This window comes from Bradyrhizobium sp. 14AA (assembly GCF_054185205.1).
Map to the genome: position 1 here is coordinate 1 of NZ_JAVAYM010000031.1, position 57,671 is coordinate 57,671.

Sequence of the window (57,671 nt, forward strand, 5' to 3'; positions counted from 1 at the left end):
AATCCGGAGCCTTCAAGAGCGAGATCGTTCCGCTCAAGATCGAAGGGGGAGAGCACATCGTCGATGAAGGAATTCGATTCGACGCTTCGCTGGAGTCGATCGGCTCGGTCAAGCTTCTGAAGGAGAACGGCGTCGTCAGTGCAGCCAACGCGAGCCAGATCTGCGACGGCGCCTCTGCTGCACTGGTCGTCAGCGAAAAGGCCCTCAAGGACCACAATCTGAAGCCGATCGCGCGTATCGTTGGCCTCACGGTGACCGCCGGCGACCCCGTCATTATGCTTGAAGAGCCGATCAGCGCAACCCGTCGGGCCCTTTCAAAGGCCGGAATGAAGATCGGCGATATTGACCTCTACGAAGTCAACGAGGCTTTCGCACCGGTGCCGCTGGCCTGGCTTCAGGCGATCGAGGCCGACCCCGCAAAGCTCAATGTCAACGGCGGCGCGATTGCACTCGGTCATCCGCTCGGAGCCTCGGGTACCAAGCTCCTGTCAACCCTGGTCCATGCTCTCAGGGCTCGAGGCAAGCGATATGGCCTTCAGACGATGTGTGAGGGCGGAGGCATCGCCAACGTGACCATCATTGAAGCGTTGGGATGACCTTCCAGACACGCTGGCAGGTCGCGATCAAGAGCCAAGCGTAGAACGTCAAAGCAAAATAGAAGTGAAACCCCACAGGGAGAGATGACATGTTTGCAAGGATTTTAGGGGCGACTGCCCTGGCGACAGCGGCAATCGCGCTCGCCTCGGGTACGGCGCTAGCCCAGAAGAAATACGATACGGGTGCGTCCGACACAGAGATCAAAGTCGGCAATCTCATGCCTTACAGTGGTCCGGGATCCGCCTACGGCGTCATCGGCCAAGTGCAGGCCGCATACTTCAAGATGATCAACGATAAGGGGGGCATCAACGGACGCAAGATCAACTTCACTAGCTATGACGACGCGTACTCGCCTCCCAAGGCTGTCGAGCAGACGCGTAAGCTGGTGGAGGGCGATGAAGTGCTGCTCATGTTTGATCCGCTCGGCACGGCGAACAACACAGCCATCCAGAAATACCTGAATTCAAAAAAGATCCCGCAGCTCTTCGTCGCCTCCGGCGCTACCAAATTCAACGACCCCAAGAGCTTCCCCTGGACCACGGGTTGGCAACCGTCCTACCAGAGCGAGGCGCACGCTTACGCTAAGTATATCTTGAAGGAAAAGCCGAACGCCAAAGTCGCGGTCTTCTTCCAAAATGACGATCTTGGAAAGGATTACCTGAAGGGCCTCAAGGACAGGCTCGGTGCGAAGATCGTCGCCGAGGAAAGCTACGAAACTTCGGAGCCGACGATTGACAGTCATATCGTCAAGCTCAAGGCGACGGGCGCCGACACGCTGGTCAACATCAGCTCTCCCAAATTTGCGGCTCAGGCAATCAGGAAGATCGCTGAAGTCGACTGGAAGCCGCTGCATATCCTCAGCAACGTTTCGGCGTCGGTCGGCAGTGTGATCAAGCCTGCCGGCTTCGAGAACGCGCAAGGCATCATTTCTGCCACTTACTTGAAGGATCCGGCGGATCCGCAGTGGGACAATGATCCCGGCATGAAGGAGTTTCAGAGCTTTCTGAGCAAATACTATCCAGAAGGCAACAAACGCGACATATTGCTGATCACCGGCTACGCACTTGCGGAGACGCTGGCGCAAACCTTGAAGCAGTGCGGTGACGATCTCACGCGCGAGAACGTCATGAAGCAGGCTGCGAACCTGAAGGAATGGCGCACCGAGGCGCTGTTGCCGGGGATCTACGCGAACACGTCGCCGACTGACTTTGCTCCGATCAGCCAACTTCAGCTGATGCGCTTTAGCGGCGAAAAGTGGGAGCTGTTCGGAGATGTGATCAACGGGGATGCGGCGGACTAAATCCGTCGCAGAGAACCGCGGCGCATGCCTCCGACCCAGCATTTGAACTTTGACTGTGTCGAAAGGCATGCGTGGCGGGCTGCAATCGCCAGAGTTCGGACAAAAAGAACTCCGGACACCCTGCAGCGGGCCATCCGATCGCACATCGCCGGGAACTGTTTCGAATTCAAGCGGCAGCGAGCGCAATTGTTGCGTTCGTAGAAACGATGAGTAAGACGCATGATCAACTATCGACCCTCCTGGCTTGAGTCTGACCTCGAGATGTATCGAGACACCGTGTCCCGCTTCATCGACAAGGAAATGGCGCCGCTGGATGAAGAGGCGCGCAAACGAGGCAATGTCGGGCACGAACTCTGGCTGAAAGCCGGGGCACTTGGGCTTCTGTGTTCGGACATTCCGACCGAATATGGCGGCGGCGGGGGTGATTTTCGGAACGAAGCGATTTTTTACGACGCTATGGCACGCCGCGGCCTGACGGGAATGAATCCGTCTGTCCACACGATCGTGGCCCACTATCTGCTGAATCACGGGACGGAGGAGCAAAAACGGGAATATTTGCCGCGCCTGGCGCGTGGAGAGTTGGTCGGAGCCATCGCGATGACCGAGCCGGGTGCGGGCTCGGATCTGCAATCCATTCGTACCCGTGCGGAAAGGCGCGCCGATAGCTATGTGATCAACGGTTCCAAGACCTTCATCTCCAACGGCCTCCTTGCAGGTTTAGTGCTCGTAGTCGTGAAAACAAATCCGACCGAGCGCGCCAGCGGAATGTCGATCATTTTGGTCGAGACCGCGAAAGCTCCCGGCTTTAGGGTCGGCCGCGTGCTCGATAAGATTGGCCTTAAGGGGCAGGATACCTGCGAGCTGTTCTTCGACGAGGTCGTGGTGCCGGCCACAAATCTGCTTGGTGGAGTGGAAGGGCGTGGTTTCTATCAATTGATGTCGGACCTGCCTTATGAGCGGACCATTATCGGCGTGATGGCGGTTGCGGCAATGGAGGGCGCTCTTGAAGCCACGCTTGCTTTCGTCCGGGAACGCTGGGCTTTCGGGATGCCGATCGCTGAATTCCAGAACACCAAATACAGGCTGGCCGAGTTGGCGACGATCACAAAGGTCACGCGCTGCTTCGTCGACCAGTGTGTCGAAGCATTGGTTTCTGGCACACTCGATGCAGCCACGGCGTCGATGGCTAAACTCTGGGCGTCAGAGCAGCAGGGCAAGGTCATCGACGAGTGCTTGCAACTGCATGGTGGCTCCGGCTTTATGAACGAGTATCTCATTGCACGCATGTACGCCGACGCACGCGTGCAGCGCATTTACGGCGGGACGAGCGAGATGATGAAGGAAGTGATCTCGAGAGCGCTCTAGATTATCGGAGCTATTAGAAGTGACTCGACGACTGAACCCCCGGTGGGCCGGCGCGCTCAGGAGGATGCCATGAAAGCAGTGTTGGTCGAAAAGTTTGATTGTATCGAAAATATTGTCATCAAGGATGTGGCTAAGCCGGACTTGTCAACGGGAATGGTCCGCGTTCGAATCCAGGCAGCGTCTGTCGGCTTCGTGGATGGCCTGAAGGTGCAGGGCTTGTACCAGACAAAAGATCCTTTGCCATTTACGCCCGGGTCGGAGTTTGCGGGCATCGTCGACGAGCCGGCCGCAGATGTTGGGGGCCTCGCACCCGGTACGCCCGTCATCGGCATGGTCAGAAATGGTGGCCTTGCCGAGTATATCTGCGCACAGGCCCAAGATCTTTTCGTTACGCCAAAGGGCATAGCGCCAGAGGTCGGCGCCTCGTTCTTCGCCAATTACCTCACGGCGCTGTACGCGCTTAGCGCCCGGGCAAAGCTACAGGGCGGCGAGACACTTTTGGTTCTGGGGGCCGCCGGCGGGGTGGGAATAGCGGCTGTTCAGGTTGGAAAGTTGTTGGGCGCCCGCGTCATTGCGGCCGCTTCGACTGAGGAGAAGCGACAATTTGCGATTAAATATGGGGCAGATGCGGGCGTGGATTATACGCATGAAGGGTGGCGTGACGAACTCAAGGGACTGACCGGCGGTCACGGCGCGGATGTGATCTACGATCCCGTCGGAGGAGATCTGAGCCTGCAGGCATTCCGTTCGATCGCCTGGAATGGCCGGCACCTTGTGATCGGCTTTGCTTCCGGAATTATTCCAGCGCTGCGGTTCAATCTGCCTCTTCTAAAAGGAGGGGCGCTGTTGGGCGTCGACCTGGCGCAGATTGGTCGTCGTGAACCGGATGTGCGAGATCAAGTCATCGCCCAGCTATTCGGTTGGTTGAGCAAGAAGACACTGGTTCCGGTCGTAGGAAAGGTCTTTGCATTCGAGGAATTCCACGATGCGTTCAAAGCAATGACGACCCGCTCGGCCCTAGGAAAGATGGTCGTCAGGATCGGCTGACGATTCTCCTCGATTAGGTCTTCGGAGAAATCCTCATGAAAGTGTCAGACGCGCTGAACTCGAGGACCTCTGTGCGGGCATTCTTGGACTTCCCGGTCCCTATGGAGACTGTCCAAGAGATCCTGCTCACGGCCAGCCGCTCACCCTCCGGCGGAAATCTACAGCCGTGGCATGTCTGGGCGCTTGGCGGCCAAGAGCTCGCACGCTTCAAGGCGTTGATGGCCGAGCGGATCAAGATCAACCCGATGGGCGAACAGCCAGAATACAAGATCTATCCGCCAGAACTGAAGGAGCCCTATAGAACTCGGCGATTCAAGAATGGCGAAGATCTCTATCGCACCATCGGGGTTCCGCGCGAAGACAAACCTGCACGTCTCAATCAGCTTGCAAAGAACTTTACCTTTTTTGGTGCGCCTGTCGGCCTGTTTTTCGCCATCGATCGCCAGATGCAGCCTGGGCAATGGGCCGATCTTGGCATGTACATGCAATCTATTATGTTGCTCGCTTTGGAGAAGGGATTGAGTACCTGCCCGCAAGAGGCGTGGGCGCTCTGGCACAAGACCGTCGCGGAATTCATCGGGCTGCCTTCCCATCTGATGCTCTTTTGCGGCATGGCTCTCGGCTACATGGACCCGGAACATCCGATCAACCGTCTGCGCGCAGATCGTGCCGGCCCATCGGAATTCATGACGATCCGTGGATTTTGATTAGGCGGGCTCGACTACGACGGAAGTCGCCCGATATCGAGCGTCCGTAAACTGATCAACGGCTTCGCCAGGAACATGCAATATCCGTTTTTGGCAGTGACCTGATGATGTACGACGCCACATAAGAAGGCTCACTCTGCATGAACATGGGAGGCAGGCCCGTGAGGGACATTGTGCAATCATCGCAATTAACAGGGCGAAGCCGCACAACACCTTGAACGAAGCCCGCCATACCGAACTTAAAAACCTCTTTGATTGATTCGCGGCCTTACCTGGCTCGCACGGAGGTCGGCGATCTCGAAACCGCGAAGTCGCCATTGATAACGTGACATGAGCCGCATTTTGACAGCTATCCATAGTGTAGATGCGGCCCATCAACATAATCGATTTTACCAATCCTAGAAGATCCCGCATAAGAAAACGTCTCGGTTTGGAGAAAAGCCTTCGGCCAATCAGAATGGTGCTCAATCTTTGCCTAGAGCCGAGGGAATATTTCGGTGCTTGCCGAGCATCAACTCAAGCGCATTTTCAGTCCGGCCAGGTGCTTGGGCGGTTACTCGGTCGGTGGGGCCTACCACTGTCGACGGAAACCGACGGAATGTAATAGCGTCGTCCTCCGAGACTGACTTCTGCCAGGTCACCCAAGGCGGCCGGGGTTCTTTTTGTGTGCCATGTGCGAGCGACGCTTCGAGATGGATAATCCTCTATCCAGCTATCCGCTTTACGAATCTCTTGAGAAGGGGGCAGGGCCATCATGCTTGGCTCTCAATCCAGCCGGCGATGATGAAGTTTATGCCGACAGATAGCTGGACTCCCCGCGGGTCGTCGATCTGCATCGAGTGTCATCGATGTTTGAGTGGCAACTTGCGTGATGTGTCCACGCGTCGGCCATACCGCGACTACGATGTTGTTTCCTTGTCGGAAGAAGAGGCTGCACACGCGATGGCGCTCTGTTCACCATGCGCTCGCGCCTTACCGCCTCCTGCTGCCGCGACATGCTGGCATTCGATCGTGCTCGCCAAAACCGCGCTTCGGCTGGCGAAGCTTGTTCTGCCCCGCAGAATCCGAACGACCCAGATCCACAGCAATCTGAGCGCCTTCAATCGAAGGTCTCGAGAAGAGCGTAGCTGTTCTGAAAGCATTATTCTTGAAATTGGGGGATGTTGACCCGCATGTGTGGGATTGTAGGCATTTTGGGGCGCGAACCCGTTGCTGAGCGGCTGATCGAAGCGCTCACTCGGCTGGAATATCGCGGCTACGATTCAGCGGGAGTTGCAACGCTCGACGGCAATCATCTTGAGCGCCGGCGCGCCGAGGGCAAGCTGAAGAATCTTGAGGCCAGCCTACGTCGCAATCCGCTACCGGGTCACACTGGTATTGGTCATACCCGCTGGGCCACTCATGGTAAGCCCACGGAGTCCAACGCGCATCCGCATACGACGGACAATGTCGCGGTCGTCCATAACGGAATCATCGAGAATTTTCGTGAGTTGCGCGCCGAACTTGAGCAGAATGGCGCTAGATTTGTGTCCGACACTGACACCGAGGTGGTGGCGCATCTGGTCGAATCCTATCTGAAGATGCGCTACTCGCCCCAAAAAGCAGTGAAAGAATCCCTACCGCGACTGCGCGGTACGTTTGCCCTGGTATTTCTGTTCAAGGAGCACTGCGATCTCATGATCGCTGCCCGGAAGGGATCCCCGCTCGCGATCGGCTATGGCAATGACGAAGTGTATATCGGTTCGGATGCCATTGCGCTCGCCCCGTTCACCGATGCCATCACTTATCTTGAAGATGGGGACTGGGCCGTGTTTACCCGCAAGATCAGCGTCATCTACGATTCCAAAGGCGCAGTCGCGCACCGCGAGACGCTGAAATTGGGTGTGTCGTCGTTCCTGGTTGACAAGGCGAATTATAGACACTTTATGGCCAAGGAGATCCATGAGCAGCCGGAGGTGGTCGGACAGACGCTGGCGCGCTATATCGACCCGGCCTGCGAACGTGTTGCGCTGCCGGTCAAGCTGCCGTTCGACTTCAGAGAGGTCCGGCGCATCACGATCACTGCTTGCGGCACAGCGAGCTATGCGGGCAACGTCGCAAAATACTGGTTCGAGCGCTTTGCGCGCGTGCCGGTTGAAGTCGATGTCGCGTCCGAGTTCCGCTACCGCGAATCGACTTTGCAAAGAGGTGATCTCGCGATCTTTGTTTCGCAGTCAGGCGAGACGGCGGATACGCTTGCCGCGCTCCGCTATGCCAAGGCGGAAGGGGCACACACGCTCGCCGTCGTCAACGTACCAACATCGACGATCGCTCGCGAGAGCGAAACCGTGCTGCCGACGCTGGCCGGCCCCGAGATCGGCGTTGCCTCGACCAAGGCCTTTACCTGCCAACTGATAGTGCTAGCCGTGCTTGGAGTCGCGGCCGCCAAGGCGCGCGGCGAACTGTCCGAGGATGAGGAGATCGACTTGGTGCGTGGCTTGGTTGAAATTCCTCGCCTGATGTCGGCAGCGCTCACCACCGAGCCGCAGATCGAGAGGCTTGCGAGCGACATCGCGAAAGCGCGCGACGTGATCTACCTTGGTCGCGGTACGAGCTTCCCGATCGCGCTAGAGGGCGCACTGAAGCTAAAGGAAATCTCCTACATCCATGCAGAGGGGTATGCTGCGGGCGAGCTCAAGCACGGGCCGATTGCGCTGATCGACGAGACTGTGCCAGTCGTGGTGATCGCACCGCGTGATCGATTATTCGAGAAGACGGTCTCGAACATGCAGGAGGTGGCAGCGCGCGGCGGCAACATTGTCCTCATGACCGATGCCAAGGGCGCTGAAGAGGCGACACTGAATACGTTCGCCACCATCGTGCTGCCGGACATGCCGGCCGCCTTCACGCCGATGGTCTACGCGATCCCCGTGCAACTGCTCGCATACCACACGGCCATCGTGATGGGCACGGATGTCGACCAGCCGCGGAATCTCGCCAAATCCGTTACCGTCGAATAGGGAGCCGGTCGATCGCTTCCGGTCCTCAAACTGGCCTAGACAATCATGTCTGAGCATTCACGTCTGGCCAGCCCGCTGAGGCTGGGCTGTAAAGATGCCAGCGTCTCCCTCTCGCGACCTCGCCAAAAAAGGGTGACAAAGGATTATGAAGCAGTTTTCAAGCATCGACGAAGTCATGTTCTCCGACCTGACTCAGAACGCGACTGATGCGGACGTCACGACGCCGCAATTGCTTCGCATCTGGGCCACGCTTCGGCGCCCGGGGCAGGCGATTGCAGGATGTGCATGACATGAACATCGTAGCCGAACATAAGATTTCGGGCGAACCGATTGATAAAGCGCCCAAGCGCCCGGGCCAGCCGGTGCTTTGGTTCATCATCGTCGGCGTGCTGCTCGGTGCGCTGGTCAGTGGCCTCGTCTGGTTCAACTACTTGCGTGGCCAGATGATCAAGCAGTTCTTCGCCAACAACAAGCCGCCGCCGACCTTGGTCAGCGCAGCCGAGGCGAAGTCCGAGGTGGTGCCGAACCTGCTCACCGCAGTCGGCGGCCTTACCGCCGTGCACCAAGTCGACGTCAGTGCCGACGTCAACGGCCGCGTCACCGAGATCAAGTTCGAGCCGGGCGCGCATGTCGAGGCCGGCACGCCGCTGGTGCAGCTGTTCGATATGCCGGATCAGGGCGACCTCGCCAACTACAAGGCGCAGGCGACTGTCGCGCAGCTGTCGCTCGACCGCGCCAAGCAGCTGGCATCGCGCCAGTTCGGTCCGCAAGCGACCGTCGATTCAGCGCAGGCCGCCTATGACCAGGCGCTGGCCGGCATCGGCAAGACCGAAGCGCTGATCTCGCAGAAGCTGGTGCGCGCTCCGTTCTCCGGCGATCTCGGCGTCCGCAAGGTCGAAGTAGGACAGTATCTCACGGCAGGCACCGCGATCGTCTCGCTGACCGATCTGTCGGAGCTGTGGGCGAACTTCACGGTGACGGAAAAGGATTCGGGCAACCTCAAGGTCGGCCAGCCGGTCCGGCTGAAGGTCGATGCTTATCGGGGCCGGACCTTCGACGCAAAGATCACCACGATCGAGCCGCAGATCGCCACCGACACCCGCAACATCCGGGTGCAGGCGACGGTCGCGAATCCGGCGAAGATCCTGAAGCCCGGTATGTTCGTGACCACCACGGTGGTGTTGCCGGACAAGCCGGCGGTGGTCACCGTGCCGGAGACAGCCGTCGACTACACGCTCTACGGCGACTCGGTGCTCCTGATCACCGAGAAGAAGGAAGAGGACGGCAAGACCGGCCTGAGCGCGGTGCGCACCTTCGTGCAGACCGGAAACCGGGTCGATGCTCGCGCTGAAATCGTCAAAGGCCTGAAGCCGGGCGACAACGTTGTCGCCGTCGGCCAGCTCAAGCTGCAATCGGGCTCGGCCGTGTCGATTTCGACCGACCCGGCCCCGCAGATCCCGGCGCAGCCGCCGCGCCACTGACAATGCACTCGCGTGATCCGGTCTGACCGGATCACGTTCTTGAAACAAAAGAGATCGAGTTCGCCGCGATGACCTTTACCGATATCTTCATCAAGCGACCGGTTCTGTCGGTCGTCGTCAGTCTGCTGATCCTGCTAATTGGCCTGCGCGCGGCGATGGTACTGCCGATCCGGCAGTACCCGAAGCTTTCGAACACGGTCATCAACATCACGACCGTCTATCCTGGCGCGTCCGCAGACCTGGTCCAGGGATTCATCACGACGCCCATTGAGCAGGCGGTCGCTTCCGCCGAGGGCGTCGACTACATTACCTCGTCCTCGGTGCTCGGCACTTCGACGATCCAGGTCTACATCAAGCTTAACTTTGACCCGAACCAGGGGCTCACCGAGGTGCTCGCCAAGGTGAATTCGGTCAAATATCTGATCCCGAAGGAATCCAACGATCCGGTCGTCACCAAGACCACCGGCCAGACCACGGCCGTGATGTATATAGGCTTCTCCTCTGAGGAGCTCTCGGGCTCGGCAATCTCGGACTATCTGACGCGCGTCGTTCAGCCAGTGCTGTCGACCGTCGATGGCGTCGCGTCCGCCGATATCCTGGGCGGCCAGACCTTTGCGATGCGGTTGTGGCTTGACCCGGTGAAGATGGCCGGCCACAACGTGTCCCCGGCTGATGTCGCGGCCGCGATCACCGCCAACAACTTCCAGTCCGCGGCCGGCCAGACCAAGGGCTACCTCATCCTCTCGAATATCACGACGAACACAGGCCTGACCGACGTCAACGAGTTCAGGAAGTTGATCGTCAAGGCCAAGGATGGCGGCTTCGTGCGGATGGAGGACATCGCCACCGTTGAGCTTGCAGCCCAGAGCACGGATGCGAGCGTAGCCTTTAACGGCGAGCACGCGATCTTCATCGGCGTGAATGCCACGCCGCAGGGCAACCCGCTAACCCTTGTGAAGGCTGTGCGCGCGCTGTTCCCCGAGCTCGAGCGCAATCTGCCACCGTCGATGAAGATGAAGGTCGCCTACGACTCGACCAAGTTCATTCAGTCCTCGATCGATGAGGTCGAGAAGACGCTGGGCGAGGCCGTGATCATCGTCATTATGGTGATCTTCCTGTTCCTGGGCTCGTTCCGCTCGGTGATCATTCCGGTCGTCACCATCCCCCTGTCGATGATCGGCGTCTGTACGCTGATGCTGGCGCTCGGCTTCAGCTTCAACCTGCTGACGCTGCTCGCGATGGTGCTCGCGATCGGCCTCGTGGTCGACGACGCCATCGTGGTGGTGGAGAACGTCCATCGCCATCTGGAGGAGGGTGAGACACCGGTGCAAGCGTCGCTGCAAGGCGCGCGCGAAATCGTCGGTCCGGTCGTCTCGATGACCATCACGCTCGCCGCCGTGTATGCGCCGATCGGCTTCCTCGGCGGACTGACGGGCTCGCTGTTTCGCGAATTCGCCTTCACGCTGGCGGGCTCCGTGATCGTGTCCGGCGTCATCGCGCTGACGCTGTCGCCGATGATGTGCTCGGGGCTTCTGAAGAACACGGAAGAGGGCCGGTTTGCGAAACTGGTGAACAAGTTGTTCGGCGCCGTCACGCGCTGGTATGGCCGCAGGCTCGACCGCTCGCTCGACTATAAGGCCATCACCGGGCTGGTCGCGGTGACGATCCTTGGGCTCGTCGGGTTCCTCTACATACAAACATCGAAAGAGCTCGCGCCCGAGGAAGATCAAGGTATCGTGTTCGCGGTGATCAAGGCGCCGAAATATGCCAACATCGACTATCTCGATTTCTATGGCGACAAGCTCGACAAGAAATTGCAAGGCTTTCCTGAGACCGATCTGCGTTTCGCGTTGAACGGCATCAACGGTCCCCAGAACGGTATCGCCGGCATGCTGCTGAAGCCGTGGGATGAACGGAAGCGCTCTTCGATCCAGTTGGTTCCGCTGGTTCAGGCCGAGCTCAGCAAGATCGAGGGCGTCCAGGCGTTCGCCTTCAACCTGCCGCCGCTGCCCGGTGGACCCGGCGGCCTGCCGGTGCAGATGGTGATCAATTCGACCGCGGGCTTCCAGGCTGTCTATGAGCAGATGGAGAAGCTGAAGGGCGCCGCGCGCAAGAGCGGCATGTTCATCGTCTCCGATAGCGATCTCGCCTTCAACCAGCCGACCGTGAAGGTGAACGTCGACCGCGCCAAGGCCCAGGATCTCGGCATCAACATGCAGAACATCGGCAGCGCGCTCGCGATCCTGGGCGGCGGCAATTACATCAATCGCTTCAACCTGGAGGGCCGTTCCTATCAGGTGATCCCGCAGGTACCACGCGCCCAGCGGCTCTCGCCGGAAGCGCTCGGCAATTACTACGTGGCGACCAGCACCGGCCAGCAAGTGCCGCTATCGACGGTGGTGTCGATCGAAACGTCGACCGCTCCGAATTCATTGACCCACTACAACCAGCTCAACTCGGCGACCTTCTCGGCCGTGCCGATGCCCGGCGTGACCGTCGGTCAGGCCGTCGACTTCCTTGAAGGCGAAGCCAAGAAGCTGCCGCAGGGCTTCAGCCACGACTATCTGGCCGATAGCCGGCAGTACGTGCAGGAAGGCAACCAGCTCGCGATCACCTTCGGCTTTGCGCTGATCATCATCTTCCTGGTGCTGGCGGCGCAGTTCGAGAGCTTGCGCGACCCGCTGGTGATCATGATCTCGGTGCCGATGGCGATCGTGGGGGCGCTGATCCCGCTGTTCTTCGGCGTGGCCACCATGAACATCTACACCCAGGTGGGCCTGCTGACGCTGGTCGGCCTGATCACCAAGCACGGCATCCTGATGGTGGAGTTCGCCAACGAGCTCCAGGTCAACGAAGGGCTAGATCGTCGCTCGGCGATCGAAATGGCGGCTCGCATCCGGCTGCGGCCGATCCTGATGACGACGGCCGCGATGGTCACCGGCCTGATCCCGCTTCTGACCGCGACCGGCGCCGGGGCGGCCAGCCGCTTCTCGATCGGGCTCGTGGTTGTCGCCGGCATGTCGATCGGCACGCTGTTCACACTGTTCGTGCTGCCGGCGGTCTATGTGGTGCTCGCGACCGACCACCGTGCCCCAGGCCAGATCCGTGCGGAACAAGCAGCTCAAAGAGCTGAGTCTCGGCTCGAAGGCGGTGCGGCTGAGCTGAGGGCGCTCGATTGAAGATCCAAAACGGCAATGGCCATTGCCAAGGCGCATCCGCGCCGAAGCAAGTGCTAGTTGTGGGAGAGGGGGGCTACTATCGGGCAGGAGTTGCGCCATAAGTCCGTGCAATCTTTAATGATGGTCGATATTGACGGCCAACAAATAAGCATATGTGAGGAAGCCCCGCGGTCGAGCTTTGATATTTTTTTGATTGAGGCAGCGAGCTCGATGTCCTCACCCAAGGAATCGACCATCTGCTTCAACCGGTTGGCTTGATTGACACACCTCTCCGGAAGCTGCGAACGTCCGACCGTTCGGGCTGAAAGGCCTCAACTAGAACTGGCACGGCGCTCGCAGGATTGCTGTCGCCACATACGAATACATCAACGGCTGCGTAGGACCTCTCAGGCCAAGTATGTAAGGTCATGTGCGATTCAGCCAACAACGCTATTGCCGAGACGCCGTGGCCCGGACAAAACTTATGAACATGAAGGTGGAGTAATGTCGCACTCGCCGCATGGATGGCTTTTCGGATGGCGTCTTCCGCAAGGTCCGGATCGTCGAGGTTTTTCGCTCCCCATAGCTCGATGAGCATATGCGTCGCACCGGTTGAAAGAGCCGGTGGTACTTCCTCTTCGTTATCAATAATCATTAAGCAATCTCCGTTGAATTGACGGCTCAATAAGAAGAGCTGTTCGGGATCTAGGTGACGAGGTGATCAGGCCGCGTGTTTTGCCGGTACGTGCATGACCTCAATACCGCCGTCGAATCCGACAACTGCGATGACCTTAGGCAACTGATTTGTGCCTTTGAGCCGACGCCGAGTCCTTGATGTGGCGATCAGCTGCTCGAGCACCATCGGCTTGGCGGTGTTTGGCGACAAGATGTCCTTCGTCCGCCTTTGAGCGCTTGACGACTGCCCTCCAGCGGCTGTGAAAATGACGCAGGTCTCGTGGAAACGGTAACATGTGTCTGCATTGGTTCTTGCACAATCGATGTTACCGCTTGAGCGCCATAGGAATCCGCAGCCCGGCGAGGGCCAAGTCGGCTTTCATGAGGAGAGCACCAAACCAAAGTCCAAGCGCCCATTGGTTGCGGGTGCCATGCAGACTCACGCGTGTCGACTACAAGATCCGGTAGGTGCCAACGCCAATTTGGGGCCCTAGGCTGCGGCCGCGTTCCCCTGACGATCATCGAGGTAACAGTAGTGAACGCAAAGCACGGGAAGCTAAGAAGCGGACAAACCGGCACACTATGACCGGCCGATACCGGGGGCTACGCACTGCATACCCTCAATCAGGATCGTCGGTGTTCTGATTAAGGGCCCCAGAAGGCGATGAATGGGGACGCGTATGCCTAGCCGAAATCTATCCAACAAAAATCAGTTTGTGGAACCGATCGGGGCGATCACGGCGATCGATCGCCTTGCAAGATCGGATCCAGCGAGAATTGCGCTGAGAAGCGGCGCAGACGAACTCACCTACGAGGCGCTGGGACTAAGATCGGATGCCCTCGCAAGGAGGCTACGAGAGCATGGCGCTCGGGGCGCGGTCATCGGATATTGGGGTGAGCGCGGCTTCGACTGGGCGACGGCGGTGGTCGCAATTTTGAAGGCCGGATCAACCTACCTACCGCTCGATCCATCGTTACCGGCTCAACGCACGTCATTCGTAATTGAGCAGAGCCGCTGTGCTCTGATTATTGGCCCCGACCAGCAGCGTTCGCTCAGCCTGTTCCAGTCGAGCAGCAAAGGCACCACCCAGTTCATGCCGATAGAGGCGGCGCTGCGTGAGGGCCAGCCTTCGTCTTTCGTGCCATCATCGAGCGCGGATGAACTCGCCTACATTCTGTTTACGTCTGGTTCGACGGGCCAGCCTAAGGGCGCAATGATTGCGCATGCAGCCTTAAACAATCATTTGGCGGCAAAAATTGATGCCTTAGCCCTCACTCCTACGGATTGCATCGCGCAGACGGCATCGCATTGCTTTGACATCTCGCTGTGGCAACTTCTGGCAGGGCTTTGCGTCGGAGGCAGTATCGCGATCATTGATGATGCGACACTGAAATCGCCAGTATCTCTTCTTAAAGCAATTCAAGGGCACAGCGTGACGGTTGCTCAATTCGTTCCGTCAATGCTTGCAGTATTTGTTGAATATCTGCAGCCCCTTGCGGCGGCTGAGAGAGCCATGGAAAGTTTGCGGATTATCTCGACGGTTGGAGAACCTCTGACACCCGGACTGGCGCGCGCATGGCTTGCCTTATATCCGCAGGTCCCCATTCTCAACCACTACGGGCCCACCGAGTGCGCCGACGGCGTTACGCACAATCTGGTTTCAGTACCGCCCGCGGTGGCAGACACTTATGTTCCGATCGGCAAGCCGATTGCGAACCTTGAGGTCTATGTCACCGATGGATCTCGTCTGTGCGACACGGGAGAGGTCGGCGAAATCTGTGTGAGCGGCGTTGGTGTCGCTGCTGGTTACGTCAACGACGATGTTCGCACCAAGGATGCCTTTGGGCCAAACCCGTTCTCCAACAACCCGCGGTTCCGGCGCCTATACCGGACAGGTGATCTCGGGCGCGTCCGTTCCGATGGTCTCTTGGAATGCCTCGGTCGACGGGACCGTCAGGTCAAAATCCGTGGGCACAGAATTGAGCTGGGAGAAATAGAGGCCCGCCTCTGCGCTCATCATTCGGTACATGGCGCTGTCGCGGTCGCCTCCGTCTGCGCAGGCGTAAAACTTATGGCGCGCGACCTAACAAGCGCGGAGCGGGAAACTGGATCGAGACGGCTAATCGCATATGTGTCGGCTCCGGCTGAAGTGACGGAAGCCGAGCTTCAGAACTTTGTTGCCGAAACGCTTCCTACCTACATGCTGCCGGAAAGGATCATCCACGTCGGCGGTATTCCGCGGACTAGAAACGGAAAAGTCGATTTTGGAGCATTGCCGGACCCGAGCAGTGTTCGTCCTTTATTGCCGACGCCATTCGAGGGGCCGCGAACAGAGCTCGAAGCCCAGCTGTGGCAAATTTGGGCAGGCGTTCTGCGCATTGAGAATATTGGCGTGAATGACCAGTTCATAAGCCTCGGCGGCGACTCGCTCCGAGCAATGCTCATATTGGGTCAATTGCAGACCCAGCTCGGAGTGAGAACGGATTTCAGGCTGGTCCTGAATGGAACGATACGGTCTCTTGCGGCTTCGATCGCGTCCCGAGTCGAATCCAAACCGTGCACAGCCCCCGCGTACGGAAAGCTTGCGCAAGCACCTCTGACGAGAGTTCAGGAGCACCTATGGTTTCTTTCCCAGCTCGATCCGTCTGCCAGGAACTACATCATTCAAGGCGGCCTTCGAATAAGAGGCTTCATCGATCTGGCCGCATTCAACCGTGTCTGGACCGATGTCGTTCATTTCCATCAGGCACTCTCTGCACGATTTATCGACGAGGATGGTCCGGTTCAGCTTTTTGATGATCCGCAATGCGCAAATCTTGAGTTGACTGATGCATCTCATCTCACGGCACAGCAAGCCGAGGAGCTGATCACAGAGTTACGGAAAACAGAGCTGAGCGGCACCTTTGATCTCAGCCAGGGCCATCTGTTTCGCGCGCGCATGATCCGTTTTCGCCCTGACCACCATCTGGTACTGATCACCGCTCATGAAATTATTATCGATGCCTGGTCGATCTCTGTTCTGCTCAGAGACCTCCGACAAAGATACCTGGATGCCGCGGCGTCTTTGCCAAAGAACCGCGCCTCCCTTTCGACCTACGCGGTTTGGGAAAAGCAGCACGCGACCCCAGAGGCGATGGCCAACCAACGCAGCTATTGGCGCCGTCAGATTGGTGATGATCCGCCGGTGCTTTCGCTTGGAACAGGACAAGCGCGACCGCGGGAAAATTCTCACCGCGGTGCCTCGCATGCGGTGCTGCTAGGAAGCGAGCTCTCCAATCAGGTACGGGAGTTTGCGCGCCGAAATAGATGCACAACGTCGACAACGCTCCTTGCGTGCCTCAAGCTACTGCTACGGATGTACAGCGGTCAGGACGATGTAATCGTCGGCATACCGCACGTCGTACGGGATCAACCCGGCAGTGCCGACATTGTCGGCTTTTTCCTGAATATGCTGCCGATCCGTTCCGCGATCGATGTCGGTCAGTCCTTTGCGGTTCATGCCCTGCGCGTCCAGGGCCTGGTCAGCGATGCCATCGCAAATTCGGCATATCCGTTCGGCTGGATGGTAAAGGATAGCCGACTATATCGCGAAGCGGAACGATCGCCGATCTTCCAGGTCATGTTCAACATGTACTCCGAGGCCGCGGAGCCACCGGATCAGCATGAATTCGATCTGACATTCCGCGAATACGACACCGGCTACGTAAAATTCGATCTGACCTTGTACGCACAAGATCAGGGCGATGAAATCGCCCTCCAGCTAGCTTATGCCGAAGACATCCTTTCCAGCGATCTCATCGTCCGTATGGCTGATAATCTGCGCCGTCTGATTGCGGCCTGCGTTGAGAATCCACTTGCGCCAGTTAAGGATCTGAGCTGTCTCAGCGGGGCGGATGTCGTTATGCTGGACTCGCTGGACGGCTCGGCGCAGTCATACGCGGCTGAATGTCCACTTGTCGAAGCCTTCGAGCAAATCAGTGCCACTCATCGCAGCCAAGTGGCATATTTGGGTGATTTCGGTGAGATCACGTTCGGCGATCTGCGTGAGCGCGTAACAGCAATCAGGTCCTTACTGGAGGCGTCTGAGGTGGGGGCTGGCGATAGGGTCGCCATGCTGGTCGACCGGTCGCCTGACGTGGCCGCTGTTATTCTTGCGGCACGAGCCTTGCAATCCATCGTTGTCCCCATATCGCCGGATTATCCGCGTGATCGGATGGACCATATCCTGCGAGATAGTCGGGCAAAGCTTTTGGTTCACGCAAGTACCACTGACCTTGGTTTTGACCTGCCGTCGATTTGTCTGTTGACCCTAGAAGGGTGCGGCACGCTCGCGCACAAGTCTGAGTGCGGCGACAAACCATCAGATCAGGGAATTGCGAGCCTTATATACACGTCGTCCTCGACCGGGAAGGCGAAGGGGGTTCTCATACCGGAGCCGGCAATTCTTAATCGACTGAACTGGATGTGGCGAACCGCTCCGTTCGAGAGCACCGACGTGATGGTTGTCCAGAAGTCCGCATCACTTGTTGCGTCCGCTTGGGAATACTTCGGTGGACTTCTAAGAGGTGTGCCTGCGCTGATCCTGACCCGTAGGCAGTTGCTGGATCCAGATCTGCTGTTGAGCACGTTGGCGGAACGTCGCGCGACACACTTATTTGCCTCGCCGCCACTCCTGAGCGGCCTCATTGCCTCCCAAGAGCGGCAGCCAAGATCCACTTCCTTGCGGTTCGTCACGAGCAGCGCTGAACCGATGTCATCTTCGCTCCCAGTTCGCTGGCGTACGCATTTCCCGGACGTGCCGTTGTGGAACTTCTATGGTGCTACGGAATGTGCGTCCAACGCCGCAGTCTACAAAACGTCGGATGCCGACGACGGCGTGTCGCTCGTCCCCGTTGGGCGCCCAATCGATAACGTCAAACTCTACGTGCTCGATGCCGCGTTGAAGAGAGTCCCTGTCGGAGCCGCCGGTGAGCTCTGCATCGCGGGGCGCTGCGTAAGCGCTGGGTACTGGAGGGATCAAGAGCGGACAACACGTTGCTTCGTGCCAAATCCTTATGGTGACGGACAGTACAGCGTCCTTTATCGAAGCGGCGATATTGCCCGCATCTCAACCAGCGGCCTTCTCGAGATTTGCGGCCGATCGGACAATCAGATCAAGGTACGGGGGTATCGGATTGAGCTGGAGGAGGTGGAAAAGGCTCTTGAGTCTCATCCCGCAATTACAAAGGCCGCGGTCGCTGCAGATGGCATGGTTGGCGATCGTCGTTTGATCGCCAGCGTGATTCCCGCGCGCGACAGTCTAAGCTCGGAAGAGATTGTCACCCATCTTAAGCACTCATTGCCGTCCTACATGATTCCCGCCGCCTTCCGTTTTGTTGACACTATCCCCCTCACGACAAGCGGAAAGATAGATCGTGCCGGCTTGTCGTCCGTTCCTTACCGCGAGGTCGGGCCTGCTCCATCTGCCGAGCCCAGCACGCGGAAGGAGCGTATTCTTGCTGGGATCTGGCAAGATCTATTGGGCATCGAGCGGGTCGGAATTGATCAGGTGTTCTTTGATGTCGGTGGAGATTCTCTTCTAAGCGTGCGCTGCGTCACGTTGGCGCGCAAAGCCGGGCTGAATCTTACTGTTGACCAACTCTATCGAACGCCGACAATTAGGGAATTGGCGGCAGATGGAGCGACGATTGCACTCCATACCGCCCCTTCCGTGGACGGGGCGTTGCCGATTACCCCCGCAATCGCATCTTGGAAGCCTCTTGTCGGCTTCGATGAGCACTACAACATAGGCGATCTGTTCTTCCTGCCCGGCGGGATGCTGGATATCCGGCTGCTGGAGCGCGCCCTTGCTCATGTCATGGATAGGCACGAAGGCCTCAGGCTCCGTATCGCCCGAACCGACGATGGTCTACGTCTGACGATCGCAGCTTCCGTGGCCGAACGTCTCGTCGAGGAGATCAATCTTGGCGGAATGACCAGCCTGCGGCAGCGTAAGGCAATCGAGAGCATCTCAGCAAGACGTCAACATATGTTTCGTTTTGACGGCCAGACGCCTCTTGTTAACGTCACGGTGTTCCGCACATCGGAAGGCGGCGATTACTATCTGCTGGTCTTGATGCATCATTTTGTAGCGGACGGGATAGGCTATCGACTGTTCCTTGAAGCAGTGGATGCGGCCTACGACGCTCTTGGCTCAGGCCACGCCGTAAGCGGCCCCGAGACCATGCAAATGCTCTCTCCATGGTTGAAGCGCCTTGAGCAGTACGCGAACAGCGAGGCGCCAGCCGAACTCGAATACTGGGAGAGGATCGACTACGATCAGTTCAATTTGCATGTCAGCCCCACGCCGGCGGGTAGCGCGAGCTTTTCGCAAGTGACCGCAAGAGAGCTTCACTATGCACGCCTTGAAGGTCGCGCGGATGACGCGAATTGCCGAGTCCTTTGGGAAGATCAGGCCAAGCACCATCTGGAGATTGGCAAAGAAGCGACAGCTGATCTGCTCAATATCGCAGCCAGATCGACGCATTGTAAGGACATCGACGTATTTCTTGCCGCGATATCCGGGGCCTGTGGGCGTGTTTTCGGCAACTATTCGCTCTGGATTGATAGCCTTACCTCGACCCGAGGTCGGCTGTTTGAAGATATCGATCCATCGCAGATCATTGGCCATATCAGCGAGCTCGTTCCGCTTTCCTTGAGTCTCGCCGGAACGGAGGCTCGTCCCGATCGTGCTCGTTCAATAAACCGCCAGCGCAACGCCCTGCCGCGCAGGGGAGTAGGATTTCGGGTTTTGAAATTTGTAAACCGAGATCCAGCCGTGCGAAGCCGGATCGATCGTCTGCCCTTACCTAAAATCGGACTGAATTATCGAGCGGGTTTGCAGCACCATTTTCCGCGCCGCCTCCTAGCCCAGGACCCGTCTCCAATCTGGATCGGCGAAGACATGGATGAAGCCGCCGCGAGCCACCTCTTCTGGTTCGACGTCGGATATCAAGCCGGCCGTCTACAGATTGAAACAAGGTATGATCCAACCCAGATCGGTTATGAGGTGACCCATAACCTTTGCACGGTGTTGCAACAGGAGCTGTTGCTGACGATCAGCGAATTCGGAAGAGCCGGCGACACCGTCATCCATGAATGAGCCGGATGCGGAAGTAGCGGTCGAGTGCGATCGAGATGTAATGGCAAAGAAGGCGCAGAACATCGATCTATCGGATCCCAATCTGGCGAGCCTTATCCTGCGGCTCGCAATTCCGTCTATTGTTGGCCTATCGATCAACGCGGTACAGCAGGCCGTCAATGCGATCTTTGTTGGTGCACTTGGTGCGCAGGCGATCGCAGCTGTCAGCATGACCTTGCCTGTCGTGGTCCTGCTGACGGCAGTCGGTCAGGGAATCGGTGTTGGAACAGCCTCGTTCATATCTCGCCATCTTGGTGCTGGTGAGTACCTGGAGGCAAGTAGGGGCGCGAGTACCGCACTGGCCCTGGCCGCTCCGATTGGTATCATGTTTACGGTTCTCTTACTGCTAAACTTGCGACGGATCTTCGTAACGCTCGGGGCAACTCCAACCATCATGCCCGTGGCGCTCGACTATGCGGCGACGCTATTGTTCGGGTACACCCTGATGCTTCTAAACATCGTCAACGGCTTCATCGTTAGAGCCGAGGGCAACACACGTTTCAGCATGTGGACGATGCTTACCGCCTTCATACTGAACGCGGTGCTCGATCCGGCCTTCATCTTCGTACTGAACCTCGGTGTGCGAGGCGCAGCCCTCGCAACGCTGGTATCTCAGATCGCTGCCATTAGCCTCTATATCGCGCATTTTTCGAAGCTAGGCGGGATAGTCCTCGTCAAGATTTCTTACGTCTCATTGCAAACAAGTCGCATCAGACAGATCGCGTTCATAGGTGCGCCAGCCACCATGACCGGCATTTTGTCTGCCATTGCCTCCATGCTCTTGTACGGAGCTGCTGCGCCGTTCGGAGACGACTGCATCGCCGCCATGGGAATAGCTGTGCGATTGCTGACGATCGGCGCACTGCCTGTCACCGGCTTTTGTATGGGCTCTCAAGCTGTCCTGGGTTTCGGTTGGGGCGCGCACGATCTTCCCCGCGTATGGAAGACCGCAAAGCTCATGCTGTCCATGACTGTCGCGCTTTCGGTTGCGTATTCTGCGGCCGTTGTGAGTTTTGCCCAACCGTTGGTCAAACTGTTCAGCGACAACGAGAACGTCACGGAAATTGCCGTCTTAGCCTGTATCGTTTTCCATCTCTTTTTTTGGCTTTTTGGTATTGAGAGTTTCGTGACGACGATGCTTCAGTCGTTCGGGAGAGCACGCCTCAGCGTGATTGTGTCCTTGGCGAGGCACGGCTATTTCTTCATACCGGCCGTACTGGTGTTGCCAGTCATATCGGGTTTCAACGGACTGTTGGCCAGTCAAGCAATCGCTGAGCTGGGTGCTGGAATGATTGCAATGATTGTCATGTTCCAGCAGTTTTCTGAGCTCAGACGAGCACTCGGGCGGCCTACTTCAAGAGGGATCGATATCGCGGGTTGACCTGACCACGGACATGATCGCGGTCCGGAGCATTGAGCCTACAGAACTGTGGAGGTGGTGCTTTCCAAGAAGTAACGCACGTAGTGTGCAAGAGCCATGCAGCTATAGTGCCATTTCTCGGCCTGTTCACTTGCGGTGCTCGTGCGGCTGAGCTTCGCCAGGGTTGTGTCCGGGACGCGGCTCTTCGCTCATCGCCCGCTCCATATTGCCTTCCGCGAAGCAGCCCTTGGTCCGCTACACGGTTGAACCGCTCACGCCAGCACTCGCGGCGATCTCCTCGTCGCCCGGCTCGGCATCAGCGGCCAGCAGAACCTGTACACGTGAACAAGGTCCATCAGGCCATCACCTCGGGGGCGAGCTCGGAAGACTAGGTGTGGCTACATCTCGAATGAAATGGAGACCGAGCACGGGGTGATCTGAGTCTGAGGCGTCGGCGAAGACAGCGTCAAGGCGTTCACGGACTTCACAATCGAAAACCTGATCGAGCTGATCAGGTTCTACAAAGAAAGTCGTGGACCGCTCGTCCAGTGACTCTGCGGCCTGCGCCGAATGGATACGCGCCAGGCGTTGAAGGTAACGCTTAAGCGGACCGATACTCCAGGCAACACCGCGAGATGAGCCCTCAATCGCTACGAATTGGCTGGCTGTGGCAGACGGATCGAACCTGAAAATGGCAGGACTGCGTCAGACGTTCCACCTTGCAGAGGGTTAGTGACGTCCGAAGTGCGGCGGGCGCTCTGACATCAAACGATGGTTTGGACGGCTCCTGGCCTTTACCTTCAGTAATCGATTGCAAACTTTCGGGCTTGAACAGCCCGAAAGTGCGCAGCTTGATTCTCGGTTTCGCCCGACTCTAGCCCCACGATCCGCGATTTCGTCATCTATAGTCGCGGCTTCGGAAGCTTAGAGCAGCGAGCGACCAGTTTCAATCAAACTTGTAGGAGGCCTGCAGAAATGTGCCCCATCTTTCCATGCGATAGTTCGCAGGATTAGGTGCTGCGGTGACAGGAGAACTGTCCTCCGTCTCGGAACGGGTGTCGAGTTCCTTACTATGTCTTGAAGTCCACATAGCCCAATACCGGGCGCCGACGCCGACGCTGAAATTGTTGGTGAGGAAATAAGACAGGACTCCTTCGACCTGCACACCACCGCCACCGCTCCCGCGCTGATTCTCGAAAGTCGTCAATGGGCGCCTCAGATGGTTGTCGCGCCCCTGGAAATCTGTCCAGGGTAGGTAGGCAACATCGGCGCTGACGCGCCAACGGTCGAGCAACACGGTCTCAGCGCTGAGGCCGATTCGCAGCGCATTCCAATCAGTGTCCTGGCTGCCCACGACCACCTTACCGCCGACTGCTTGATGGCACGGCGGCGAGGAGGCGACCTGCGCGCATCCTGTCGTGTCAGATTTCTGGCCGTAATAGGTCCAGCCCATAAACCCGCCAACCTTGAAGGCGGTCTCGCGCAAGAAATCGTAGCCCGCATCGGCCGTGTAGTACGTGAACCTTCCGTTCGTCTGGCCCGATGTCGTGTTGGAATAGGCGAAGGTGTCAGCACCCCAATCTTCATCGTTCGTATTGCCGTTATTGAAGCGCCCGATCCCAATATTGCCCTTCAGAAAGATCCCCCACGGGCTGTCCACGCGTTCGAACAACTCACCGGAGATCCCATCCAGATTGTGATACGTGATCCTTGATTCGAGATCGCTCCCTGTGACTTCGCCCCCGTGATTCCATTGAAACCTTCCGCGACTCAGCCAGAATCGTGTGCCGCTTTCCAGCGACCATCCCTGAGTAAAGGCAAACGGCAGCGCGCTGACGGGCGGCGTCGCCGCCTGTAGCGGCGTATCGAACCATCCCGGCGTCCGCGGGCCGGCGCCGAAATGGTAGTTCAGAGCAATTGTGCCGATGTGATAGCTGCTGGACAGGTGGGTGATGTTGGCAGGGACCGTTGCCAACGGAAGCTGTACAGTCGGAGGGGTTGCCACACCGGGTCCGCCAAACCACAAATAGTCGTACTCAAGTCCAACGGACCATGCAGGCGTGAGCGCTTGCTCAACGCCGGCACCGATTGCGCCGCCGAACCGACCGTACTCGAAATGAGTGGCATTCTGTGACGCCAAGCCATCGGGGTGGTCTTCGCTACGAAATTCGTCGTTGTTGACGACATCGCCCTGATTGTGTTGCCAGGCCACACCTCCCTTGAGATAAGCCAGCGTATGGCCCTGCGAACCAAACGCATAACCCAGGCGACCGGTCCCGGTGACAAAGACGTTCGGACTCGCATTGCAGGTTGCGCTCACAACAGATCCGGAGACGGCAAGACAGGTATTCGTGCCGTCGGACGCGGCGCCACTGGCATCCACTTCAACGCCAATGACCCAGTTGGCCTTCTGCCAATTGTAGCCGATCTGGCCTCCTAGCAGAAACACTGGGGTATCGACGATATCCCCATAGATTGACGGACCATACGGATCACTGAATGATGTCCGGCCGTAGCCGCCGCCAACGTGCGCGCCAAAATATCCACCGGTCCAGCTCCACAGGACCGGTGGGACTTTTACTGCCGGCTTAAGATCTGCCGAATTGACCGCACCGCTTGCAACGAGCGCAATTGTTGCTGCACCCCAAGAGAGAACTCCAGGTCGCATCTCACCTCACGAAACACAACGCGCGCGCCATCTTGCAACCAAGCCCGAATGGCCGACGTTGTTGGCGCCGCCTCCACGCCGTCTAAGGTCTGCAGGATCTAGGCCAGTGCACACGACGCGTACTGCCTGCGGTTTTTCGTTGGCGATGTCGTCTTCTCCTCTCAAGGATGGCGGATTTGAAGCGCGATGCGTCTGATGACGGACATAAAACGCGTGCCGCATGCTCGGCGATTCCGAATTGAATACGTCACCGCTCTCTTGCGAATTGGTTCGTCTCAAGGTCGGCGGGCGCTCTGACAACAAAGATCGATTGGAATAACGCAGCACCGCCCCAACGGCGGCCTGGCCGTCACCTTCAGTAAATCAGTGCAAGCTTGCGGGCTTGAAAGGCCCGAAAGCTTGCAGCTTTATTCTTGGTCTCCACCTGCATCGAATCCTGGGATCCGCGATTTCGTCATGTATAGTCGCGGCTTCCGTAGCTTAGAGCGGCGAGCGAGCAGTTTCAGTCAAACCTGTAGGAGGCCTGCAGGAACGTACCCCATCGCTCCATGCGATAGTTCGCAGGAAAGGCCCCCTCGGCAACAGGAGAGCTCCCCTCCTTTTGGGCTTTATTGGGGAGTATCTCGCTATGTTTTGGAGTCCACATGGCCCAATAACGGGCGCCGACGCCGAGGCTGAAATTATCGGTGATGAGATAAGACAGGATCCCTTCGACCTGCACACCACTGCCACCGCTCCCGCGTTGATCGCTGAAGAACGTCAAATCCCGCAACAGATGGTTGTCACGGCCCTGGAAGTCTGTCCAGGGCAGGTAAGCAACATCGGCGCTCACGCGCCAACGGTCGAGCAACATGGTTTCAGCACTCAGACCGACGCGCAGCGCATTCCAATCAGTGTCCTGACTGCCGATGACCATCTTTCCGCCGACTGCTTGATAGCATGGCGGCGAGGACGCGATCTGCGCGCATCCTGTCGTGTCAGATTTCTGTCCGTAGTAGGTCCAGCCCATAAACCCACCCACCTTGAAGGTGGTGCCGCGCAAGAAATCGTAGCCCGCGTCGGCCGTGTAGTACATGAACCTTCCGTTCGTCTGGCCCGATGTCGTGTTGGAATAGGCGAAGTCAGCGCCCCAATCTTCATCGTTCATGGTTCCGTTGTTGAAGCGGCCGAAGCCGATATTGCCCTTCAGGAATATCCCCCACGGGCTGTTCACGCGTTCGAACAACTCACCGGAGATCCCATCCAGTTTGTGATAGGTGAGCCTTGATACGAGCTCGCTCCCGGCGCCCCATTGAAACCTTCCTCGGCTCAGCCATAACCGTGTGCCGCTTTCCAACGACCAACCCCGAGTGAAGGCAATCGGCGACGCGCTGACAGTCGGCCTTGCCCCGTATGGCGGCGTATCAAACCAGCCCGGCGTCCTTGGATCGGCATCGAAATGATAATTCAGAGCAATTTTGCCGATATGATAGCTGCTGGACGGGTGGGTGATGTTGGCTGGGACCGTTGCCAACGGAAGCCGTGCGGTCGGAGGGGTTGCCACACTTGGTCCACCAAACCACAGATAATCGTACTCAAGTCCAATGGACCATGCAGGCGTGATCGCCTGCTCGACGCCGGCGCCGATTGTGCCACCGACCCGACCGTACTCGAAATGAGTTGCATTCTGTGGCGCCCAGCTAAATTCGCGGTTGTTGACGACATCGCCCTGATTGTGTTGCCAGGCCACACCTCCCTTGAGATAAGCCAGCGTATGTCCCTGCGAGCCAAACGCATAACCCAGGCGACCGGTGCCGGTGACAAAAAGGTTTGGGCTCGCATTGCAGTTTGCGCTTACAATTGATCCAGAGGCGGCAAGACAGGTATTTGCACCGTCTGACGCGGCGCCACTGGCATCCACCTCAACGCCAAAGACCCAGCGGTCCTTCTGCCAATTGTAGCCGATCTGGCCGCCCAGCAGGAACACTGGGGTATCAACGACGTCTCCGTAGAGTGACGGACCATACGGATCACTGAATGATGTCTGGCCGTAGCCCCCGCCAACGTGTGCGCCGAAATATCCTCCGGTCCAGCTCCAGCGCACCGGTGGGACTTTTACTGCCGGCTTAAGATCTGCCGAATTGACCGCTCCGCTTGCAACGAGCGCTGCTGTTGCGGCACCCCAAGAAAGAACTCCAGATCGCATCTCACCTCACGAAACACAACGCGCGCGCCAGCTTGGAACGAGGCCCGAATGGCCGATGTTGTTGGCGCCGCTTCCACGCTTCTTGTAGTGTGCAGGATCGAGGCCAGCAGACGCGATGCACACCGCCTGCGGTTTTCGCTGGCGATGTCGTCTTCTCCTCTCAAGGATGGCGGATTTGAAACGCGATGAGTCTGATGACGGACACAAAGCGCGCGCCGCATGCTCGGCGATTTGAATACGTCACCGCTCTCTTGCGAAATAGTTCATCTCTTGCTCCAGCGGCCTCGCAAGCTTGCAATTATTGTTCTTGCTGGAAGGGCAATGCGAACCCTCAGCAGCCAAGGCGGCTAGTGAAAACTTACGCTCGAGGATCACGCATCTCGAATGATTAAACGCTTCGGGGGTGTAAAGTATCGATACTTGCCGGCGAGCGTGCCGTTAACGAACTGCAAGCCGTGACTGCCATAAATCATATCCTCACGCACGTATCCGTCGGATATGGCTTCTTGATTGTTGCCTCCAACTGTCTTCTGAGCGATTGTCATCATCTTCCCGCCTGACGGCCGACCAAACATTTCAATTGCAGCAGCGCGTTGTGTGCCGAGTTTCAAGTTATCAAACTGTTTGGCCGGGATTACTCCGGCTGCCTTAATGGGCTCAGCTCTCATTCGCGAGAGATTTTCAGATCCAATTGGCTTACGAGCCACAACTTTCTCGATGCAGTGAGAATGAATTGGAATGCCGGGGTGCGAGTCCCATTTAATGTAATGATCGGACCGCAAGATCTCCCAGCCGCCTTGCGCATAGATCGCCGCAAGCTCTCCACGCGAGAACGATTTCTTGTGACCGCATGCCAAACTCTCTTCAGGGATAGGGTGATCTGCTTGATCAAGCGTGTTGGTGAAGCAGTGGAACCCTCCAGGCCGTGTCCGATCCATCAATTCCGTCACGAGCGGCCTCCAGATGGCCCGTTCGGTGAAATGCAACACGCAGTGCGCTATAAAGACGTCGAGGTAAGCAGGCGACTGGAATGTTTCAACAGGAGCGACAGCGCTCGTTATGTTCACGCCCAGAGCGCCTGCGAGCCGATTCAGTTTGGAGATAGCGGCTTCAGATATATCGCTTGCGACGACATGATGACCAAGCTGGGCCAAATAGAGGACGTTGCGTCCCTCGCCGCAACCGAGCTCGACAATCACACTCTTGGCGCGCAGAGCCGGGGTTATCTCGAAGATTTCGGGACTCGGACCACCCATACACGACACGTCGTGGTCAGCGTAGCCCGAATCCCACCAAAAGGGTGAGTCATTCGCCATCTTTTGCATGCCGGACCTTACGCTGCCTGATATTGCTGCTCGAGGGCCGCCATCCTGGCGGAGTAAAACATCCGAGCCATGATGCTAGAGTACTTAAACCCCGTTCGCGTCAGTTGATAAGCGTCACCCTCTGCCAAATTCACGAGTTGCAAAGATTCAAGCGCCTCGAGTTCTTCGCCAAAATCAGCCGCGAGCGCTCGTCCGAATTCTGCAGCGTAATTACTTCTGCTCAAAGCTGACAACGTGAGGCCAAGCAGAACGTAACGACACCGAAGATCTTCCTGCGTCAGCCTGATTCCGTGCGAGGCTATCGCGTCGGGATCGAAGGGGCGAGCCGAGAAGGCGTTGATGATGGGCGAAGCCGCACTCGAGGCTACGGCGTAGTCCGTGCTACAATGATATTGGCCAAAATAGCTTCTGGCGCCGGCCCCCAGTCCTAGCAGGGGCGTTCCCTTAAAATCCGACACCTCCTGCCGGTAGGCATGATCGCCAGCAATCCTGGTGAAGCGTGTGAAGGATTCCTGGCGGTAACCTTTGGACGCCATAAGTGCAACGTTCTGATCGTAGACCTCATACGTTTCCGCCTCAGAGAGGAACAGTTCAGGATTGTGCGCCTTCGAGATAGTGATGCTCGTCATCGGACGAACAACAACGGGATACAGAGAGAGTGTCTGCGGCTCATAGTCGAGCACCCGGCCAAGCGAAGAGATCAAAGAGTCACGGGTTTGGCCACGCAAGCCGTAGATCAGATCAAGATTGACGTGAGAGAAACGCGCGATAAGGGCGTTGATTGCCGATTTTGCAGTCTGGAGCGAATATGGCCTGCCAGAGTGCGCAAGCTCGCCGGGCTCCATGCTTTGGATACCCATGCTCATTCGGTCGACGCCAAGTGCCTTCAGGCAATCCAGGAGGTTGTTGTCGAAAGAGTCTGGCGTGCTCTCGACCGTCGTCTCACATCGCGGGCTTCGTTTTGGAAAGGCTGCATCGAGGGCGGCGAAAAGCGCGCCGAATTGATGCTGCGTCAGAAGAGTTGGAGTGCCGCCGCCGAAATAGATACTCACAACCTCCCGATCTCCGAAGTATTCTCCATATCGAGCGATGTGCTCCACCAGTCGAGCAACGTAAGACTCCCCGGTCTCTCCTCCATGGCGCGTTGTAAGAAAGAGCGTGCAATAGGTGCAGCGATAGCGACAGAACGGAATATGGATATAGATGTTGATTTGCTTTGAGCGATCGGCCTGCTCAACGACATCGTTTATGCGAAGTGGCTGGGAAAAAGCCCGATATGCTCGCTTCGAAGGATAGCCGTAGACATAGGTTGGCAGCGCGTTGTTGGCTATGTTTGTCCGAAGAAAGTCCAGACGATCCATGACTTAACCCGTTGATTGCCAAAGCAGATGAACGCCTGAACGCCGTCTTCTCGAACGCCCTGGAAGCTGCTAATCCGCATTCATGATGGCGTTTGCGCCACTTATGTTCTTCAGATCCAACCGTGCGGCTTAGGTGCAAGACCAAACGTGTGCATATATGGCTACAGCGGCTGCTACACCAATCCGTCAACTGCGCCCACAAACGGTCAAAGGCCACCTTCGAAGTTGGGATCGCCTTTTTCAGGAGTTAGTTCGGTCACACCATAGGGTGGCATATCGATCTTCATTGTTAGCTCCTTCTCAAATGCGAAGATCAGTAAGTGAGGCCGGTTGGCTGCTCCTGCCGCCGCGCAATGAGCGAAACTCAAGAGTCGTGCCAATTCCGCAAGACAGGCCCCCAAAAAAAGTCGTTCTGTATTATGTTCGGCAGATTAACTGCGAGCGCAGCGGCGCGTCGGCCGAACATCACTGTCGTGGACGCGACGCGATCGGATCCACTTGACCTCAGGATTAAGCACCTAGGCACTCCGGCCACCCGACGTAGCGGATCATGTTCGATTACCCGAGAATTTCCGTCGTTCTCAGGCTACCGCCTTGAGATATTGAGTGCGGTAGGTCCAGGGCGGTAGCTGGTCGACGCGATTTGGCCGTCCGGTCATGATACCCATCAGTACATCGATGAACCAGGCGACAGGATTGGCGCCGAGCGCCTCAGGTTAAGCGGTCGTCTTTGTTAATCGCTCTTAAGGACAGCAGTCGATTCCGCGTCCCGCCCCCTAGGGGGGCGCGATGCCGACGCTCCTGCGGCCGCTTTTGCTGGATGAGAAGCTGAGGCGTCCGTCTTGTCCATTCACATTCGAGCTTTATCGGGCGACCTCGATCCGAACGAATCGATTTTGCAATCGCGAAGCCGGTGCTGTTCTGGTGAGCGCGCGCTGGTGACTGTCATCACTACCAGCAAACGCAGGCTCTTGTTGATGTCCGACGTTGTCGGGTTTGTAACAGCGGTCTGCGGCTAGGTCGGGATTACAACAATGTTCGGAGAGGCCGCTCGCGCGCACTATCTGCTTTCAAACGCACGGATTTGTCTCCCTGACGCAGTCTTGGCACGATCATTGCCAAACCTTGGCCGAGCGCCGTCAACGCCAACAGGGAACTCCGAGGGGAGCATGCGTACCGTCACCACTCGCAAGGTCGCAGACATCACGGGCTGCGCTAAGCAACCTATCCGCAATAAGCTGCTTATCGAGCAAGCGCTGAAGGTCGACCCGAAGAAGACAGCGAAGAGGCGCGCTTGGCATGTCCGCTTCACTCGCATGCGCGTGAACGAGCCAGGCGGCAGCCCTAGGTTCATCCGCTGCAGGGACGCTGGGCAGTGCGACCTCTCAAAAGAGTTCGCAGCGGTATTCAGAACACTGCATCGTGTGGATGCACTAACGAGGGCTTTGTTGAAGAACGCTCTGCTGACGATTGGTTTCGGATTTCATCGTTCTCTGTCCGCGACATTCGCGTCCAAGCGATTGGTCAGGACATGGTTCGGGACCGATCCATTGAATTGGCGCTCTGTCGCGCCTCTCGTCAACATTATCCATATCCTCAGGGTGGCGGCGTTGTGGCAACCGGTCGATGATCTCGCGCGGTATCTACCTGTCACAGCGATTCTGCAGCCATCCAACACAGGCTGGCTCTACGCGGAGACGAACGGAACCGTCGCGAGAGCAGTCGCCCCTGGAATGATGTCGTCCGGACGTCTGGCTCAGATCGCCACAGCGCGGCCATTCTTGTGAGTCGGCTACGTAGCAGGGAGCATAGCATGAGAGTGCCGGCCAAACTGCCGTCCAATCGACGCTTCGGCCTGACATTTTGCGCCGTATTTCTTGCGTTGGGCGCATGCGCGGCCATCAAGGGAAAAATCGCTGCCGCTTACGTGTCACTCTTTGCTGTTGGTGTCACATTCGGCAGCATAGCATTGACCGTCCCGCGAATTCTCGCGCCGCCCAACCTACTCTGGTTCTACTTCGGCGAGCTGCTTGGACAGATAGTCAGCCCGCTGGTTCTGGGCATCATCTATTTCGGGCTTCTAGTACCGATCGCCTTCATCGCTCGCTTGCTCGGGCGCGATGAGCTTCATTTGAAGCGACGAGCGGTCGCAAGTTACTGGATCAATCGTAACCCGCCAGGTCCGACAGCTCAGTCCTTCACACACCAGTTCTGAGGCGCATATGTTTCTCTTCATCAAGGAACTCTGGGCTTTCATGCGTGTTCGCAAAAAGATGTGGCTCGGCCCCCCAATTCTTCTCATGGTTGTCATAGCCGCTTTGCTGGTTCTGGCGCAAGGCTCTGTCATGGCGCCATTCGTTTACACGCTGTTTTGACCAGTGAATATCCTGGGTATCTCAGCTTACTACCATGACTCTGCCGCTTGTCTCGTCTCAGATGGCGAACTGGTAGCTGCCGCGCAGGAAGAGCGCTTTACGCGGAAAAAACACGATCCAGGCTTTCCTGCCGGTGCCGCTCGTTACTGTCTCGGCGCTGCAGGACTATGTCCAGCCGACGTCGACTATGTCGTCTTCTACGACAAACCCTTTAGCAAATTCGAGCGGATATTTGAAACCTATCTAGCTTTCGCGCCAAAGGGATTTAAGAGTTTCACAACGTCGATGCCGGTTTGGCTAAAGGACAAGCTGTTTCAAAGAACGTTGATTGCTGAGGCCCTGAAAGAGCACCTCGGGAATGATGTTGATTGGTCGAGGCGACTCCGCTTTTCAGAGCACCATCTTAGTCACGCAGCGTCGGCGTTCTTCCCGTCGCCATTTCACGAAGCCGCAGTGTTGACGATGGATGGTGTCGGAGAGTGGACGACAACCTCGCTTGCGATCGGCAAGGGAAAGGACCTATCAGTCTACAAGGAGATTCACTTTCCGCATTCGCTTGGCTTGTTGTACTCAGCGTTCACTTACTACATCGGCTTCAAGGTGAACTCCGGTGAGTACAAGGTAATGGGACTGGCGCCCTACGGCGAGCCAAAGTATGTGCATCTGATAAAGGAGCATCTGATCAACCTCAAGGAGGATGGGTCATTCCACCTCGACATGAGCTTCTTTGACTACTGTACCGGACTAACAATGACCAACGGTCGCTTCGAGACGCTATTCGGTGGTCCGGCCAGACGCCCGGAAAGTGGGTTGACGCAGAGGGAGATGGATCTAGCGGCCTCCATTCAGGCCGTTACCGAGGAGGTCGTCCTAAGGCTTGCAAAAGGAATCCGGACCACAACCGGCCAGAGAAACCTCTGCCTCGCAGGAGGAGTGGCGCTCAATAGCGTTGCGAACGGAAAGCTCATGCGGGAAAAGCTCTTCGACAACATCTGGATTCAGCCGGCTTCTGGCGACGCTGGCGGCGCAGTGGGCGCAGCACTCGCTGCCTACCATCTCATGCTTGAGAAGCCCAGGAGCATCCATGCGGGCGACAGCATGCACGGCGCGTACCTCGGACCGGAGTTCAGTCAGCGCGAGATTGAAGAGCGTCTAGGAAAGGCCGGCGCGGTATTCACGGCCGAATTCGATGAAGCACTGATTGACAATGTCGCACATGCTCTCGTCGACGGTAAGGCGGTTGGGTGGATGCAGGGTCGGATGGAGTTCGGCCCGCGTGCGCTCGGCGGACGTTCCATCATTGCTGATCCCCGCTCACCGACCGTCCAGAAGCAGCTAAATCTCAAGGTGAAGTATCGCGAGTCGTTCCGCCCATTTGCGCCGAGTGTTTTGCGAGAGGAGGTGTCGCAATGGTTTCAGCTTCATTCCGACAGCCCCTATATGCTCCTTGTGGCCGACGTGCTGAGCACGAAGCAGTTGCCGATGTCAGAAAAGCAAAAGCAGCTTTTCGGCATCGATAAGTTGAACGTCGTGCGCTCGGAAATCCCGGCTGTCACACACGTAGACTACTCCGCGCGCGTGCAGACTGTGCACAGCACGACCAATCCGCGGTTTCACAGGCTGATATCGAAGTTCAAGGAACTAACCGGATGCCCCGTTGTCGTGAACACCTCATTCAACGTGCGAGGAGAACCGATCGTTTGCACTCCAGAGGACGCGTTCCGCTGTTTCATGGGAACAGAAATCGAAGTGCTGGCCGTCGGCAATTCGCTCTTACGGAAGGAAGACCAGAGCAGATCGTTGATGAAGGACTATCGTAGTTGCTATGAACTTGATTAGAAAGCGAGGCCTTCAGGCTGTGCGCCAGGCAGCGGTCGTGATTTCTATTTCCTGTACGAACGATTTCGGCGCGCATTTCGAGGAAGACCATCCACATGGATGTCAAAACAAAAAAAGCAATCTTCGGAATGCTTTCAATAGCGACTAGCCTGATTATGGTTGCCGCCCTACTGGAATTCTATGTGCGTTTAACGCAGGCAGACGGCACCAATTTCGACATCGAAATGTGGCGTTACGCCAAAGACCTGAAAGTGGTTAGCGAGATACCCGGTGCAGGGCACGAACACACCCCTGGAAAGGGTGGGGTTTACATGGGGGTCCCCATAACGATCAACTCAGCAGGCTGGCGCGATCGCGAACATTCCATGGCGAAAGAGAATGGCACTGTTCGGATCATGATGCTTGGCGACTCCTTGACGTTTGGATGGGGCGCAAGACCGGAAGACGTCACATCATACCGATTGGAAAGACTGCTGAACGCGAAGGAAAAAAAATTCGAGGTCATAAATACTGGGATTGGAAATGCGAACACAGCTATGGAAGCAACGTACTTCATGAAGAAGGCGTACGTATACAAGCCTGACATCGTCGTACTGAACTATTTTATCAATGACGCAGAGCCCACACCGCGAAGAACGGAGAATTTCTTTCTAGAGCACTTCTATTCAGCAGTATTCATCGCGGGTCGTTTCGATGTCCTTATGCGAACATACTTCGGCAAGGCTGATTGGCGGCACTATTACCGCGGTCTCTACCAAGAGAATGAACCCGGCTGGTTGAGCGCGCAGGGTGCGTTGAAAGAACTTGCGAGCTATTGCAAGGCTCGAAACATCAAATTGATTGTAGTTAACTACCCGGACCTGCACGAGCTGTCCCCCTACCCATTTCAAGATATAACGAGTCTCGTAGCCTCCAAGGTGAAAGCTCTCGATATACCATTTCTGGACCTTCTTCCGGCTGTGGAAAATCAAGCCCCACAATCCCTCTGGGTCACGAAGACAGACTCCCACCCAAACGGTAAAGCGGCCGGACTCTACGCGGACTCAATTGCGAGAGTCCTAGTGACCCAAATTCCGGAAGACTTTCGAGGGTCTGTAAATTGAAAGAATTATCTTCCACGGAGAACCCTATGGGAGCAGATGATGCACTGCTGAGAACATCCGTTGCGAGGACGAGGGTCATGCGCTTGACGGCCCTATTGAATGAAATATGGGTCATCCTTGGTGTTGCCCTTCTTTTCCTGACGATTCTGGAAGTATCGCTGACCTCTTACTACGAGAGAGCTGACAAGAGAGAACGTCAAGGTGCCACCAAGGCTGCAGCCAATTCTGGAGTATATGCGAACGCCGACCTCGCGGAAGAGTACTTCAAAGAACTCACCGATGCTAAGCATCGGACGTGGGCTCCATATACGCAAACACGCGAAGCGGACTACAGAGGGAAGTTTATTAATGTAAACGACGGCACCAGAAGAACTTGGGATTCCGAGGCAATCAACGATGATAGGAGTACCAGGTTAAAAATATTCTTTTTTGGCGGGTCGACTTTGTGGGGGCTTGGATCTAGCGACGACCTCACCATTCCCTCACTTGTCGCCAAAATGTTAGCCGAAAATGGAATCGGCGCCAAAGTCACAAATTATGCAGTCATTGGGGATGTAACTACCCAAAGCTTGATTCGCTTCGTTATCGAATTGAGAAAGCGGAATGTTCCTGATTTGGTGGTCTTTTACGGCGGATCGGTTGAGGCTTTCTCCGCTTGTTATGAAGGAGAACCGGGCGTTCCGCTTGGCAACTCAAACCTCGAAAAAATATCTCCTAAAAAGGAGGCAAAAGCGCGCATAAGTATAAGGTTAGAAAACTTCGCGCTGATAAGACTGCTCACCGGCAAAACACAGCTCGCGGGCTGCTCGAAAAAATTGGACGTGCTGTCCGACGGAGCTCTGGATGTCTATCTAGGGAATGTTCGGTTTATAGAGGCTATTTCAAGGAGCTTATCCTTTAAAACATTATTCTACCTTGAGCCCCAGTTGGCCGATAAGACGCACAGGACAAAATATGAAGAGGATCAGCTTTTAAAATCAGAGAAACGGTTTCCAGGAAAAAACGATCTTTACTCTCTGATGAGAAGCAAGTTGGTCAAGAGAGAAGATGAGAGTTTGGAGCAAAAAGTGATTCATGACTTACGTACGATCTTTTCCGATGTTGCCAGCCCAATTTACATGGACGGAGGGCATTATGGCGAGGAGGGGAATGAGCGGATATCTCGTAGGATCGCAGCCGACATATTGGCACTATATGCTCCCGTGAAGTGAACAACAGAGCTGGTCCCGGTTGTCTGAACAGAGTTTTCAGCGCACCGCTCCGCGCTCATGGCCAAGAACAGCCGCTGGCACCACGGCATCCAGCACCGCCGGCGCAACCTGTACTTCTTCCGCCTGCTGCTTCTCGCAACTGACGTCGCCAACCGACAACTGCTGCGGCGACATGCTTCCCGTAAACCTCGTTGCCAGCTGCAAATCGAATTGTTCCGTTTCTCACTGTCGCGATCTCTTCGCACACTGTGAATTGGGCGATTCAAATCCGAAACATCTCGGAGTTTCCTCAGTATCGGCGCGCCGCTGCGGCTGGCCTGCTTCTTGCTGTCCTTGTTGCAGCGATAAGTCAAAGCCGAAGACGGGAGGGTCATGGGCGCCGCAATGGAAACATTTTACAGCGTGATCAGGCGGCAGGGCATCACGCGTCGGAGTTTTCACAAATTCTGCAGCCTGACAGCGACAAGCCTCGGGCTTGAGCCGTTGGCGGCGGGTCGCATCGCCAACGCGCTCGAAACCAAACCGCGTGTGCCGGTGATCTGGATGCATGGTCTTGAATGCACCTGCTGCTCGGAGAGCTTTATCCGCTCCGCGCATCCGTTGGCGAAGGATGCCGTGCTGTCGATGATCTCGCTCGATTATGACGATACCATCATGGCGGCCGCAGGTCATCAGGCGGAAGCGATCCTCGAAGAGACCCTCGCCAAACACAAGGGCCAGTACATTCTTGCCGTGGAAGGCAATCCGCCGCTGAACGAGGGCGGCATGTTCTGCATCGACGGCGGCAAGCCGTTCGTCGAGAAACTTAAGCTGATGGCCGACGACGCTATGGCGATCGTTGCCTGGGGCGCATGCGCGTCCTGGGGGTGCGTGCAGGCGGCCAAACCCAATCCGACGCAGGCCACGCCCATCGATCAGGTCATCACCAACAAGCCGATCATCAAGGTGCCGGGATGCCCCCCGATCGCCGAAGTGATGACCGGCGTCGTCACCTTCATCACGACCTTCGGCAGGCTGCCCGAGCTCGACCGCCAGGGCCGGCCGAAAATGTTCTACTCACAGCGCATTCACGACAAGTGCTATCGGCGATCACATTTCGATGCCGGGCAGTTCGTCGAGGAGTGGGACGACGAGGCGGCGCGCAAGGGCTATTGCCTCTACAAGATGGGCTGCAAGGGCCCGACCACCTACAACGCCTGCTCGACCGTGCGCTGGAACGGCGGCGTGTCCTTCCCGATTCAGTCGGGCCACGGCTGCATCGGTTGCTCGGAGGACGGCTTCTGGGACAAGGGCTCGTTCTACGATCGCCTGACCAACATCAAACAGTTTGGCATCGAGAAGAACACTGACCAGATCGGCATGGCTGCCGCCGGCGCCGTCGGTGCCGCTGTGGCGGTGCACGCGGCCGTCACCGCCGTGAAGCGGCTCGCCGCCAAGCGCGAAGACGCAAATCAAGATCATTAGTCGTCAGAGAAAGTAACGATGGGCCTCCAGACACCCAACGGATTCAAGCTCGACAATTCCGGCAAGCGCATCGTCATCGATCCGGTCACTCGCATCGAAGGTCACATGCGCGTCGAGGTCAACGTCGACGCAAATAACGTCATCCGGAACGCCGTATCCACAGGCACGATGTGGCGCGGCATCGAAGTCATCCTGAAGAACCGCGATCCGCGCGATGCCTGGGCGTTCACCGAACGGATCTGCGGCGTGTGCACCGGCACGCACGCCCTGACGTCGGTGCGCGCGGTCGAGAATGCGCTCGGAATCACCATTCCGGAGAATGCCAACTCGATCCGCAACCTGATGCAGCTCGCGCTGCAGGTGCACGATCATGTCGTTCACTTCTATCACCTGCACGCGCTGGATTGGGTCGACGTGGTCTCGGCGCTCTCGGCCGACCCGCGGGCGACTTCCACGCTCGCGCAGTCGATCTCGAACTGGCCGTTGTCATCGCCTGGCTACTTCAAGGACCTCCAGACCCGCCTCAAGAAGTTCGTCGACTCGGGGCAGTTGGGTCCTTTCAAGAACGGCTACTGGGGCAGCAAGGCCTACAAATTGCCGCCCGAAGCCAATCTGATGGCAGTGGCGCATTATCTGGAAGCGCTCGATTTCCAGAAGGAAATCGTAAAGATCCACGCCATATTCGGCGGCAAGAATCCTCATCCGAACTGGCTCGTCGGCGGCGTACCCTGTCCGATCAATGTCGACGGTACCGGGGCGGTCGGAGCTATCAACATGGAGCGGCTGAACCTGATCTCGTCGATCATCGATCGTCTAACTGAATTCAACGAGCAGGTTTACTTGCCTGATGTGGCGGCGATCGGGTCGTTCTACAAGGATTGGCTCTATGGCGGTGGTCTTTCGGGCAAGAGCGTGCTCACCTATGGCGACGTGCCGGAACACGCCAACGACTACTCCTCCAAGAACCTGAAGCTGCCGCGAGGGTCCATCATCAACGGCAATCTCTCGGAGGTGTTTCCAGTCGACCATGCCAACCCCGACGAGATCCAGGAATTCGTCGTTCACTCCTGGTACAAATATCCCGACGAGACCAAGGGTCTGCATCCCTGGGACGGCGTCACAGAGCCGAACTACGTGCTCGGGCCCAATGCGAAGGGCACCAAGACGGCTATCGAGCAGCTCGATGAGGGCGGCAAATATTCCTGGATCAAGGCGCCGCGTTGGCGAGGCCACGCCATGGAGGTCGGTCCGCTCGCGCGCTGGGTCGTCGGTTACGCGCAGAACAAGGCCGAGTTCAAGGATCCGGTCGACAAATTCCTGAAGGACCTCGACCTGCCGCTGTCGGCGCTGTTCTCGACGCTTGGCCGCACCGCGGCGCGCGCGCTGGAATCGGTCTGGGCCGGCCGCCAGATGCGCTATTTCCAGGATAAGCTCGTCGCCAATATCAAGTCGGGTGATAGCTCGACCGCCAACGTCGACAAGTGGAAGCCGGAGAGCTGGCCAAAGGAGGCCAAGGGCTTTGGCTTTACCGAGGCGCCGCGCGGCGCGCTCGCGCACTGGATCAAGATCAAGGAAACCAAGATCGACAACTACCAGTGCGTGGTGCCGACCACCTGGAATGGCTCGCCGCGCGATCCGAAGGGAAATATCGGCGCATTCGAGGCCTCCTTGATGGATACTCCGATGGTGAATCCCGAGCAGCCGCTGGAGATCCTTCGCACCATTCATTCCTTCGATCCGTGCCTGGCGTGCTCGACGCACGTCATGAATCCGGATGGCCAGGAACTGGCGACCGTCAAGGTCAGATAAACCAGAGGTGAAGCACCATGATGGATGCGGCTGAATGTCGCGCGAAATCCGAGCCGGATCTCGCCGCGATCGCAGCGGACGCGGTCGGTGGACTTGCGATCGGACGTCCCACGGTCTATGTCAACGAAGCACCGGTGCGAATCTGCCACTGGGTCAATGCATTCTCTATCGTCGCGCTGATGATGACCGGCTACCTGATCGGAATGCCGTTGCCATCGGTGGAGGGCGAGGCGTCGGCGAACTTCGTAATGGGCTATATCCGCTTCGCCCACTTCGCGGCCGGTCAGGTGCTGGCGGTGTTCTTCCTCACCCGCGTCTTCTGGGCTTTCGTCGGCAACCATCATTCCCGGCAGATCTTCTATCTGCCGGCTCATCGCAAGCAGTTCTGGCGAGAAATGCTGGATGAAATCCGCTGGTATGCGTTCCTGGAACACAAGCCGAAAATGTATGTCGGCCACAATCCCTTGGCGCGGACCGGGATGTTCACGGGCTTCACGCTGTTCGTGCCCTACATGATCATCACCGGCTTTGCGCTCTATTCGGAAGGCACCGGAATCGATAGCTGGCAGCACAAGCTGTTCGGCTGGGTGTTCGCGATCTGGCCGAACAGTCAGGATGTGCACACTTGGCATCATCTCGGCATGTGGGCGCTCGTGACGTTCGTCATAGTGCACGTCTATGCCGCGATCCGCGAAGATATCATGTCGCGTCAGGGCATCATCTCCTCGATGGTCTCCGGCGAACGGCAATTCCGCGACTGAAGCCGGAAACGAAGCCCATGCCGATATCTTCAACAGACCGCATTCTGGTGCTCGGCATCGGCAATATCCTGTGGGCCGATGAGGGGTTCGGCGTACGGGCGGTGGAGGAATTCCACCGCCGCTACGTCGTATCGGACAATGTCACCATTCTCGACGGCGGGACGCAGGGCCTCTACCTCGTCAGCTATCTGGAAGAGGCCGATCGTCTGATCGTGTTTGACGCGATCGACTATGGGCTCGGCCCGGGAGAGTTGAAGCTGGTGCGCGACGAGGAAGTTCCACGTTTCACGAGCGCGAAGAAGATGAGCTTGCATCAGACCGGATTTCAGGAAGTCATCAGCGCGGCGGATCTGCTCGGGCGCTGCCCGAAGCATCTCGCGTTGATCGGCTGCCAACCGTACGATCTCGAAGACTGGGGCGGCCCTTTGACCAAGCCGGTGAGCGATCAGATCGGGCCGGCGATCGAGCTGGTCTGCGCAATCCTGGCTGAGTGGGGAGCGACGGCGAGTCCGCGCAGCAAGCCGCTGCTGGAGTCCGAACGGCTGCTCACCAACGATATCGACCATCAGCACTACGAGATGAGGATGCGGCAGCCGGTCTGACCGGCGTGCGCGACCGGAGACGCGGGATGTGCCTTGGCCTGCCGATGACGATTGTTGAGACTGACGGCGTTTCGGCGCTATGCGAGTTTCGCGGCGAGCGGCGGCGTGTCTCGATACTTTTGCTCCCCGACCTGCCGGTCGGCAGCAAGGTGCTCGTCCATATCGACACCGCGATCCGTCTGCTCGATGAGGCAGAGGCGCGACTGATCGCTGAGGCGATCGAGGGGCTGACCGCGGTGCTCGGTGGCGAGGATTGCGACCGTTTCTTCGCCGACCTCATCGAGCGAGAACCGCAACTGCCCGAGCATCTCCGGTTTGACCCAGCGGTCGACCTTCCAAATCCGATCCTCGATGTCACCCGCATCGCGGGCGGCTCGGGTTGGTCCGCCGCGGATGAAAGACAAGTTTCATTCGAAACCATCCCTCTTCGCGGACGCGACAATGAAGGATCTATCTCAATCAGATCGGCCAGGAAAGGCGATAACTGATCGTGACATGTGCTTTGCTAACCTCTCACGTCAGAGAAATAGGCTTGCCAGGGGGCTGATGGAATTCCAGCAGGGAAAGCATAATCTGACGCGCCGGGGCCTGCCCGAGGTCGATGCCGCGAGTGTCGATCGGTTTCTTGGCGCGGCCAATGAGGCCGGTGCGGTGGCCGTGCTGTTGTCGGCGGGCGATCCCGCGCGTTTTATGGAGGCGATCGACGTCGCGGTCGTGTTGCCGGAACTGATTGACGCTTTTCAGGGGCGGCTGCGGGGTGCCGCGATCGCGCGTTGCGCCGAGAGCGAGCTCGGCCAGCGCTTTGGCGTCCGGGTGCAGCCGACGCTGATCTTTATCGCCAAGGGCGAAACGCTCGGATTGATCGCCAAGATCCAGGACTGGTCGGTCTATGTCGACCGCATCGCCAAGCTGATCGACCGTCCGTGCGGCGCGAGCGTGTTGTCGTGACAGTCATCATTCCCCAGCGTCGCTCACAGGGTGTCGAAATATGAAAGCGGGTTTCTGGACCGCGCCTGGAGGCGCCGAGCAGCCGATCAACGTGTTTTCGATCGGCGAGGAAAGCCTGAATGCATCGAGCGTCCGCCTGACGGCCGCGGGCGCGTTGGCGAGGCTTGCCACGCTGGACAGCGCGGAGCTGGCCAAGCGCTGTCCGAATGCAATCGATCTGCTGTCGAAAGTGGTAGCGGCCATCGCAAGCCAAAAGACCGACGTGCCGACACGATTGTTCCGGCTCGCCAATCTCAACCATCTCGAGCGCAAGCTGATTGCGGACGTGCTCGGCCAAGGTGAAGTTGCCGGCTTCGTCGCGCTGCCGGACGGATCGCTGGCGCAGATCCAGGAATCGGCGCTGGCCGGAATCTGGCACGTGCGGCTCGAGATCGACGCCAATCATGAGTACCTCGAAGTCGGCGCAATCCCGGAAATCGTCAAGCGCGCCGCTGCTGATCTTACCACTGCGGATTTCGAGATCGGGCAGGCGCCGGAAGGCGCGATGAACGCGCTGCCGGTGCTCGCGGAAATCCGCGAGCGCGCGCTGGCCTGGCGGCCGAGCATTCGCTCGCAAATCATCAATTTCACGCTGCTGCCGATGAGCCCCGTCGACATGAGCTTCCTCCATGACACCATCAGGAATGGGCCGATCCAGCTCGTTTCACGCGGCTACGGCACTTGCCGGGTGCTCTCGACGGGTATCCGCAACGTCTGGTCGGTGCAGTTCTTCAACGCCATGGATGCCATCATCCTTGACACGCTGGAGGTTGGCGGTGTGCCGACCGTGGCAATCGCGGCTGACGAGGACTTCGAAGACTCCGCTGAGCGCCTCCAGGAAATCATCGAGGCCTATTTCAAATGAGCGTATTCGAGAATTGTGGCGTTCGCCAGGATGTCACCGAAGGCACGCGACTGGAATGCGGCATCTGCTGGACGGTGTACGATCCCGCCGATGGCGACGATGTCGCGCAGATCGCATCCGGCACGCCCTTCGCGGTCCTTCCTGACGATTGGCGCTGCCCGAACTGTGACGCGCCAAAGTCCAAATTCATGGCCATCGCGTCATGAAACCTCATGCGCAAGCGCCTGCCACTGACGCCGACGCGGCAGCTTGGGGGCAGCGGCTGGCTCACGTCTACCGGGACATCGGCGAGCGCGCGATGCGCGAGCTGCCGATCTACAACGACGCCCTCGACGTCGAGGCAGTTAGCTTCCGCGTGTTCAACGGCACGATCATCGGTATCATGGTCACGCCCTGGTTCATGAACGTGGTGATGCCGGCCGGCGAATTGGCGCCGGCGGCCTCAGCTTCGACATTGCGCTCTCGCTTTCCGGCCGGCGATATTGAGTTCATCCTCAGCGACGTCAACCATGTGGGCCGCATCGCGAGCTGTTCGCTGTTCTCGCCCATGTTCGGGTTTGCCGACGTGGCCTCTGCGCGGGCAACGGCGGAAGCGGCCATCAACGAACTCATGTTGCCGGCCGACGGCAAGGAGGCGACCCGACGCCGCGAAACCGCTACAAGCGCGATCGATCGGCGTAGCTTCATGCGGGCTGTTCTGACGGAGCAGCACGAATGAACCCCGGCTTCCGCAACGAGATCGACATCACGGTGTGGCTCGCCAAGGATACGATCGCCGACGTGGCAATCCTGCCCCGGAGCCGGCTGCCGTTGACGCGTCTGTTTGCGGGCAAGCCCGTCTCGTCGCTGCTCTCCGTGCTGCCGCGGCTGTTCTCGCTGTGCTCGGTTGCACATCAGGTGGCGTTTCTGGGAGCGGTGGAAGCCGCGCGCGGCGAGGATTGTCCTCCGGAGACCATGCATCGCCGCGTCACCGCTGTCGTCGCCGAGCGGCTGGCGGAACTGTTCCGTGGTCTGTTCGTCGGCCAGCTCACCCTGGACGGCGCGAGCGCCGCCGCGGTGCGCGCCATGATGCAGGCGACCGCCGTCCTTGGTGGCCTCCTCGGCGAAGGCGGGCAGGTGTCGGCGCGTTGCGAGGCGGTATCGCGCATCAAGGCGGTGCTCGCTGCACTCGGAATCGCGGGCGAAGGAGAGGCGCTGACGCCAGGCAGCGCGCTGGCAGCGCATTTTTCGAGCTTCGATGGGCATGCGCTGCTGCAGCCGGTCGTCGAACACTCGTTTCTTTCCGTCGCCGATGATCTCGATGTCATCATGCGGCTGCTTGTGGATGGCGCGAGCTTCTCCGATGCCCCCGATCTCCACGGTCGAATTCCCGAGACCGGTGTGTGGGCACGCCGGGTCCGGCGCCAGCCGGTCCTGCCGCCGAGCGCCGGACCTGCCGAGCGGCTGAAGGCGCGGATTGCGGAAGTGACGCGCCTCTGCTCCTGGCTCGAGACGGGCGACGAGGCGCTCGAGGACGGCGTCGTCGATAGCTACCGGCTTGGCGCCGGCAAAGGTGCGGCGGCCGTCGAATGCGCCCGCGGCCGGCTCTATCAAATCGTCGAGTGCAATAACGAAAACCGCATCGTCCGCTTCGAATCGCTGGCTCCGACCGAATGGAACTTCCATGCACGTGGACCGCTGGTCCGCAGCCTGCAGGGCTCGGCGCTTGCCGCCGGTCGCCAGGGGCAGAATGCCGTCCGTACGCTCATCGGCTCCTTCGATCCCTGCGTCGGATTTAACCTCAGCTTCCGTGGGGTTGGCCATGCATGAGATGGCGGTTTGCCAAGGCATCATCGAGATCGTCGAGGAGGAGGCGCGCAGGCGCGCGCTCCCAAAAGTGAAGGCAGTGTGCCTCGAGATCGGCGCGTTGAGCCATGTTGCGCCGGAGGCGATGAAATTCTGCTTCGAAGCTGTCGCCGCACGCACCATTGCACAAGGTGCGACCCTGGACATCGTCGAGACGCCTGGGACCGCCTGGTGCATGGCCTGCTCGACAAGCGTCGAAATCAAGCAGCGCTATGAGCCATGCCCTGGCTGCGGCAGCTATCAATTGCAAGTGACCGGTGGAGAAGAGATGCGGGTCAGGGCATTGGAGGTCGACTGATGTGTACAGTATGCGGCTGCGGTGACGGCAAAGCTTCCATTGAGCGTGGGCACGATCACCCCCATGGGCATGATCACGCGCATCTTCATAGTCATCATCACGATCATGGTCACGATGGACACGGTCATCACGACCATGATCATCGCCCTCATCATCACCACGATCGAAACCGCGGAGATCCCGGCCTGCTCGACTGCGGCGCCGACCCGGCCGAGCAGACGATCGCCGGCATGAGCAGCGACCGCATCATCCAGGTCGAGCGTGACATCCTCGGCAAGAACGACCGCCTTGCGGCCGACAACCGCGCGCGGTTCCGCGCGGATGACGTGCTCGCCTTCAACCTGGTCTCGAGCCCCGGCGCCGGAAAGACCACGCTGTTGGCCCGCGCCGTGTCCGAACTGAAAGACAATTGCCCGATCGGCGTGATCGAGGGCGATCAGCAGACCTCGAACGACGCCGAGCGGATCCGGGCGACAGGCGTACCGGCGGTCCAGGTCAACACTGGCAAGGGCTGCCACCTCGATGCGGCCATGATCGGCGAGGCCTATGACCGGTTGCCCCGGCTCAACGGCGGCATCCTTTTCATCGAGAATGTCGGCAATCTCGTCTGTCCGGCAGCGTTTGATCTCGGCGAGGCCTGCAAGATCGTGGTGCTCTCGACCACCGAAGGCGAGGACAAGCCGCTCAAATATCCCAACATGTTCGCAGCGTCCTCGTTGATGCTGATCAACAAGATCGATCTCGCGCCTGTGCTCGACTTCGATCTCGCCAGGACGATCGAATATGCACGGCGGGTCAACCCAGAGATCGAGGTGCTGACGGTATCGGCGCGGACCGGAGAGGGATTTGCGGCGTTCTATGCCTGGATCCGGAAGCGCGCCGAGAAGGCGAGGGCGGCATCCCTGAGTGCCGTATCGGCATGATGATGAGCGGCGGAGCCGCAGCGCGCGATGGTCGGAGGCTCCGCCTGCACGTGCGCGGCGCCGTGCAGGGCGTTGGCTTTCGGCCCTATGTCTATGGCCTTGCCATACGCTATCGCCTCGGCGGCTTCGTGGCCAATGACCCGCACGGTGTTGTGATCGAGGTTGAAGGTGCGCGCGCTGCCGATTTCGTCGCTGCGCTGCCGCTGGAGAAACCGCCGCTGGCACGGATCGACGGGATCTCCGTGCAGCAAATCCGCGCGGTTGAAAGCGACGAGTTCTGTATTCGCGCCAGCGAGCAGGGCAGGGTGTCGACGCGGATCGTCGCCGACGCCGCGACTTGTGCCCAGTGCCTGAGCGAGCTGTTCAATCCGAGCAGCCGCTTCCATCTTTACCCCTTCGTCAACTGCACCCATTGCGGTCCGCGCTATACCATTGCCGAGCGGCTGCCTTATGACCGCCGCTCCACCGCGATGAAGCATTTCGCGATGTGCGCGGCCTGCGCCGCAGAATATGCCGACCCCGCGAGCCGTCGCTTTCATGCCGAGGCGATCGCCTGTTCATTGTGTGGTCCACGCTTGAGCCACGGCATCGAGCAGATCGCTGCTGAGATCGCAGGCGGGAAAATCGTCGCGCTTAAGGGACTCGGTGGATATCAGCTCTTGTGCGATGCCCGAGACGACGAGGCAGTGCGGCGTCTGCGGCAGAGGAAGCAGCGGGAGCAGAAGCCGTTTGCGGTCATGGTTGCCGCAGTCGACTCTGTCGCGAAGATCGCTAGCGCGGATGCAACAGAGCTGGCATTGTTGGAGTCGACGGCGCGCCCGATCGTATTGCTGACATCGCGTCGGCAACTCGCGCCGGAAATCGCACCGGACCTGTCGCGGATCGGCGTCATGCTGCCGGTCGCGCCGCTGCATCATCTGGTATTCCATGTGCTGAACTCGGCACACCCGCGTGCGGACGGCTCTCCTTGGGTGATCGTGGCGACGAGCGCCAATCCGGGCGGCGAGCCGCTAGTCATCGAGAATGACGAGGCGGAGCGGCGGCTCGCCGGCATTGCCGACCTGATCGTCACCCATGATCGCGATATCGTCACGCGCGCTGACGATTCCGTGCTGTCGGTCGTTGCCGGACGCGCGCAATTCATCCGGAGGGCCCGCGGCTATGTTCCCGAGCCGATACGGTTGGCGCGTGCCGTGCCGCCGGTGCTCGCAGTGGGCGGCGCGCTGAAGGCATCTGTCACGATTACGCGCGGTGATGAAGCCTTCGTCTCCCAGCACATCGGCGATCTCGATACCGTGGACGGCATTCGCTTCTTCGAAGAGACGATTGAGCACCTGATCTCGACGCTGGATGTCGAGCCGGCCGTCGTGGCGCATGATCTTCACCCCAACATGGCCTCCACCCGCTTTGCCGAGGCGAGCGGCCACAGGCCGATTGCGGTTCAGCACCATCATGCACATGCGGCGTCCGTGATGGCGGAGCACGGTATCGACGGACCCGTCCTGGCACTGGTGCTTGACGGCTTTGGTCATGGTAGCGACGGCGGGAGTTGGGGCGGCGAGCTCTTGCGATGTGAGGGCGCGCGCTTCCGGCGGATCGGACATCTGGTGCCGCTCAGGATGCCAGGCGGCGATCGCGCCGCGCGCGAGCCTTGGCGGATGGCTGCCGGCGTGCTTCAGGCGCTCGGGCGCGGCGCGGAGATTCCACGTCGCTTTGCGGCGCAGCCGTTGGCGGCGGGTGTTTTGGCCCTGCTCGACCAGCCCGACGTGCCAACGACGACCAGCGCCGGTCGGATGTTCGATGCAGCCGCCGGATTGCTGGGGCTCTCCGCGCGGCAGAGCTATGAAGGCGAAGCCGCGATGAAGCTGGAGGCGCGTGTTCGCCGGACACGCGTCGCCGAGGATGCCTGGACAATCGAACAAGGCGTGTTGTCGCTGTATCCGCTGTTTGAACGTCTTGTGGCTGATGCCCCCGGTCCGACCGTAGGCACGGAGCTGTTTCATGGCACGTTTGCCGCGGCCTGCGTCGACTGGATCGCCTGTGCGGCACGAGAGACCGGCCTCACCACCGTCGTTTTGAGCGGCGGCTGCTTCCTCAACGCGATCCTGAGCGAGGAGGTGCAGCGCGGCTGCGTCGCTGTCGGCCTCAATCCGCAGCTCGCGCGCCAGGTGCCGCCGAATGACGGCGGTTTGAGCCTCGGCCAAGCCTGGGTTGCCGCTCTTCAAATGCTCGAACAACAAAGGCTGTAAGGAAACGCCTGATGTGTCTCGCCATACCTGCAGAGGTTACAAAGCTCCTTCCCGACGAGATGGCCGTCGTCTCGATCGACGGCGTCACCAAGGAGATTTCGGTGGCGCTGATCGCAGATCTTGCCGTCGGCGACTACGTGATCATCCATGTCGGCTATGCCCTGACCAAGATCGATCCGGATGAGGCGAGGCGGACGCTGGAGCTTATGCGTGAGCTCAGCACCGAGGGGCAGGGAGCAATGCAGTGAAATACGCCGACGAATTTCGCGACAAGGCAATCGCGCTGGGGTTGGCCAGGGCGATCCGGTCTGAGGCCAATCCGCAGAGATCCTACCGCTTCATGGAGTTCTGCGGCGGACATACGCATGCGATTTCGCGCTATGGCCTGGAGGACATACTGCCCAAGAACGTGCGGATGATCCACGGCCCCGGCTGTCCCGTCTGCGTGCTGCCGGCGGGACGTATCGACATGGCGATGCGGCTGGTCGATCGGCCGGAGGTGATCCTTTGCGTCTATGGCGATCTGATGCGGGTGCCGGGCTCGCAAGGTGCCTCGCTGTTGAAGGCAAAGGCACGTGGCGCCGACGTCCGCATGGTCTATTCCACGGTCGATGCGATCCGGATCGCGGAAGAGAATCCGGAGCAGGAAGTCGTGTTCTTCGCGATCGGCTTCGAGACCACGACGCCGCCGACTGCGATCATGATCCGGCGCGCCGAGAAGAAGCAGCTCGAAAACTTCAGCGTGGTCTGCAACCACGTGCGGACGCCGCCGGCGATGCGGAACATTTTGGAGAGTCCGGACATCCGCAGCATCCGCCGCGTCGAGATCGACGGCTTCGTGGGGCCCGCGCATGTCAGCATCATCATTGGCACCGAGCCCTACGAGGTCTTTGCAGAGGAATTTGGCAAGCCGGTAGTGATCTCGGGCTTCGAGCCGCTTGACATGATGCAGGCGATTCTGATGCTGGTGCGTCAGGTGAACGAGCACCGGAACGAGGTGGAGAATCAATATAGCCGTGCCGTAACGCGCGATGGGAATCCGCGCGCCAAGGAGGAGGTCTCGAATATTTTCGAGCTGCGCGACCAGTTCGAATGGCGAGGCCTCGGGCTCGTGCCCTATAGCGGATTGAAGCTGAAGCAAACCTACGCCAGATTTGATGCGGAGATACGTTTCGCCATGAACGAGCTGCACGTCCCCGACAATCCGGCCTGCGAATGCGGCGCGATCCTGCGCGGTGTCAAGAAACCGGTCGACTGCAAGCTGTTCGGAACGGTGTGCACGCCGGAGACCCCGGTGGGATCCTGCATGGTCTCCTCGGAAGGCGCATGTGCCGCGCATTGGACCTATGGTCGCTTCCGCGATCGTCAGCAGAAGCGGGCTTCATGAGAACCCATCAGCGCAAGCTCGACATCAAGCACGGCTGCGTCGACCTGTCCCACGGTTCCGGCGGCCGTGCGATGTCGCAGTTGATCTCGGGCCTGTTCCACGAGGCCTTCGGCAACGAATGGCTGGCGCGCGGCAACGATCAATCCGCCTTCGACGTCGGCGCCGGGCGCATGGTGATGACGACTGATGGCTATGTGGTTTCACCGCTGTTCTTTCCCGGAGGCAATATCGGCTCGCTCGCGGTGCACGGCACCGTCAACGACATCGCCATGGCCGGTGCCCGACCGCTTTATCTGTCTGCGAGTTTCATTATCGAGGAAGGCTTTCGGTTTTCAGACCTCAAGATGATCGCGGACTCCATGGGCGAGGCGGCGCAATCCGCCGGCGTTCATATCATCACCGGCGACACCAAGGTCGTCGAGCGCGGCAAGGCCGATGGCCTGTTCATTTCGACCGCGGGCGTTGGCCTGGTGCCTGAGGGGCTGGATCTCTCCGCCGAGAATGCGAGGGTCGGAGATCGGGTGCTGATCTCGGGCACGCTTGGCGATCACGGCGTCGCAATCATGTCAAAGCGCCAGAACCTCGCCTTTGAAACGGAGATCGTCTCGGATTCGGCCGCCCTGCATGATCTGGTCGCCAGGATGGTGGCGGCGGGCGGCCGCGGCATCCGTCTGATGCGAGATCCCACGCGCGGCGGCCTCGCGGCGACATTGAACGAAATTGCCCAGCAGTCCGAACTAGGCTTCAGCCTCCAGGAAGAGGCGATCCCGGTCAAGCCGGGGGTGGCGGCTGCCTGTGAGTTGCTCGGGCTCGATCCGCTCTACGTCGCCAATGAGGGGAAGCTGGTCGCGATCGTGTCGCCTGATGTCGCCGGAGCCGTGCTGGCCGCCATGAGAGCGCACCCGCTCAGTCGCGATGCCGCCGATATCGGCGAAGCGGTGCCGGACGATCATCACTTCGTGCAGATGGCGACGAGCTTTGGCGGTGGCCGAATCGTCGACTGGTTGTCGGGCGAGCAACTGCCCCGGATCTGTTGAGGCCCAAGATGCGCATTTAGCCCCATGCCAACGCCGCGTCCTATACCTACACCGCGAAGCACGAGAGTTCAGTCCGGTGGATTGGCTTGAAACCTTCGATATCGCGAGCCAGCACTGTGAGGAGCATTCAATCGAAGTCCTCAACGAATTCATTAAAGTATCTTTTCGCTGGCTGTGCACTCCGGATTGACCGACAAGACCCAATGGCTCAATTCAAAGCGCCCAGACCGAAATCCCTCTACCGGCAGGTCAACCCCGTAAACGACGCAGAACGGCAAGACTTTGCATCTTCGGTTCATTGTTGACCCAAGCCGCGTAGTAGAATACTTGAGAAGTGCAGCCACAATTTTGATGTCGTGACTCAGGAGGTCGAGTCCCAAAGACGTCGCTTGCGGAAGAGATCGGCTTCGGCCGACGCCGAAGGAGCAACCGCCCCGGAAACTCTCAGGCAACAAGGACCGCGTGTGACGAAACAACATCTGGAAAGAGGTGCCTTGGCACCCGCCGACGGGATAATACTCTCAGGCAAATAGACAGATGGGGCGCATTTGAAATCAATCACTTGATTGAGGTGCGCGTCCATGTCCAAGACTGTCGAACAAGTCACCACACCTAGTTTATCGGCCAGGCGCCTAGCCGGTCCGATCAGTGTCCTCGATCTATTCACGATCGGAATCGGCCCATCCAGCTCGCATACCGTTGGACCGATGCGCGCGGCCCATCGATTCATCGAATGCTTGGGCGAAGATCTATGGCGCTGTCGCTTGGTTGTCGTCGAGCTCTACGGGTCGCTGGCGCTGACTGGCAAGGGTCACCGCACCGATATTGCCCTTCTGCTGGGACTATCGGGCTGGCTGCCAGAATCCGTTGATCCTGAAGCCATATCCATTATTGCCGGGCTGATCCGATCGCGTTCCGAGATTTTGCTTGGCGGTCGTCATGCGGTTGGCTTCGATGAGCGTCAGCACCTCACCTTCCGCACCGGCGAGTTCCTGCCGGGGCACTCAAATGGTATGAAATTCGCAGCGCATTCGGATACGGGCGTCCTGCTTCGTCAAACCTATTACTCCGTTGGCGGCGGCGCGATCGTGTGTGAAGGCGACCAGCCGAGGAACCCCGCTGTTCGAAACGTTGGATGTGAGCCGTACCCGTTCACGTCAGCGCATGAGCTTCTTGCGATAGGTGAGAGGACCGGCTTGTCGATTGCCGATATCGTTGCTGCAAACGAACTATCGCATAGGGAGGAGACTGAAACCAATGCATTCCTGGATAGCGTTCGCGATGCCATGATGCGCTGCATCGATCGCGGGTGTGTCAACGGGGGTGTTCTGCCTGGTGGCCTGAAGGTACCGCGCCGTGCGCCAGGCCTGCTCAGCAAGCTCAAGACGACGTCAAAGGGGGCGGCACATCCATTTCACGTGATGGAATGGGTCAGCCTCTTTGCTCTCGCGGTCAATGAAGAGAACGCGGCCGGGGGACGGGTCGTGACTGCGCCGACGAATGGAGCTGCCGGCGTCATACCCGCGGTCCTGAAATTCTCCGAGATGTTCTTCCCGGATCCGAGCCCGGCAAAAGCCCGCATCTTTCTCCTGACGGCGTCCGCGATCGGTATGCTCTACAAACGAAACGCTTCGATATCCGCCGCCGAAATGGGTTGTCAGGGCGAGGTCGGCGTTGCTTGCTCCATGGCGGCAGCAGGTCTTGTGGCCGTCCTGGGTGGCACCAACCGGCAGATCGAGAACGCCGCCGAAATCGGCATGGAGCACAATCTCGGTCTCACATGTGACCCGATCGGTGGCCTCGTGCAGATCCCGTGTATTGAGCGCAACACAATGGGTGCGATCAAGGCGATCAATGCGGCGATGCTCGCGTTGCATGGTGATGGCCAACATCACGTGTCCCTCGATGCCGTCATTGAAACGATGCGCCAGACGGGGGAGGACATGCGCACCAAGTACAAGGAAACGAGTCTGGGTGGCCTGGCCGTCAACGTGGTCGATTGCTAGATACCCTGAAGCAAGCGTTCTTCAAGGAACGCTCATGTCGGACAATGCTCCGACCCGCGACGCGTTCGGCGTAACAGCGCCGCTGGTCGAGACCCGCTGCATCTTCACCCCGCAACCGGGAAGCCAATCTGTCGGGAATTCCGTCGTCGATGGGCAACGTCGAGAATGAGGGTTCGCAGCCACTGCAGCCCGGGATCTCGTTCATGCGAGATGCGCCACTGAAGAACGTCGGTCATGAGGGGGAGGGATATGGGAGCTTCCACTTTCCTTATCGGCAGCGTGGCCGATGCCCGATCTGCCAGGTCCGCGGGGATGAGCGCCAGGAACTGGGTCCCGATAAGCGCTTGCGGAAGCAGGGTGAAGCTTGGTGCCGTTATCCCGGCCTGTGGAGCGCGGCCAAATTGCTTGAAGAACCAAGCTTCTATGAACGTCGCTCGCTCGCTATAGGCCTGCGCATGACGCATCTCGAGAAACTGTTCGAGCGTCAAGCTATCCCCGACGCTTTCGTTCTCCTTCCATACGATACATTCGTAGCTAATCGAAGGGAGGGCGGCGAACGGACAATCTTCCAGCATGAATCGATCCGGAACGATCAGGAAATCGATCTCGGTGCGAAAAAAGCGGGTGCTTGGGCCTTGGTAGAATATGTTGACCGAGGGGGCGACAGCGCGCAATGCGGCAAGGATATCGACGATAAGAGTTGCCCAGACATAGTCAGAGCACGCGATCGTAAAATGTCGCTCGGAGGTTGCTGGGTCGAACGAGGTTCGCATTGCCAAGAGTTTTTCCGTTTCGGTCAGGATGGCGCGGAGCGGTGCCACCAATTCCTCTGCGAGAGGGGTGAGAGCCATTCGGCGGCCGTTCCGAACCAGCAACTCGTCTTCGAAGTGCTGGCGCAGCCTGGATAGAATCCCGCTGGTCGCCGACTGGCTGAGCAGTAGTCGCTCGGCCGCCCGCGATATGTTTTGATGGGTCAGGATCGCGTCCAAGGCGACGAGCAGATTCATGTCGAGGTGCCGGAACCGCATGGGTGGTCTCTTCGAAGTTTCCATGGTCTGTCGGGAGCCCTTTCGCTCCCTTCCCTGGCACGAGTGTACCCGAGGCGCATTTGGCGACTGGGGCGTTTGTGCTTGGCCCGGGCGGGTAAGCCGCTTGACATTAAGTCTTATGTGATCACAATACGAGATCAAATTTATCGGGGGTTGTTTCGGTCACGGGCACTTGCCCGCAGAGACCAGAAGAGGAGGGACTTATGCCAAAACTGCACCAAGTTTTTGGGGTTCTTGCGGTCGCGATCGCCGCCTCGTTCTGGACAACGACAGCGTCCGCCCTGGACACTGTGAACGTCCGGTTTAGCTGGAAGCTAAAGGGCGAGTATGGCTTCCTCTATCTGGGTAAAGAGAGGGGCCTCTACCAAAAGAAGGGAATCGATATCGTTCTCGGAGAAGGCGCCGGTGCACAAGCAGCTCTCGGAGGTCTTGTACGCGGCAATGAAGATGTCGTGGTCGTTCCCGCCATATTTGCCATCTCGGCAATCGGAAAAGGAATGCCGGTCAAACTCGCGGCGATTTATCAGGAGCGAGCGCCCTTCGCCCTCATTTCGTGGCCCGACAAGGCCGTGACAACACCGGCGCAGATGGAAGGCAAGTCGCTTGCGATCTCCGTCGGAGACCCTGCCACGACCTATCTGGACGTCTTCTGCGCGATCAACAAAATCAACTGCGACAAGATCAGTAAGGTTCAAGTCGACCCGCAGGTGAAATTTCCCCAATTCATGCAAAGGCGCGTCGATCTCATCAGCGTTTATACCAATGTTGATCTGCCCCTTATCGAAGAGCGAAGTGGCACAAAATTTCCTGTGTTGGACATGCCGAAGTTCGGCCTCGGCGTACCTGGGCTTGCCGTCGTGGTGAGCGACAAGGGAATCGCCGAAAAATCTGAACCGCTCAGGCGCTTCCTCGCCGCGACCGAGGAGGCAATCGAGTTGACCAAGTCAGAGCCGGCGGCAGCGACGGCCGCGCTGAAAAGCGCTTGGAGCGCGGCTCCCTCGGACGAGCTGATCAAAGCGCAGATCGTTGCAACTTCAGCCACGCTGAATTTCGAGAAGGGTCGGCCAGCCGGCTGGATCAGCGACAAAACGATATCGGACGCGTTGAAATTGATGTCCGCAACCGAGAGTACCGACCCGAACAAGCCGGTTACAGACTTCTACACCAACGATCTACTCAAGAAGTAGCTCACGCCAGGTCGGTGGCGACGATCGATATACAGCTACTCAAACTTCTGTTGCGGTCCCGCCGTCTCTTCGAGCCGACCGGCATGGCGTGACTGTCGTGGGCGAGGCGAAGCGCTGTGGGTCGTCGTGGATTTCGTCCTTGGATGTGTCCACCCAGGTCCGCCTTCACCTACGCAGGTGCATAGTCGGGTGCCGGAGAAGAGCGAATGTTTTGCTCGCTCAGGCCGTGCGAGCCTCAGTGTCCTCAAGGCAGCCGCGAATGATCGTGCGGCATGCGACGTCAACAGCGAACTCCTGAACGTATGGGCTCTCAGCTCTGCCAGCGCGGGAAGAATGGTTACATGTTTGGATCTCTTCGCATCTCCACCAAGCTCTTGATCGTCGTCTTGTTGTCAATTCTCGGGATGGTCGGCACCGCCGGCATCGGCCTATCGACCCTGAAGAATACCTTGCTCGCGGATAGAAAGGCGAAGGTGAAGGAGCTGGTCCTGCTCGCTCGCTCCGCGATCGAAGCCGACTACCAAGCCGGGCGCAAAACCGGCCTGTCAGAACTGGAGGCGCGTGAACGATCGAGAGCGCTGCTTCGCATGCTGCGTTACGACAAGGACAACGCCTTCTACGCCGCGACCAAAGAAGGCATCCTCGAAGTGCATCCCAAGCAGGCCGTCGAGGGCAAAGATATGACGCAAACGAAAGACGCAAATGGCGTCTACTTCTTTCGTGATGCGGTCGCAGCCGCTGCCCGCGGCGGCGGTTTCGTGACTTTCAGCTTCCCGCGCCCCGGCGGTAGCGAGCCGGTGCAGACCCTGACTTACGCCACTGAAGTGCCAATATACAGGTGGGTTCTGACCAGCGCCCTTTATATCGACGATATCGATCAAATTTTCTGGACAGAAGCGCGCCGCCTGGGAGGGATCGTCTTCTTCATCCTCTTGCTCGTGGCCGGAGTATCTCTCCTGATCAGCCGCAACGTGGCCAACCCTATCGCGGCGATGACGACGGCGATGCTCAAGCTCTCGAGCGGGGGAACCGAGGTGACAATTCCCGCTCAGGACAGAAAAGACGAAATTGGCGCAATGGCCAGATCCGTCCAGGTTTTCAAGGAGAGCATGACCGAGACCATTCGTTTGCGCCACGCTCAGGATGAGTTGAGACAGCAGAGCGAAGCTGAGAAGAGGCTGTTCATCACCAAAACGGCCGATGAATTCGAAAGCGAGGTCAGGAGATCGCTGGATACGCTCGCCAAGGCCGCGCGCGAAATGCATATCACGTCGCAGCGCATGTCGACGTCATCGGAGGAGGCGACCGAACAGGCGACGACTGTCGCGGCAGCCGCAGAGCAAACCTCCGCCAATGTGCAGACAGTCGCTGCCGCAACGGAGCAGCTTTCCGCATCCGTTCATGAGATCGGTCGCCAGGTGGATCAATCGACCACGATTGCTTCAAAGGCCATGGATGAAGCCAAACGCACGAACGAGGTCGTGCATGGGTTGTCGTCTGCGGCGCAGAAGATCGGGGATGTCGTGAAATTGATCACCAATATTGCCGGTCAGACTGATCTTCTGGCTCTCAACGCAACTATTGAGGCCGCGCGTGCCGGAGACGCTGGTAGCGGCTTCGCGGTGGTGGCCAACGAGGTAAAGTCGCTCGCAGGCCAAACAGCGAAGGCGACTGAGGCAATCTCCGCGCAGATAGAAGCCATGCAAGTCGCGACCACGGAGGCCGTCGAGGCCATCGAGGGTATCGGTAGCACGATCGTCTCGATCAACGAGATCACGGTGGCTATCGCCGCGGCCATTCAGCAGCAGGGCCTTGCGACTGGCCAGATCGCGCGCAACATACAGGAAGCGGCACGCGGCACCAACCAAGTCTCGGATAACATCGTTCGCGTCAATCGAATGGCAGGCGAAACCGGCGCAGCGGCGCAACTCGTGTCCCGTTCGGCCGAGGACCTCAGTAAGCAGTCTGCAGGTCTGCTTGTCGACGTTGAACGCCTCGTTGCCGACATTCGAGGCGCATAGGCTCGCTGAAGGCAGCGAGCGGAGTATCTCCGCGGTGCTTCGGGTGTACTATCGATCGGGCCGATAGTTGGGCTCCAGGAAACCGATTTCCGCGCTGTTCTGGAATTGAATAACATCCAGCCCATAGGCGGTGATTGCGGCGATGGCGGGCAAGTCGCTCATGGCATGCGTCGGATTTGAACGATGGTCGATCCAGGACATACGATGGAAACAAGGATACGCAGGGTCCATTACGTTGCTTGCGATATAGTGAGCATCGAGCTCGAATCCGCAACGTCAAATGAACTCCCGCCTGCTTCTGCCGGATCGCATGTTGATGTCCATGTCTCCGACAAGATCGTTCGGCAGTATTCTGTTTGCAATGACGCCTCCCAGTCAGGCTATTACAGACTTGCAATACTCAACGACCCGGGCTCGAGAGGGGGATCCAGGGCGATCCACGAGACCTTTCGCGAGGGAATGATCGTTAAGATAGGACGGCCGCGCAACAATTTCGGGCTTGTTGAGGATGGCGGGCGCGCGATCCTCCTCGCCGGGGGAATCGGAATCACTCCGCTGCTCTCGATGGCCTATCGGCTTCAGACCATCGGTCACGATTTCGACTTCCACCTGTGCGTTCGGACCCGGGATCGTGCACCCTTCGTCGATGAAATCGCCGCCTCGCCGTTCGCAGGCCGATTTCGGCTCCACGTTGACGACGGGCCGGCGGAGCAGCGATTCCAGCCGGACATGGATCTCAACGGAGTATGCTCCAGCACGAGCATCTACATATGTGGACCGAGAGGCTTCATAGACTTTGCGGTCTCTGCCGCGAGAAGGGCTGGCTGCCTTGAGGAGAGGATTCACACCGAAAGCTTCTCCGCTGGCGACGTGAAGGGCGGGGCGTCGTTCACGGTTGTGGCTTCACGAAGCGGCCAACGACTTGTTGTGCCCGGCGACAAATCGATTGCATCGGTCCTCGAGGAGAATGGAATTAGCGTCGAGCTTTCCTGCGAACAGGGAATCTGTGGAACGTGCCTTACGAGAGTCCTCGCGGGACGACCTGAGCACAGGGATTCCTTTCAGACCGACGCCGAGAAACAAATGAACGACAGGATCGCAATTTGTTGTTCTCGGTCTTTGTCCGAGGAACTGATTCTCGACGTCTAGCCGAGTCCGGATCGCGCGTTCGAGTCAATCCGCCTGCGCCATCGTACCCTTCGATGACCGGCCGATATGGCAGCCGCACATGGCGCATTTGGCGC

General features: G+C 58.5%; 43 protein-coding genes, 2 pseudogenes and 1 riboswitch. Of the genes and pseudogenes, 37 read left to right on the forward strand and 8 right to left on the reverse strand.

Annotation, left to right across the window (positions count from 1 at the left end):
- The 9 genes from RAD15_RS37735 to RAD15_RS37775 all read left to right on the forward strand — a co-directional run.
- Positions 1-596: thiolase family protein (locus RAD15_RS37735; RefSeq protein ID WP_458183792.1), on the forward strand; the 596-nt coding region annotated here is incomplete at its 5' end.
- A gap of 89 nt (positions 597-685) precedes the next feature.
- The gene (locus RAD15_RS37740; protein ID WP_234684970.1) at positions 686-1,897 is read left to right on the forward strand and encodes an ABC transporter substrate-binding protein; all 1,212 of its coding nucleotides are present in this window, start codon (positions 686-688) and stop codon (positions 1,895-1,897) included.
- 219 nt (positions 1,898-2,116) lie between these two features.
- On the forward strand, positions 2,117-3,262 hold the full coding sequence (locus RAD15_RS37745; protein ID WP_458183793.1) for an acyl-CoA dehydrogenase family protein: 1,146 nt from the start codon (positions 2,117-2,119) through the stop codon (positions 3,260-3,262).
- 69 nt (positions 3,263-3,331) lie between these two features.
- Complete coding sequence (locus RAD15_RS37750) at positions 3,332-4,309, forward strand: NADPH:quinone oxidoreductase family protein (protein ID WP_458183794.1); 978 nt, start codon at positions 3,332-3,334, stop codon at positions 4,307-4,309.
- Positions 4,310-4,344: 35 nt separating this feature from the next.
- Positions 4,345-5,016: a nitroreductase gene (locus RAD15_RS37755; RefSeq protein ID WP_458183795.1), complete on the forward strand. Its 672-nt coding sequence runs from the start codon at positions 4,345-4,347 to the stop codon at positions 5,014-5,016.
- Positions 5,017-6,188: 1,172 nt separating this feature from the next.
- A complete protein-coding gene (gene glmS, locus RAD15_RS37760) occupies positions 6,189-8,015 on the forward strand; it encodes a glutamine--fructose-6-phosphate transaminase (isomerizing) (RefSeq protein WP_458183845.1) in 1,827 nt (608 codons plus the stop codon).
- A 145-nt stretch (positions 8,016-8,160) separates the two neighbouring features.
- On the forward strand, positions 8,161-8,304 hold the full coding sequence (locus tag RAD15_RS37765) for a hypothetical protein (RefSeq protein ID WP_458183796.1): 144 nt from the start codon (positions 8,161-8,163) through the stop codon (positions 8,302-8,304).
- A gap of 1 nt (position 8,305) precedes the next feature.
- Entirely contained in the window at positions 8,306-9,496 is a 1,191-nt protein-coding gene (locus tag RAD15_RS37770; RefSeq protein ID WP_458183797.1) for an efflux RND transporter periplasmic adaptor subunit, read from the forward strand.
- Between the two features lie 68 nt (positions 9,497-9,564).
- Positions 9,565-12,675: a multidrug efflux RND transporter permease subunit gene (locus tag RAD15_RS37775; protein WP_458183798.1), complete on the forward strand. Its 3,111-nt coding sequence runs from the start codon at positions 9,565-9,567 to the stop codon at positions 12,673-12,675.
- Positions 12,676-12,916: 241 nt separating this feature from the next.
- On the opposite strand, the gene speD is transcribed toward RAD15_RS37775, so the two are convergent.
- Positions 12,917-13,309 (reverse strand): adenosylmethionine decarboxylase, encoded by a 393-nt coding sequence (speD, locus tag RAD15_RS37780; RefSeq protein ID WP_027544451.1) that lies wholly within the window; start codon positions 13,307-13,309, stop codon positions 12,917-12,919.
- A 688-nt stretch (positions 13,310-13,997) separates the two neighbouring features.
- Here speD and RAD15_RS37785 point away from each other — a divergent pair.
- Together RAD15_RS37785 and RAD15_RS37790 are read left to right on the forward strand one after the other, a co-directional pair.
- The gene (locus RAD15_RS37785; protein ID WP_458183799.1) at positions 13,998-20,471 is read left to right on the forward strand and encodes an amino acid adenylation domain-containing protein; all 6,474 of its coding nucleotides are present in this window, start codon (positions 13,998-14,000) and stop codon (positions 20,469-20,471) included.
- On the forward strand, positions 20,464-21,891 hold the full coding sequence (locus tag RAD15_RS37790) for an MATE family efflux transporter (protein WP_458183800.1): 1,428 nt from the start codon (positions 20,464-20,466) through the stop codon (positions 21,889-21,891). The genes RAD15_RS37785 and RAD15_RS37790 overlap by 8 nt, the downstream gene beginning before the upstream one ends.
- A 168-nt stretch (positions 21,892-22,059) precedes the next feature.
- Here RAD15_RS37790 and RAD15_RS37795 read toward each other — a convergent pair.
- The 5 genes and pseudogenes from RAD15_RS37795 to RAD15_RS37815 form a co-directional block, all read right to left on the reverse strand.
- Positions 22,060-22,212 (reverse strand): annotated as a pseudogene (locus RAD15_RS37795) (IS630 family transposase); the annotation flags it as partial.
- A 604-nt stretch (positions 22,213-22,816) separates the two neighbouring features.
- A complete protein-coding gene (locus RAD15_RS37800) occupies positions 22,817-24,538 on the reverse strand; it encodes an outer membrane beta-barrel protein (protein ID WP_458183801.1) in 1,722 nt (573 codons plus the stop codon).
- Positions 24,539-25,040: 502 nt separating this feature from the next.
- Positions 25,041-26,723 (reverse strand): outer membrane beta-barrel protein, encoded by a 1,683-nt coding sequence (locus RAD15_RS37805; RefSeq protein ID WP_458183802.1) that lies wholly within the window; start codon positions 26,721-26,723, stop codon positions 25,041-25,043.
- A gap of 371 nt (positions 26,724-27,094) precedes the next feature.
- A complete protein-coding gene (locus RAD15_RS37810) occupies positions 27,095-28,048 on the reverse strand; it encodes a class I SAM-dependent methyltransferase (RefSeq protein ID WP_458183803.1) in 954 nt (317 codons plus the stop codon).
- Between the two features lie 8 nt (positions 28,049-28,056).
- Positions 28,057-29,409 (reverse strand): coproporphyrinogen-III oxidase family protein, encoded by a 1,353-nt coding sequence (locus RAD15_RS37815; protein ID WP_458183804.1) that lies wholly within the window; start codon positions 29,407-29,409, stop codon positions 28,057-28,059.
- Between the two features lie 1,169 nt (positions 29,410-30,578).
- Between RAD15_RS37815 and RAD15_RS37820 the strand changes: the two genes are divergently transcribed.
- From RAD15_RS37820 to RAD15_RS37845, 6 genes are all read left to right on the forward strand, one after another.
- Positions 30,579-31,196 carry a hypothetical protein gene (locus RAD15_RS37820; protein WP_458183805.1) on the forward strand — a complete coding sequence of 206 codons (618 nt, stop codon included), beginning with the start codon at positions 30,579-30,581 and terminating at the stop codon, positions 31,194-31,196.
- Positions 31,197-31,222: 26 nt separating this feature from the next.
- The gene (locus RAD15_RS37825; RefSeq protein ID WP_458183806.1) at positions 31,223-31,624 is read left to right on the forward strand and encodes an SxtJ family membrane protein; all 402 of its coding nucleotides are present in this window, start codon (positions 31,223-31,225) and stop codon (positions 31,622-31,624) included.
- Positions 31,625-31,631: 7 nt separating this feature from the next.
- A complete protein-coding gene (locus RAD15_RS37830) occupies positions 31,632-31,784 on the forward strand; it encodes a DUF5989 family protein (RefSeq protein ID WP_270163034.1) in 153 nt (50 codons plus the stop codon).
- Between the two features lie 3 nt (positions 31,785-31,787).
- A complete protein-coding gene (locus RAD15_RS37835) occupies positions 31,788-33,623 on the forward strand; it encodes a carbamoyltransferase family protein (RefSeq protein WP_458183807.1) in 1,836 nt (611 codons plus the stop codon).
- 95 nt (positions 33,624-33,718) lie between these two features.
- Positions 33,719-34,726 carry an SGNH/GDSL hydrolase family protein gene (locus RAD15_RS37840; protein ID WP_458183808.1) on the forward strand — a complete coding sequence of 336 codons (1,008 nt, stop codon included), beginning with the start codon at positions 33,719-33,721 and terminating at the stop codon, positions 34,724-34,726.
- A gap of 26 nt (positions 34,727-34,752) precedes the next feature.
- Positions 34,753-35,937, forward strand: a complete 1,185-nt coding sequence (locus RAD15_RS37845) for an SGNH/GDSL hydrolase family protein (RefSeq protein ID WP_458183809.1) — start codon at positions 34,753-34,755, stop codon at positions 35,935-35,937.
- Positions 35,938-35,973: 36 nt separating this feature from the next.
- On the opposite strand, the gene RAD15_RS37850 is transcribed toward RAD15_RS37845, so the two are convergent.
- The gene (locus RAD15_RS37850) at positions 35,974-36,111 is read right to left on the reverse strand and encodes a hypothetical protein (RefSeq protein WP_458183810.1); all 138 of its coding nucleotides are present in this window, start codon (positions 36,109-36,111) and stop codon (positions 35,974-35,976) included.
- Positions 36,112-36,309: 198 nt separating this feature from the next.
- Here RAD15_RS37850 and RAD15_RS37855 point away from each other — a divergent pair, with 198 nt between their 5' ends.
- The 17 genes and pseudogenes from RAD15_RS37855 to RAD15_RS37935 all read left to right on the forward strand — a co-directional run bounded on the left by RAD15_RS37855 (position 36,310) and on the right by RAD15_RS37935 (position 52,170).
- A complete protein-coding gene (locus RAD15_RS37855; protein WP_458183811.1) occupies positions 36,310-37,401 on the forward strand; it encodes a hydrogenase small subunit in 1,092 nt (363 codons plus the stop codon).
- A gap of 18 nt (positions 37,402-37,419) precedes the next feature.
- Entirely contained in the window at positions 37,420-39,210 is a 1,791-nt protein-coding gene (locus RAD15_RS37860) for a nickel-dependent hydrogenase large subunit (RefSeq protein ID WP_458183812.1), read from the forward strand.
- A gap of 17 nt (positions 39,211-39,227) precedes the next feature.
- On the forward strand, positions 39,228-39,971 hold the full coding sequence (gene cybH / locus RAD15_RS37865) for a Ni/Fe-hydrogenase, b-type cytochrome subunit (protein WP_458183813.1): 744 nt from the start codon (positions 39,228-39,230) through the stop codon (positions 39,969-39,971).
- A gap of 17 nt (positions 39,972-39,988) precedes the next feature.
- Complete coding sequence (locus tag RAD15_RS37870) at positions 39,989-40,573, forward strand: HyaD/HybD family hydrogenase maturation endopeptidase (protein WP_458183814.1); 585 nt, start codon at positions 39,989-39,991, stop codon at positions 40,571-40,573.
- A gap of 26 nt (positions 40,574-40,599) precedes the next feature.
- Positions 40,600-40,887: pseudogene (locus tag RAD15_RS37875) on the forward strand (HypC/HybG/HupF family hydrogenase formation chaperone); the annotation flags it as partial.
- 232 nt (positions 40,888-41,119) lie between these two features.
- Positions 41,120-41,521 carry a hydrogenase accessory protein gene (locus RAD15_RS37880; protein WP_458183815.1) on the forward strand — a complete coding sequence of 134 codons (402 nt, stop codon included), beginning with the start codon at positions 41,120-41,122 and terminating at the stop codon, positions 41,519-41,521.
- A gap of 40 nt (positions 41,522-41,561) precedes the next feature.
- Positions 41,562-42,425: a hydrogenase expression/formation C-terminal domain-containing protein gene (locus RAD15_RS37885; protein WP_458183816.1), complete on the forward strand. Its 864-nt coding sequence runs from the start codon at positions 41,562-41,564 to the stop codon at positions 42,423-42,425.
- Positions 42,422-42,631 carry a rubredoxin gene (locus tag RAD15_RS37890; protein WP_458183817.1) on the forward strand — a complete coding sequence of 70 codons (210 nt, stop codon included), beginning with the start codon at positions 42,422-42,424 and terminating at the stop codon, positions 42,629-42,631. Before RAD15_RS37885 ends, RAD15_RS37890 begins: the two co-directional genes overlap by 4 nt.
- Entirely contained in the window at positions 42,628-43,143 is a 516-nt protein-coding gene (hybE, locus tag RAD15_RS37895) for a [NiFe]-hydrogenase assembly chaperone HybE (RefSeq protein ID WP_234684995.1), read from the forward strand. Before RAD15_RS37890 ends, hybE begins: the two co-directional genes overlap by 4 nt.
- A 32-nt stretch (positions 43,144-43,175) precedes the next feature.
- A complete protein-coding gene (locus RAD15_RS37900; RefSeq protein ID WP_458183818.1) occupies positions 43,176-44,234 on the forward strand; it encodes a nickel-dependent hydrogenase large subunit in 1,059 nt (352 codons plus the stop codon).
- Positions 44,227-44,568, forward strand: a complete 342-nt coding sequence (gene hypA / locus RAD15_RS37905) for a hydrogenase maturation nickel metallochaperone HypA (RefSeq protein ID WP_458183819.1) — start codon at positions 44,227-44,229, stop codon at positions 44,566-44,568. The genes RAD15_RS37900 and hypA overlap by 8 nt, the downstream gene beginning before the upstream one ends.
- Positions 44,568-45,491, forward strand: a complete 924-nt coding sequence (hypB, locus tag RAD15_RS37910) for a hydrogenase nickel incorporation protein HypB (RefSeq protein WP_426411926.1) — start codon at positions 44,568-44,570, stop codon at positions 45,489-45,491. Before hypA ends, hypB begins: the two co-directional genes overlap by 1 nt.
- A complete protein-coding gene (hypF, locus tag RAD15_RS37915; protein WP_458183820.1) occupies positions 45,488-47,740 on the forward strand; it encodes a carbamoyltransferase HypF in 2,253 nt (750 codons plus the stop codon). Before hypB ends, hypF begins: the two co-directional genes overlap by 4 nt.
- Before the next feature lie 11 nt (positions 47,741-47,751).
- Positions 47,752-47,988: a HypC/HybG/HupF family hydrogenase formation chaperone gene (locus RAD15_RS37920; RefSeq protein ID WP_049823376.1), complete on the forward strand. Its 237-nt coding sequence runs from the start codon at positions 47,752-47,754 to the stop codon at positions 47,986-47,988.
- Positions 47,985-49,127 (forward strand): hydrogenase formation protein HypD, encoded by a 1,143-nt coding sequence (hypD, locus tag RAD15_RS37925; protein WP_458183821.1) that lies wholly within the window; start codon positions 47,985-47,987, stop codon positions 49,125-49,127. The genes RAD15_RS37920 and hypD overlap by 4 nt, the downstream gene beginning before the upstream one ends.
- Positions 49,124-50,164, forward strand: a complete 1,041-nt coding sequence (hypE, locus tag RAD15_RS37930) for a hydrogenase expression/formation protein HypE (protein WP_458183822.1) — start codon at positions 49,124-49,126, stop codon at positions 50,162-50,164. Before hypD ends, hypE begins: the two co-directional genes overlap by 4 nt.
- A 382-nt stretch (positions 50,165-50,546) precedes the next feature.
- A riboswitch (glycine riboswitch) is annotated at positions 50,547-50,635 on the forward strand.
- A 110-nt stretch (positions 50,636-50,745) separates the two neighbouring features.
- Positions 50,746-52,170, forward strand: coding sequence for an L-serine ammonia-lyase (locus tag RAD15_RS37935; RefSeq protein WP_458183823.1), 1,425 nt, complete (start codon positions 50,746-50,748; stop codon positions 52,168-52,170).
- A 104-nt stretch (positions 52,171-52,274) separates the two neighbouring features.
- Here RAD15_RS37935 and RAD15_RS37940 read toward each other — a convergent pair whose 3' ends face one another.
- Positions 52,275-53,198: a LysR family transcriptional regulator gene (locus RAD15_RS37940; RefSeq protein WP_458183824.1), complete on the reverse strand. Its 924-nt coding sequence runs from the start codon at positions 53,196-53,198 to the stop codon at positions 52,275-52,277.
- A 224-nt stretch (positions 53,199-53,422) separates the two neighbouring features.
- On the opposite strand from RAD15_RS37940, the gene RAD15_RS37945 reads away from it, so the two are divergent.
- From RAD15_RS37945 to RAD15_RS37955, 3 genes are all read left to right on the forward strand, one after another.
- On the forward strand, positions 53,423-54,406 hold the full coding sequence (locus tag RAD15_RS37945) for an ABC transporter substrate-binding protein (RefSeq protein ID WP_458183825.1): 984 nt from the start codon (positions 53,423-53,425) through the stop codon (positions 54,404-54,406).
- 341 nt (positions 54,407-54,747) lie between these two features.
- Positions 54,748-56,427, forward strand: a complete 1,680-nt coding sequence (locus RAD15_RS37950; protein ID WP_458183826.1) for a cache domain-containing protein — start codon at positions 54,748-54,750, stop codon at positions 56,425-56,427.
- Positions 56,428-56,610: 183 nt separating this feature from the next.
- Positions 56,611-57,576, forward strand: coding sequence for a PDR/VanB family oxidoreductase (locus RAD15_RS37955; protein ID WP_458183827.1), 966 nt, complete (start codon positions 56,611-56,613; stop codon positions 57,574-57,576).
- Positions 57,577-57,671: the final 95 nt, after the last annotated feature.

What these genes read in the sequence shown, in the direction of transcription:
- RAD15_RS37765 (WP_458183796.1), top strand. Translation starts at nt 8,161, where the DNA reads ATGAAGCAGTTTTCAAGCATCGACGAAGTCATGTTCTCCGACCTGACT.
- RAD15_RS37840 (WP_458183808.1), top strand. Translation starts at nt 33,719, where the DNA reads ATGGATGTCAAAACAAAAAAAGCAATCTTCGGAATGCTTTCAATAGCG.
- RAD15_RS37945 (WP_458183825.1), top strand. Translation starts at nt 53,423, where the DNA reads ATGCCAAAACTGCACCAAGTTTTTGGGGTTCTTGCGGTCGCGATCGCC.
- RAD15_RS37770 (WP_458183797.1), top strand. Translation starts at nt 8,306, where the DNA reads ATGAACATCGTAGCCGAACATAAGATTTCGGGCGAACCGATTGATAAA.
- RAD15_RS37790 (WP_458183800.1), top strand. Translation starts at nt 20,464, where the DNA reads ATGAATGAGCCGGATGCGGAAGTAGCGGTCGAGTGCGATCGAGATGTA.
- hypA (WP_458183819.1), top strand. Translation starts at nt 44,227, where the DNA reads ATGCATGAGATGGCGGTTTGCCAAGGCATCATCGAGATCGTCGAGGAG.
- hybE (WP_234684995.1), top strand. Translation starts at nt 42,628, where the DNA reads ATGAAACCTCATGCGCAAGCGCCTGCCACTGACGCCGACGCGGCAGCT.
- RAD15_RS37885 (WP_458183816.1), top strand. Translation starts at nt 41,562, where the DNA reads ATGAAAGCGGGTTTCTGGACCGCGCCTGGAGGCGCCGAGCAGCCGATC.
- hypF (WP_458183820.1), top strand. Translation starts at nt 45,488, where the DNA reads ATGATGATGAGCGGCGGAGCCGCAGCGCGCGATGGTCGGAGGCTCCGC.
- RAD15_RS37800 (WP_458183801.1), bottom strand. Translation starts at nt 24,538, where the DNA reads ATGCGACCTGGAGTTCTCTCTTGGGGTGCAGCAACAATTGCGCTCGTT.
- RAD15_RS37940 (WP_458183824.1), bottom strand. Translation starts at nt 53,198, where the DNA reads ATGCGGTTCCGGCACCTCGACATGAATCTGCTCGTCGCCTTGGACGCG.
- RAD15_RS37845 (WP_458183809.1), top strand. Translation starts at nt 34,753, where the DNA reads ATGGGAGCAGATGATGCACTGCTGAGAACATCCGTTGCGAGGACGAGG.
- RAD15_RS37755 (WP_458183795.1), top strand. Translation starts at nt 4,345, where the DNA reads ATGAAAGTGTCAGACGCGCTGAACTCGAGGACCTCTGTGCGGGCATTC.
- RAD15_RS37775 (WP_458183798.1), top strand. Translation starts at nt 9,565, where the DNA reads ATGACCTTTACCGATATCTTCATCAAGCGACCGGTTCTGTCGGTCGTC.
- glmS (WP_458183845.1), top strand. Translation starts at nt 6,189, where the DNA reads ATGTGTGGGATTGTAGGCATTTTGGGGCGCGAACCCGTTGCTGAGCGG.
- cybH (WP_458183813.1), top strand. Translation starts at nt 39,228, where the DNA reads ATGATGGATGCGGCTGAATGTCGCGCGAAATCCGAGCCGGATCTCGCC.
- RAD15_RS37870 (WP_458183814.1), top strand. Translation starts at nt 39,989, where the DNA reads ATGCCGATATCTTCAACAGACCGCATTCTGGTGCTCGGCATCGGCAAT.
- RAD15_RS37850 (WP_458183810.1), bottom strand. Translation starts at nt 36,111, where the DNA reads ATGTCGCCGCAGCAGTTGTCGGTTGGCGACGTCAGTTGCGAGAAGCAG.
- hypE (WP_458183822.1), top strand. Translation starts at nt 49,124, where the DNA reads ATGAGAACCCATCAGCGCAAGCTCGACATCAAGCACGGCTGCGTCGAC.
- hypB (WP_426411926.1), top strand. Translation starts at nt 44,568, where the DNA reads ATGTGTACAGTATGCGGCTGCGGTGACGGCAAAGCTTCCATTGAGCGT.
- RAD15_RS37880 (WP_458183815.1), top strand. Translation starts at nt 41,120, where the DNA reads ATGGAATTCCAGCAGGGAAAGCATAATCTGACGCGCCGGGGCCTGCCC.
- RAD15_RS37785 (WP_458183799.1), top strand. Translation starts at nt 13,998, where the DNA reads ATGGGGACGCGTATGCCTAGCCGAAATCTATCCAACAAAAATCAGTTT.
- RAD15_RS37830 (WP_270163034.1), top strand. Translation starts at nt 31,632, where the DNA reads ATGTTTCTCTTCATCAAGGAACTCTGGGCTTTCATGCGTGTTCGCAAA.
- RAD15_RS37855 (WP_458183811.1), top strand. Translation starts at nt 36,310, where the DNA reads ATGGGCGCCGCAATGGAAACATTTTACAGCGTGATCAGGCGGCAGGGC.
- RAD15_RS37935 (WP_458183823.1), top strand. Translation starts at nt 50,746, where the DNA reads ATGTCCAAGACTGTCGAACAAGTCACCACACCTAGTTTATCGGCCAGG.
- RAD15_RS37820 (WP_458183805.1), top strand. Translation starts at nt 30,579, where the DNA reads ATGCGTACCGTCACCACTCGCAAGGTCGCAGACATCACGGGCTGCGCT.
- RAD15_RS37955 (WP_458183827.1), top strand. Translation starts at nt 56,611, where the DNA reads ATGGTCGATCCAGGACATACGATGGAAACAAGGATACGCAGGGTCCAT.
- RAD15_RS37810 (WP_458183803.1), bottom strand. Translation starts at nt 28,048, where the DNA reads ATGCAAAAGATGGCGAATGACTCACCCTTTTGGTGGGATTCGGGCTAC.
- RAD15_RS37920 (WP_049823376.1), top strand. Translation starts at nt 47,752, where the DNA reads ATGTGTCTCGCCATACCTGCAGAGGTTACAAAGCTCCTTCCCGACGAG.
- speD (WP_027544451.1), bottom strand. Translation starts at nt 13,309, where the DNA reads ATGATTATTGATAACGAAGAGGAAGTACCACCGGCTCTTTCAACCGGT.
- RAD15_RS37825 (WP_458183806.1), top strand. Translation starts at nt 31,223, where the DNA reads ATGAGAGTGCCGGCCAAACTGCCGTCCAATCGACGCTTCGGCCTGACA.
- RAD15_RS37740 (WP_234684970.1), top strand. Translation starts at nt 686, where the DNA reads ATGTTTGCAAGGATTTTAGGGGCGACTGCCCTGGCGACAGCGGCAATC.
- RAD15_RS37805 (WP_458183802.1), bottom strand. Translation starts at nt 26,723, where the DNA reads ATGCGATCTGGAGTTCTTTCTTGGGGTGCCGCAACAGCAGCGCTCGTT.
- RAD15_RS37745 (WP_458183793.1), top strand. Translation starts at nt 2,117, where the DNA reads ATGATCAACTATCGACCCTCCTGGCTTGAGTCTGACCTCGAGATGTAT.
- RAD15_RS37950 (WP_458183826.1), top strand. Translation starts at nt 54,748, where the DNA reads ATGTTTGGATCTCTTCGCATCTCCACCAAGCTCTTGATCGTCGTCTTG.
- RAD15_RS37860 (WP_458183812.1), top strand. Translation starts at nt 37,420, where the DNA reads ATGGGCCTCCAGACACCCAACGGATTCAAGCTCGACAATTCCGGCAAG.
- RAD15_RS37890 (WP_458183817.1), top strand. Translation starts at nt 42,422, where the DNA reads ATGAGCGTATTCGAGAATTGTGGCGTTCGCCAGGATGTCACCGAAGGC.
- RAD15_RS37815 (WP_458183804.1), bottom strand. Translation starts at nt 29,409, where the DNA reads ATGGATCGTCTGGACTTTCTTCGGACAAACATAGCCAACAACGCGCTG.
- RAD15_RS37750 (WP_458183794.1), top strand. Translation starts at nt 3,332, where the DNA reads ATGAAAGCAGTGTTGGTCGAAAAGTTTGATTGTATCGAAAATATTGTC.